Origin of the sequence: Novosphingobium soli, assembly GCF_042432915.1 — a bacterium.
Classification (GTDB): Bacteria; Pseudomonadota; Alphaproteobacteria; order Sphingomonadales; family Sphingomonadaceae; genus Novosphingobium; species Novosphingobium soli.
This window is the reverse complement of record NZ_JBHLWK010000017.1, coordinates 110,656-166,476: the sequence shown is the minus strand read 5'-3', so window position 1 is coordinate 166,476 and position 55,821 is coordinate 110,656. Positions and strand designations below refer to the sequence as shown.

Below are 55,821 nucleotides of genomic sequence, written 5' to 3'. Positions count from 1 at the left end.
TCGGGCGGCGCCAGTTCGATCCCGTTGCGGCGCGCGTCGTCGACGAAGATCGCCAGCTTTTCGGACTGGTGCATGTCGAAGCACATGGCCGCGGCGTAGAATTCGTGCGGGTAGTGCGCCTTGAACCAGGCGGTGTGGTAGGCCAGCAGGGCATAGGCCGCGGCGTGGCTCTTGTTGAAGCCGTAGCCGGCGAACTTGTCGATCAGGTCGAACAGCTCGTTCGCCTTGTCGGGCGCGATGTCCGAGTGCTCCTTGCAGCCGTCGACGAAGCGCTGGCGCTGCTTGTCCATTTCGGCCTGGACCTTCTTGCCCATCGCGCGGCGCAGAAGGTCGGCATCGCCCAGCGAGTAGCCCGCCAGGATCTGCGCGGCCTGCATGACCTGCTCCTGGTAGACGAAGATGCCGTAGGTCTCGCCCAGGATCCCGGCCAGCTTGTCGTGCGGATACTCGATGGGGGCGAGGCCGTTCTTGCGCTGGCCGAACAGCGGGATGTTGTCCATCGGGCCTGGCCGATAGAGCGAGACGAGCGCGATGATGTCGCCGAAGTTGGTCGGCTTCACCGCCGCCAGGGTGCGGCGCATGCCTTCCGATTCCAGCTGGAACACCCCCACGGTGTCGCCGCGCTTGAGCAGTTCGTAGACCGCGGGATCGTCCCAGCCGAGGGTCGAGAGGTTGATGCTGACGCCCCGCCGCTCCAGCAGGTCGCAGGCCTTGCGCAGCACCGACAAGGTCTTGAGGCCGAGGAAGTCGAACTTCACGAGCCCGGTGTCCTCGACATACTTCATGTCGAACTGCGTCACCGGCATGTCGGAACGCGGATCGCGATAGAGCGGGATCAGCTTGGCGAGCGGGCGGTCGCCGATGACCACGCCCGCAGCGTGGGTGGACGAGTTGCGCGGCAGTCCTTCCAGCTGCACCGCGAGGTCGACCAGCCGGCGCACTTCCGGGTCGGTGTCGTACTCGCGCCGGAACTCGGCCACCGGCGGGTCCTTGGTGACGCCGTGCGCCTTGCGCCCGTGGATCGCCTCGGTGAGCGTCCAGGGGTCGGTGGGATGGTTGGGGACCATCTTGCACAGCGAATCGACCCGGCCGTAGCCCATCTGCAGGATGCGCCCGCAGTCGCGCAGCACGGCGCGGGCCTTCATCTTGCCGAAGGTGATGATCTGCGCGACGTGGTCGTGCCCGTACTTCTTCTGGACGTAGCGGATCACCTCGCCGCGACGGGTTTCGCAGAAGTCGATGTCGAAGTCGGGCATCGAGACGCGTTCCGGGTTGAGGAAGCGTTCGAACAGCAGGCCCAGCCGGAGCGGGTCGAGGTCGGTGATGGTCAGCGCCCAGGCGACCAGCGACCCGGCGCCCGAGCCGCGGCCAGGGCCCACCGGAATGCCGTTGTCCTTGGCCCACTTGATGAAGTCGGCAACGATCAGGAAGTAGCCGGGGAATCCCATGCCGACGATGATCCGCGTCTCGAAGTCGAGCCGCTCGGCATATTCGAGGAAGTCCTCGGTCACCCCCCGCTCGCGCAGGGCTTCCCAGGCGGCACGGCGCTCGTCCCCCTGCAGGGCCATCGCGGCGTCGAGCTCCTCCTCGCCGACCTCGGGCCAGTAGGGCGTCAGCCGCCGCGCCAGACCGCGACGGGAATCGTCGGCGAGCATGCGCGCCTCGCCTTCGCGGTCGCCGGCAAGGCTGGGGAGCAACGGCTTGCGCTTGGGCGGCGCGTAGGCGCAGCGCTGCGCGACCACCAACGTGTTCGCCAGCGCCTCGGGCAGATCGGCGAACAGCTCCGCCATGTCCGCGGCCGGCTTCACCCAGCGCTCGGAGGAGGAGCGCGGGCGATCCGCCGCGTCCACCTGCGTCGAGTTGGCGATGCACAGCATGGCGTCATGGGCCGGGTGGAACTGCTTCTCCGCGTACTGCGCGGGATTGGAGGCCACCAGCGGGATCTCGCGCTGGTAGGCGAGCGCGATCAGGTCCTCCTCGCTTTCGTCCTCCTCGGGCTCGCCGGTGCGGGTGATCTCGATGTAGAGGCGGTCTCCGAAGAGCGCCTGCAGCGTGTCGCAGTAGCTTTCGGCCTGCTCGTGCCGGCCGGCGGCATAGAGCCGCGCGAGCGCGCCCTCGTTGCCACCGGTGAGGCAGATCAGCCCGTCCGTATGGCCGCGCAGCGATTCGAGCTCGACATGCGGGTCGAGCTCCAGCGGACGGTCGAGATGCGCGCGGCTGACGTGGTGGCACAAGTTGAGCCAGCCCGCCTCGTTCTGCGCGAAGAGCGCGATCCAGTCGATCATCCGCTCCAGCCCCTGCGCCACCGCGCCGGGACGGCAGATCGCCAGGAAGGTGCCGACGACGGGCTGCACGCCCGCCCCCTTGCAGGCGGCGGCGAAGGTGGGGGCGCCGTAGAGGCCGTTGCGGTCGCAGATCGCGGCGGCGGGGAAGCGGCGCTCCTTCGCCAGCTTGGCGATCGCCTTCGGGTCGATCGCGCCGTCCAGCATGGTGAAGCTGGAGAAGATGCGAAGCGGAACGAAGGGGGCATGGGACATCGCGGAAATCTAGGCACTGGACCCATGCCCGATCAAGGGCGCAGCGGCAGAACGCCGTGGATAGCCCGGCGCCCGGCCGGACCTGCCTGAGGAGGCCGAAGACCTCGCTGTACTCTCACGTATAAAGCGTTAACACCCTTGCCCTATAGTACAGAATGCGGCGCTTTGCTCGCGCCGTCAGATGGTTAACATTCGGTCACCGGAAAACCGGGTTGGGGCAGGAAGGCGCGTGCGGAAACAGCGAGCAGCACTGGGCCGAGCACCGCACTCGCGGGAGCGCGGATGAGCGCCTTGCCCGCCCCGGACATGACGACGATCGCCGCGTGCAGCACGGTGCTGGGCGCGATCATGTGCATCGCCGTCCTGCTCTCGTGGCTGGAGGACGGACGTCCCACGCAGCGGCGCTGGCTGTTCGCCCCCTTCGGCGTCGCGGTGCCGGCGGGCGTGTTGCTGACGTGGCCGGAGCTGGTGCCCGGGCCGTGGGGCCTGCGTCTGGGGTGGTTCGCGCTCACCCTTGTCTATGGATCGGCCTGGCTAGCCGCGCGGGTCATGGCGGGGCGTACCCCGCGGCCCCTTGCCATGCTGGCGCCCTGCCTGGCGGTGCTCCTGTTCTCCTGCACCGTCGCGGCCGAGGGCCACTGGCCCGAACTGCGCATGCTGCCCCGCACCCTCCTGTTCGCCGGCTTCAACGGCCTGGCCGCACGGGAGTTCGCGCGTATGCGCAACCCGCAGCTGCCGTCGGCGCGGACGCTGCGCTGGATCTTTGCAGGCTTCTGCGCCTTCGAGCTGGCCCGCGCGCCGCTCTCGCTGACGCTGCCGGCTCCGTTCGGGCCGGGCGAGCCGCAAGTCTGGACGATCGCGCTGTTCAACTTCCTGCTGGTCCTGGAAGGGCTGCTGCTGGGCGTGTTCATGACCGCGCTGGGGCGCGAGCAGCTGGCGGCGCAGCACTATCGCCTCGCCTCGATCGACCCGCTCACCGGCATCGGCAATCGCCGTGCCTTCGACGCCCGCATGGCGCGGCTTGCAAGCGAAGGACCCAACGGGTCCTGCACCGCCGTCGCCGTGCTCGACATCGACCACTTCAAGGCCGTGAACGACGAGTTGGGCCACGGCTTCGGCGACCTCGTCATCGTCGGCGCCGCGACGGTGGCGCAGGAGGTCTTCGGCAGTGCCAACGTGTTCCGCATCGGCGGCGAGGAGTTCGCCGGGATCATCGTCGCCGGGACGCAGGACCTGGTCGCGGCGCGGGCGGAGATGATGCGCGAAGCCTTCGCCGCCCGCGCGCATGTTCAGGGGGAAGTCTCGCGGCGCTGCACGATCAGCATCGGGGTGGCCGTGGCCGTACCCGGCGCCGAGCCCCATGCGATCTTCGCGGCGGCGGACAACGCGCTCTACTTGGCCAAGCGCCAGGGCCGCGACCGCTACGTGGTGGTATCGGGGGGTAAGTCCGCGCCCGGGGCCGACGTGGCGGCCTTTGCCGCCAGCGAGGGCTCCGCCACCGCCTTGCGCGCTGCCGTCGAGCGCCGCGCGGCGCGCCGCCGCTGAGCGCGGCTCACTGGGGGCCGGATCACTGGGGCGCCGAGGCCCCGGCGGGACGTCAGAGCAGCTTCTCGATGTCCTTCGCGATCGCTTCCGGCTTGTCGGTCGGCGCATAGCGGCGCACCACCTTGCCCTCCCGGTCGATCAGGAACTTGGTGAAGTTCCACTTGATCGCCTTGGAACCCAGCACACCGGGCGCCTGGCTCTTGAGCCAGTCGTACAAGGGCGTGGTGCCGGCGCCGTTGACGTCGACCTTGCCCATCAGCGGAAACGACAGGCCGAAGTTCACCTCGCAGAACGAGGCGATCTCGTCCGCGTCGCCGGGCTCCTGACCGCCGAACTGGTTGCAGGGGAAGGCGATCACTTCGAACCCGCGGTCCCCGTACTGCCGCCAGAGCGCCTCCAGGCCCTTGTACTGCGGCGTGAAGCCGCACTTGCTGGCGGTGTTGACGACCAGCACCACCTTCCCCAGCCGGTCGGCCAGGCTGGTGGCCTCACCATTGGGCAGGGTCGCGGTAAAGTCCGCGATGGTGCGCGGGTCGCCGCTCATGCCGCGGGGAAGTCGGCGCGGCGGAAGAGGTTGCGGATCTCGCCGATGCGCAGCGTGTGGTCGCCCGCCTTCTCGATCGCATAGTCGTCCTGCCGCTCCTCGGGCATGCCCATCACGAAGCGGATCAGCTCGGCCACGGTGCCGCTGCGGATCGTCTTGAAGTTGTGGAACAGCCCGCCGCCGTCCTCGCACCTATGGAGGTCGGCCGTATCGTCCCAGGGGTAGCTCCGCGACGAAGTCTCGCTGGCTTCGATGGTGGACGGGGTGTCGCTCATCGGCGATGTCCTTTTCTGTTCAACCTGGCACATTCGATGTGGGTACCGAAAAGCCTGAGGTCAACGCCGGTTCCGCCATTCCTAGGTCAGCACCCCGTCATGCAGGCGCACGACGCGGTCCATCGCCGCGGCGAGGCGCTCGTTGTGCGTGGCGACCAGCGCGGCGCTGCCTTCACCGCGCACCAGCTGCACGAACTGCGCGAAGACCCGGTCCGCGGTCGCCTCGTCGAGGTTGCCGGTAGGCTCGTCGGCCAGGACCAGGTGCGGCCGGTTGGCCAGCGCACGGGCCACGGCCACGCGCTGCTGCTCGCCACCGGACAGCTTGCTCGGCCGGTGCTCCAGCCGCTGCCCCAGGGCGAGCGCCTCGAGCAGTTCGCGGGCCCGTGCCTCGCACGCCTCGCGCGGCTTGCCGGTGATGAGCTGGGGCAGCACCACGTTCTCGATCGCGTTGAAATCGGGCAGGAGGTGGTGGAACTGGTAGACGAAGCCGATGTGGTCGCGCCGCACCGCCGCCCGCTGGTCCTTGCCCAGCTTGCTGGCGTCGATGCCGGCGATCTCGATCCGCCCGCCGAAGCCGCCTTCCAGCAGCCCGATGGCCTGGAGCATCGTCGACTTGCCCGAACCCGAGGGGCCGAGCAGCGCCACGATCTCGCCGGGGCGGACCTCCAGGTCCACGCCGCGCAGCACGTCGATGCGCACGCCGCCCTGCTCGAAGCTGCGGGTGACCGCGGTCAGGCGGACGACGGGTCCGCTGGTGGATGCCGGGACGGCCTCATTCATAGCGCAGGACCTGCACGGGATCGGTGCTCGCCGCCTTGTAGGCGGGGTAGAGCGTGGCCAGGAAGCTGAAGACGAGCGCCATCACGCTGATCGTGGCGATCTCCACCGGGTCGGAGCGGGCGGGAAGCTCGGTCAAGAAGCGGATCGAGGGGTCCCACAGGTTCTGGCCGGTGAGGATCTCCACCGCATGCACGATCGGCTGGCGGAAGTAGAGGAACACGAAGCCCAGCAGCAGCCCGGCCACCGTCCCCATCGCCCCGATGCAGAAGCCGGCGGTGACGAAGACCTTGAGCAGCGAGTGCCGCGTCGCCCCCATCGTGCGCAGGATCGCGATGTCGCGGGTTTTGGCGCGCACCAGCATGATGAGCGAGGAGAGGATGTTGAACACCGCCACCAGCACGATGATCGAGAGCACCACGAACATCGCCACGCGCTCCACCGCCAGCGCCTCGAACAGCGACGAGTTGATGGTCTTCCAGTCGGTCACCACGGCCCGGCCGGACAGCTGGCGCTGCAGCGGCGCGAGGATCTCGCCCACCCGGTCAGGGTTCTCGGTGGTCACCTCGATCATGCCGATCGAATCGCCGGTGAGCAGCAGCGTCTGCGCGTCCTTCATCGGCATCACGACGAAGGCGTTGTCGTAGTCGTAGACGCCGATCTCGAAGATCGCCGCCACCCGGTAGGCGATCTGCCGCGGCACCGTCCCGAACGGGGTCGAGCGTCCCTGCGGGTTGATGATGGTGATGACGTCGCCCACTTGCGCGCCCAGGTTCTGCGCGAGCTGCGAGCCGATCGCGACGTTGTCGCTCTGCGGCCTGAGCTCGGCGAGGTTGCCCGCCTTCAGCTTGTCCTGGATGCGCCCGATGTCCTGCGGCGTGTTGCCGCGCACCAGGATCGCCTCCACCCGGCCGTTGAAGCTGGCGAGCAGCGGCTGCTCGATCAGCGGCGAGGCGCGCGTGACGCCGGGCGTGCGGCGCACGTCCTCCAGCACGCGCTGCCAGTCGTCGAGACGGCCGCCATAGGCCTGGATGATGGCGTGGCCGTTGAGGTTGACGATCTTGTCGAACAGCTCGGCGCGAAAGCCGTTCATCACGCTCATGACGATGACCAGCGCCGCAACCCCGAGCATGACCGCGACGAGACTGATTCCGGCGACCAGGGCGATGAAGCGCTCGCCCTTGCCAGGCAGCATGTAGCGCTTGGCGATCGTCCATTCGAAAGGGGATAGGATCAAGCGACGGGTCCGTCTGTGATCGGCAGGGCGAGCCCGGCATTACGGGGATGACCGCGCGCTGGCAAGCGGCGCGCCGGCCGGCCAGTTCGCAAGAACCCGAAAAAGCCGCGAGCCGCTGACGGGTTCCCGCCCGAGCCCGCCCTCCTTCGCGCGACGGTGCCGGCGCCCGCCTTGCCGGCCAGGTTCGGCAGCGCCGTCATCGTCCCGTCACGGCACAGGTGCAGGGGACCATCGGGGCCATGCGTCCTGCCGCAAGGGCCACCCTTCCCCCTTGCTTTTCGGCGCGATCGCAGCCAAATGCGCGTCGCGTTCTGACGCGCCAGCGGGCTGGATGAATCCATGAACATGACACACCCCTTCCGTGACGCCGACGGGGACAAGCTGCGCGAAGAGTGCGGCATCTTCGGCGTTATCGGCGCCCGCGAGGCTGCGAACATCGCGGCCGCCGGGCTCCATTCCCTCCAGCACCGCGGGCAGGAAGCGGTCGGCATAACGAGCTTCTCCGGGTCCGAGTTCCACTCGCATCGCGGCATCGGCCACGTCGCGCAGGTGTTCAGCCAGAAGGAGCTGGACACCCTGCCGGGCACGATGGCCTCCGGCCACGTGCGCTACGCCACCACCGGCGGCTCCGGCCTGCGCAACGTCCAGCCGCTCTTCGCGGACCTGGCCGAGGGTGGCTTCTCGATCGCGCACAACGGCAACATCTCGAACGCGATGACGCTCAAGCGCGACCTCGTGTCCAAGGGCTCGATCTTCCAGTCGACCTCGGACACCGAGGTCATCATTCATCTGGTCGCGACCAGCCGCTACCCCACCCTGCTCGACCGCTTCGTCGACGCGCTGCGCATGGTGGAAGGCGCCTATTCGCTGATCTGCATGACGGCCGAGGGCATGATCGCCTGCCGCGACCCGCTCGGGATCCGCCCGCTGGTGATGGGCCGCATCGGCGATGCCACCGTGTTCGCGTCCGAGACCGTCGCCTTCGACGTGATCGGCGCCGAGTTCATCCGCTCGATCGAGCCGGGCGAGCTGGTGCAGGTCGATCACAAGGGCACGATCTCCAGCCATCGCCCCTTCGGCAACCCGGCCCCGCGCCCGTGCATCTTCGAGCACGTCTACTTCTCCCGCCCCGACTCGGTGATGGACGGCCGCTCGGTCTACCAGGTGCGCAAGCAGATCGGCATGGAGCTGGCCAAGGAAGCCTTCGCCGACGCCGACGTGGTGATCCCCGTCCCCGACAGCGGCGTTCCCGCCGCCATCGGCTATGCCCAGCAGTCGGGCATCCCCTTCGAGCTGGGGATCATCCGCTCGCACTACGTGGGCCGCACCTTCATCCAGCCGGGCGACGCGGCGCGCCATGCCGACGTCAAGCGCAAGCACAACGCCAACCGGGCGGTGGTCGAGGGCAAGAAGATCATCCTCATCGACGATTCGATCGTGCGTGGCACCACGTCGAAGAAGATCGTCGAGATGATGCGCGATGCCGGCGCCGCCGAAGTCCACATGCGCATCGCCAGCCCGCCGACCGAGCATTCGTGCTTCTACGGCGTCGACACGCCGGAGCGCTCGAAGCTGCTGGCCGCGACGATGGACACCGAGGCCATGGCCGACTTCATCCAGGCCGACAGCCTTGCCTTCGTCTCGATCGACGGCCTCTACCGCGCGGTCGGCGAGGCGGAACGCGCCAACAAGTGCCCGCAGTTCTGCGATGCCTGCTTCACCGGCGACTACCCGACCAAGCTGACCGACTTCTCCGAGCGCTTCGCAGCCGAGCGCAACGCGGCGTGAGCGGAGCATTCGACGGACAGGTCGCGCTCGTCACCGGGGCCAGCCGGGGCATCGGCGAGGCCACCGCGATCGCGCTGGCGGCGCAGGGCGCCCACGTGGTGCTGACGGCACGCGACACCAAGGCTCTCGAAGCGGTCGAGGAACGGATCTTCCAGGCCGGCGGCGCGGCGACGATCGCGCCGGTCGACCTTGTCGAGCCCGACGGCATCGCCCGGCTCGCCACCGCCATCCAGCAGCGCTGGGGCAAGCTCGACATCCTGGTCATCAATGCCGCCGTCCTGCCGGAGCTGACCAGCGTCGCCGACATCGACCAGCGCGCCTTCAACAAGGCGCTCACCACCAATGTGCTCGCCAGCCAGGCGCTGATCGCCAACTTCGATCCGCTGCTGCGCAGGAGCGAGAACCCGCGCGTAATCGGCATGACCACCACCGTCGCGCAGGCGCCGCGCGCCTATTGGGGTGCCTATGGTGCGACCAAGGCGGCGCTCGAAGTCCTGCTGGACTGCTACGCGCAGGAAACCGCCCGCGTCTCCAGGCTGCGCGTCGCCATCGTCAATCCCGGCGCCACCCGCACCGCGATGCGCGCCCGGGCCTACCCCGGCGAGGCCCCCGCCTCGGTCAAGCCGCCCGAGACGGTCGCCGACCGGCTGATCGCACTGCTCCAGGAGGCGTTTCCCACGGGCCACCGGGAAACAATCGGACAGGTTAACCAGTTAGCGTAATCCGAAAGTAACCCCCTGCCTGTGACACAAGGCGCAGACTCGGCATCCCACGCGCCTGCCGTGCAAAAAAACCGAGAGGTCGCACATGGTCCACACCCACCCGGAACGCTACGCGCAGGCCGCGCAGGAAGACCGCAGCGCGCCGAGATTGCGGATCTCGATCCCCGCCTCGCTGCGTCCCTCAGGGTCGAAGGGTTTCCAGACCGCGGTGCGGGACCTCTCGCTGTCCGGCTTCTCGGCCACCGCGATGACGCGCATCGCTCCGCGCACCATCTGCTGGCTCACGCTTCCCGACAAGGAGACCATGTCGGCCAAGGTCGTGTGGTGGGACAACGGCATCCCACGCGCCTGCCGTGCAACGCTGCTCGACCCGCTCGAACTCGAAGCGATACTCGCGCGATGGAACGGACAACGGCCTGGTCGGTTGCGCCTTCGACACGCTGCTCGACCCGCTCGAACTCGAAGCGATACTCGCGCGATGGAACGGCGAGAGCACGCGCCCGCGCTCCTGAGCTGACGGCAGAAGGGCCGGCGGCGCGATGCCCCCGGCCCTCCACGGCTGCGAGCCGCCGCGCGCTCAGCTGCCCTTGGCGCGCTTGCCCGTCTCGGCGATCTCGCGGTCGAGGTCGGCGAGGATGTCCGCCCGCACTTCGGAGTCGATGTCCGCGGTCGACGCGATCGAGGCGCGTGCGGTCCTGAGCGCCTGGAGCGCGGCGAGGTGCGCACCCTCCGGCTCTCCGGTGCAGATCACCACATGCGCCTTCGAGCCGTTCGCCTCGCGCTGCGCCTCGTGGCGGCGGCTCCCGGCCGGGCAATCCTGGTCGAGCAGCATCCGCCGCTCGACGATGCGGCCATCGGCACCCTCGCGCGACACGATCCGCACGGTATGCCGCCGTCCGTCGGCCGAGACCGTCTCCTCCACGCGGGGCGCGCGGGCCATAGCCTCGGCGGCATGGCGGCGGGCCTCGGCGGCGGCGCGGCGCCCGTCTTCGGCCGCACGCCTGGCGTCGGCGCGGGCGCGCTCCCCGTCCTCGCCGGTGGTCCGCTGGATCATGATGCGGGTGGCGGGACGGGCCGGAGGCGCCGGCGGCACGGGTGGAACCGGGGGCACGGGCGAGGCCACGGCCGCGGGGGGAGAGACGCTCTCCGCACCGTGCCAGGCGAGCGCGGCCGGCGCGGGCGGTGCTTCGGGCGCGGGCGGAGCCTCTGGAGCTGACACCACCGCGGCCGGCGCGGGCGGCGACACCGGCGCGCCCTCGACCTCGAGCACGGGCGCTCCCGCATCGTCTTCCCACACCGGGGCGTCGGCGGGCGCCGCGGGCGCCTGGGGCTCCGGCGGGGTCGTCTCGTCCATCGCTGCATAGCTCACGGTCCCGGTGGCGGGCACGGCGACGATGGCGACGGCGAACAGGCTGCGCGCCAGCAACCGGCGCGCCGGCGTCACGTCCTTGCGCGCCAGGGCCTTGAGGCGGTGGATGATCGGCTTCTCGCCCGAGAGCGGACCCGCCATGGGCGCCGCCAGGCCGAGCCGCGCCCCGCCCGCCATGGTGGCGATCAGGCGGCCGTAGCGTGCCCGCTCGTCACGGCTGCGGCCCTGCACGACCCGGGCATCGCAGAATGCCTCCTGGTCCTGCCGCACCGCGCGCCAGGCCGCCCAGCCAATCGGGTTGAACCAGTGGAGCGCGAACAGCGGCTGCATCGCGATGAGGGCCAACAGGTCGCTGCCGGCGTGGTGCTCCATCTCGTGCGCGATGGCGAAGTCGGAGGTCTCCGAGTCCGCCTCGGCCAGGAAGCCGCGCGGCAGGGCGACGACCTTGTCGAAGACGCCGAACGCCACGGGGGCGTCGATCGCCGGCGTCTCGACGATGCGCGCGGCGCCCGAACGGGCCACCAGCCGCGCCTCGGCCAAGAGGTCGCGCCGCATCATGCGATAGGTCACCGTGCGCCACGCCAGGAACAGCCCCGCGCCGCCCAGCCAGACGCACAGTGCCAGCGTAAGCCAGGGCACCTGCGCCAGCAGCCCGGGTTCCACCGCCGGAGCGGCAAGGAGGTCGCCGGCCGGCAGCGCCGTGGCCTCGAGCCCCGAAACGGTACCCGCAGCCGGGATTGCCGCTGCGACGGGCCCCGAGTCGACCAGTCCCGTTTCGACGAGCCCCGCTTCGACGAGGCCGGTTTCGACGAGGCTTGCCGCGGGTGCGCCCGGCTCCATGCCGAACGCCAGGCTCGGCATCAGCCCGCGCGGGAGCGCGAGGGGAGGCAGCACCAGCCTGATCATCGGCAAGGCCCAGAGCGCGTAGGCCGCCCCGGGACCGAACCAGCGCGCGACCCAGCGGCGGGAGACGAGCACCAGCGCCATCAGCGCGCCAGTCGCCAGCAGCGTATCGGTCAGCCACTCGATCATGACTTGAGCTCCTTCAGAAGGGCTTCGATCTCGGCGATGTCATCATCCGTCAGCGCCTCGTTCTGCGCAAGATGCGCGAAGAGGGGCGCGGCCCGCCCGCCAAAGAGACGGTCGACCAGGCGGCGGCTTTCGGTGCCGACGTAGTCGGAGCGCTCGATCCGGGGCGAATAGAGGAAGCGCTTGCCGTCCGGCTCGGTCTCCACCGCCTGCTTGGCGACGAGACGCGAGAGCAGCGTCTTCACGGTGGCGAGGCTCCAGCCGCGACGCTCGCAGACCTCCTCGCATACCTCCTGCGCGGTAAGGGGACTGCGCTGCCACAGCGCCTCCATCACTGCGTGTTCGGCTTCCGAAATCCTTTCGGGCTGCTCGGACACCTATCCCTCCACTGTTTACATACGTAATCGACTACGTCTGTAAACATGAATGGCAGATGAACAACGAGCGATCCGCCCGCCCGTTCAGGCAGGCTGCAGCAGCATGGGGATCAGTGACGGCCTTTGCGCAGCGCCATCGCCAGCTGGATGAGGAACACCGCGCGGACCGTCAGGCTCACCGCCACGATCACGGCGAGGAAGGCCAGGCCGGAGAGTGGGCCTGCGAAGAGGAGGACGAGACCCAGCAGGACGTCGAGCACGCCCAGGAACAGGCGCCAGCCACGATCGTGCCGCGCCTTGACCGCGAAGGCGATCTGGAACCCGCCGGAGACCACCAGCCACACACCGATGGCCCAGACCAGCGACAGCGCTCCCGCAATCGGATCGGCCACCGCGAAGATCCCGGCGACCAGCGCAAGCACACCCAGCAGGATCTCGAGCCAGCGGCCGCGTGCCGAGAGCGCGGTCACGCCCGAGGCGATCGCCGCCACGCCGTAGACGATCAGCACGACGCCCAGCATGAGCCCCGTCGCCACGCCGGCGACCAGCGGGTTGAGCAGGACGATCAGCGCTACCGCTGCCAGGAGCAGGCCGTAGGCGAGGACCCAGCCCCAGGTCTTCCCGGGCGCATGTTCCATCGACCGAACGATCGGGTCGCGCTCGACAGCGGGTTCGAGCAGCGGGTCGAGGTCGGCGCGTTCCATTGGCATGTCCTTCTTTCCGCAGGTGGAGCCTTTCGTCTCCAGCAATGCACGGAAAGGCGACGGGTTGCCTGGCACGCGAAAGGGCGGCGTGCCTGCCGGCGCGCCGCCCTCTCCAGTCTTCGTCGAAGCCGCAGCGGCCTGGATCAGTACACGCGGGCCTTGGGCTTGATGTACTCGACGTCGTCGGTGAGCGTGTATTCGTGGACCGGGCGGTAGTCGAGGCGGACTTCGCCGCCCTTGCCGCCCCAGCCGTTGAACCACGCCACGGTGTGCTTCATCCAGTTCGCGTCGTCGCGGTTGGGGAAGTCCTCGTGCGCATGGGCGCCGCGGCTTTCCTGACGGTTCTGCGCGCCGTGGAGGGTGACGGTCGCCTGCGAGATCAGGTTGTCCAGCTCCATCGTCTCGACGAGGTCGGAGTTCCAGATCAGGCCGCGGTCGCTGACCTTGATGTCGTTCATCCGGTCGTAGGTCTTGACCAGCTTCTCCTTGCCTTCGACCATCAGCTCGTCGGTGCGGAACACCGCCGCGTGAAGCGACATGGTGCGCTGCATCTCCGTGCGGATCTCCGCGGTCGAGGAGCTGCCGTTGGCATTGCGGAAGTGGTCGAGGCGGGTGAGCGCCAGGTCGGCCGCGTCCTTCGGAAGCTCGGCCTGCTTGCCCTGAGGGGTCAGCAGTTCCTTGAGCCGGTGGCCGGTGGCGCGGCCGAACACGACGAGGTCGATCAGCGAGTTCGAGCCCAGGCGGTTCGCGCCGTGGACCGAGACGCAGGCCGCCTCGCCCACCGCGAAGAGGCCGGGAACCACCGTCTCGGGGTTGCCGTCCGGCCCGATGGTGACGACTTCGCCGTGATAGTTCGTCGGGATGCCGCCCATGTTGTAGTGGACGGTCGGAACCACCGGCAGCGGCTGGCGGGTGAGGTCGACGCCGGCGAAGATCTTGCCGCTCTCGGTGATGCCCGGAAGGCGCTCGCCCAGCACCTTGGGATCGATGTGATCGAGGTGCAGGTAGATATGGTCCTTGTGCGGACCGACGCCGCGACCCTCGCGGATTTCCATGGCCATCGAGCGCGAGACGACGTCACGGCTGGCGAGATCCTTGGCCGAGGGCGCATAGCGCTCCATGAAGCGCTCGCCCTCGGAATTGGTGAGGTAGCCGCCCTCGCCGCGCGCACCCTCGGTGATGAGGACGCCGGCGCCGTAGATGCCGGTCGGGTGGAACTGCACGAACTCCATGTCCTGCAGGGGCAGGCCCGCGCGCAGCACCATGCCGCCGCCGTCGCCGGTGCAGGTGTGGGCCGACGTCGCGGTGAAGTAGCAGCGGCCATAGCCGCCGGTCGCCAGCACCACGGCCTGGGCGCGGAAGCGGTGGATCGTGCCGTCGTCCATGCACAGCGCGATCACGCCGCGGCAGACGCCGTTCTCCATGATGAGGTCGATCGCGAAGTATTCGATGAAGAAGTCCGCATCGTACTTCAGCGACTGCTGGTAGAGCGCGTGCAGCATGGCGTGGCCGGTACGGTCGGCCGCGGCGCAGGTGCGCTGCACCGGCGGGCCTTCGCCCATGTTCTGCATGTGGCCGCCGAAGGGGCGCTGGTAGATGGTGCCGTCGGCGTTGCGGCTGAAGGGCACGCCCGCGTGCTCCAGCTCGTAGACCGCCTGGGGCGCCTCGCGCACCATGTACTCGATGGCGTCCTGGTCGCCCAGCCAGTCCGACCCCTTGACGGTGTCGTACATGTGCCAGGTCCAGTGGTCCGGCGTGTTGTTCTTGAGGCTGGCCGCGATGCCGCCCTGCGCCGCCACGGTGTGCGAGCGGGTCGGGAACACCTTGGTGATGCACGCGGTCTTGAGGCCCGCCTCGGCCGAACCCATCGTCGCGCGCAGGCCCGAGCCGCCGGCGCCGACGACGACGGTGTCGTAGGTGTGGTCGATGATCTTGTAGGCAGCGGCGGACATTACGCGTGTGCTCCCAGCGCGAGACGGACGATGCAGAAGACGCCGAAGGCGATCCCGGCGCAGACGGCCAGGTTCAGCACGGCGGTGCAGGCGAACTTGTTGGCATGCTCGTGGACGTAGTCCTCGACCAGCACCTGCAGGCCCAGGCGCGCGTGCCAGAAGGTCGTGACAACCAGGCAGATCATGATGACGGCGGGGACCGGCCGCGCGATCCACTCGGACACGGTCGCGTAGCTGAGGTCCGGCAGCAGGATCAGCGAGGCCACCAGGAACAGCACCGTCAGGAGGTTGCCGATGGCGGTGAAGCGCTGCAGCAGCCAGTGATGAACGCCGCCCTTGGCCGAGCCGAGACCGCGAACGCGGCCGATGGAGGATCCGTTACCCATTGTTCTCTACCTCAGCGAAGCAGCAGGAGCGCCCAGAAGGCGGCCGTGAGCACGATGCCCAGGATCGGACAAAGCGTCGCCCAGGTCTTGTTGACGTTCAGCTCGTAGCCGGCGCCCGCGTCGAGCACGAAGTGGCGAAGGCCGCTCATCATGTGCGAGAAGAAAGCCCAGGAAATGCCCACCAGCACCAGGTAGCCGATCGGCGTGGTCATCGCCCACGCGAACGTCGCGTACGATGCCGGCCCTCCGGCCAGCGCCCCGAGCCACCACAGCAGCACGCCGAGGCCCGCGAAGGCCATGCCGTCGCCGGTGACGCGATGCAGGATCGACACGAACATGTGCGGGCCCCACTTCCAGATCTGGAGGTGCGGCGAAAGCGGACGGTTCTTGGTCCCGGCGTTTGCCATGGCTCTAGCGAATCCCCTTGCCTGCGGCAGCGCAACAGCGCCGCCCTCTCGCAAGCCCCTTAGACAAATCGAGCCGAGGCGCAAGTTCCTCGGGCTCATCGGCGCGGGCCATACTGGCCTAACGTACAGGGGCCCCTTAAAGGAACGCGCATGAGTCGCAGCCTGCCCCCTCGCCTTCGCGCACCTCTCCTCGCCCGCCTGCTCGCCCCCCTGTTCGTCGCGGCGGTGATCCCCGCGACGGCGGCTGCACAGGAGGCCGGCGCGGCCGTGCCGGACGCGGGCACGGCGCCGGCCTGGCCGGTCGCCTGTGCCGGCAAGGACGGCTGGGCGGACCCCGGGCCGCCCGCGCGCATCTTCGCGAACACGTGGTACGTGGGCACCTGCGGCATCAGCGCGATCCTTATTACCGGGGAGGAGGGCCACGTGCTGATCGACGGCGGCGTGGCGCGCGCCGCCCCGTTGGTGCTCGCCAACATCCGCAGCGCGGGCTTCGATCCGCAGGACGTGCGCTGGATCCTCGCCAGCCACGAGCATCTCGATCACGTCGGCGCGCTCGCCGCGCTGAAGCAGGCCACCGGCGCGAAAGTCGCCGCACTGCCGGTGCAGAAGGCGGTGCTCGAGACCGGGCGCACGCCGCCGCAGGACCCACAGGCCGCAAGGATCGCCCCCTTCGATCCGGTCAGCGTCGATCGGACCCTCGCAGATGGCGAGAGCCTGGTGGTCGGCCGGATCGTCGTCACCGCCCACGCCACCCCGGTCCACGCGCCGGGCTCCACCAGCTGGACCTGGCAGGCCTGCAGCGAAGACCTCGTCTGCCGCATGGTCGCCTATGCCGACAGCGCCAGCACGATCTCGTCTGACGGCTACCGCTTCACGGACCATCCCGAGCGCATCGCCGCGGTGCGGCAGGGCCTTCCCGTCATGGCGGCCCTTCCCTGCGACATCCTGCTGACGCCGCATTCGTCCGCCAGCGCCATGATGGAGCGGTTCGCCGGCCGGCAGCCGCTCGTCGATGCGAAGGCATGCGGCGCCTATGCCGAAGCCGCCCAGGAGCGCTTCGCCGCGCGCTTGGCCCAGGAAGCGGCGGAGGCGGGCCAGTGAGCTGGAAGGTCACGCTCGCCGCGCCCCGCCCGGCGATCGAGAGCGCGCTCGTCGCCCACGAGGATGCCTGGGACTGGGATCCCGAGATCGTCCTGTCCGGCCGCGAAGCCGCGGAGGACCGGCCCGACGACTGGCTGCTCGAAGCCTGGCTGCAGGACGAGCCCTCGCCCGAGCAGCAAGCCGCCATCGCGGCGCTGTTCTCCGGCGAGGCCCCGGACATGGTGGTGGAGGAACTGCCCGAGACGGACTGGCTCGTCGCCAGCCAGGAAGGCCTGGAGCCGATCCGCGCCGGCCGCTTCCACGTCCACACGCCCGACCATCCGCCCGCGCGCGAGCCGGGCCTCGTCGACTTCGTGATCCCCGCGAGCCAGGCCTTCGGCACCGGCCAGCACGCGACGACCGCGGGTTGCCTTGCCATGCTGTCGCACATGAAGCGGCAGGGCGTGGTGGTGCGCAACTGCGCCGACATCGGCACCGGCACCGGCCTGCTCGCCTTCGCGGCCCTCGCTCTCTGGCCGCGCGCGCTGGCGACGGCGAGCGACATCGACGCGGTCTGCGTCGGCGTGGTGGAGGAGAACGCGCAGGCCAACGGCGTGGCGATGGGCAGCGGGCACGGAGCCCTGGTCATGACCGTGGCGGACGGGATGGACAATCCGGTGCTGCAGGCCCGCGGCCCCTACGACCTCATCATGGCGAACATCCTGGCGGGCCCGCTGGTCTCGCTTGCGCCGGGCTTCGGCGAAGCGCTCGTGCCCGGCGGGCACCTGCTGCTGGCCGGGCTGCTGGAGACGCAGGAAGCGGCGGTCCGCGCTGCGTGCCGCAGGGCGGGGCTGCGCCTGGCCGCCCGTCTGGTCAACGGCGACTGGTCGGTCCTGTGGCTGCGCAAGCGGGCGGCCGAGCGCTTTCAGGCGAGGTAGAGGCTGACCGTCCGGGCCGAGCGTCCGCGCTGCTGTAGCGCCGCCTGAGCATCGCGGGGCAGCGGGCAGTCGAACGCGAAGCCGATCCGGTCGCTTACCACCCAGCGCACGGTCCCGCGGATCGGCGGGTGACCGTCCACGGCAAGCCCCAGCGACTGCCCTTCGGCGACGTTGCCCTGCTCGACGACGAACTGGCAGCCTTCGGCAGAGACATGGCGCGCCACGGCCGATGCATGCGCCGGATGCCTGCTGCGCGTGGCGATCACTGTGTCCGACTCCTCAAGCGATGACTGTCGCGCGCTGCTTATCACGCGATTGCGCCATGTAAACGCGGGTCCATCGCTGCGTCCGGTTCGAGCGCGGCCCCGGACGAACTACGTACATTCCCTAATGGCTCGTTAACCGGCCCCGGTACGCCTCGCTTAACGTTTCGCACGTCACACTGCCCGGGACAGGGGGGTTGGCGCCCATCACCAGAGAGGCCAACCATGATAGACACAGAATCCACCTCGGCAAAGGTGGTAACGGGTCCGCTCGGCGAACCGCTCAGCCTGGACACCCTTCCGCCCGCCAACACGTCGCGTTGGGTGGTCCGACGCAAGGCGGAAGTGGTTGCGGCAGTCAACGGCGGACTGCTGACGATCGCCCAGGCCTGCGAGCGCTACGACCTCACCCTCGAGGAGCTGGCGTCGTGGCAGCGTGCCATCGAGCGGGAGGGCATGGCCGGCCTGCGCGCCACGCGCGTGCAGCACTACCGCCAGGTCCACGAGCGGCGCGGCCGCTACAGCTGAACGCGAGCCGCGGGCCCGCGCCCGCGGCTTCACCCCTCCGCCGGTCAGCCGGCGGCCCTGACGATCTCGGCCCAGGCCGCCTCGTCGATCACCGCGATCCCCAGTTCGGCCGCCTTCTTGAGCTTCGAGCCGGCGCCGGGCCCTGCCACGATGAGGTCGGTCTTGGCCGACACCGAGCCCGCGGCCTTGGCGCCCAGCCGCTCGGCCTGCGCCTTCGCCTCGTCACGGCTCATCGTCTCCAGCTTGCCGGTGAACACCACCGTCTTGCCGGAGACCTGGCTCGCCTTCGTTTCCACCACGTAGGGCGGCGGCGACACTTCGCTCAGCAGGTCGTCCCAGACCTGCCGGTTGTGCTCCTCGTGGAAGAAGTCCCCCAGCGCCTCGACGACGACCGGGCCGACGCCGTCGATCGAGACCAGCTCCGCATAGGCCTCGCTGGCCGCCTCGGCCGCGGCCTCGCCCTCCTTCGCATGGGCCGCCTCGGCCACCGCCCGCAGGTCGGGCAGCGTGGTGAAGCGCTTGAGCAGATCGCGCGCGGTGACGGCACCGACGTGCCTGATCCCCAGGCCGAACAGCAGCCGCGCCGCATCCGGGCAGCGCTTGTTCTCCACCGCTGCCAACAGGTTGTCCACAGACTTCTCCTTCCAGCCCTCGAGCGCGAGGATCTCCTCGCGGCGCTTGCGCAGGCGGAAGATGTCGGCGGGGCTTTCCAGCCAGCCCTTGGCGAAGAACTCGTCGATGGTCTTCTCGCCCAGTCCCTCGATGTCGAGCGCGGGCCGGCTGACGAAGTGCTTCAGGCGCTCGGTGCGCTGGGCGGGACAGACCAGGCCGCCGGTGCAGCGCACGTCAACCTCACCCTCCTCGGCCACCGCTTCGGAGTGGCACTGCGGGCAATGTTCGGGGAACGCGAAGGCGGGCCGCTCCTCGTCCCGGGTCAGGTTGTCGACCACTTGCGGGATCACGTCGCCGGCGCGCTGGAGCACGATGCGGTCGCCGGGTCGCACGCCCAGGCGCGCGATCTCGTCGCGGTTGTGCAGCGTCACGTTGGTCACGGTGACGCCGCCCACCAGCACCGGCCTCAGGCGCCCCACCGGCGTCAGCTTGCCGGTGCGGCCGACCTGGATGTCGATCGCCTCCAGCACCGTCTCGGCGCGCTCCGCCGGGAACTTGTGCGCCAGCCCCCAGCGGGGTGCCTTGGCGACGAAGCCGAGGCGCTCCTGCCAGTCGAGCCGGTCGATCTTGTAGACCACCCCGTCGATCTCGAAAGCCAGCGCTGCGCGCGCGTCCCGGATGGCGCCATAGGTGGCGAGCATCTCCTCCAGCGAGTGACAAAGCCGGAACTGCGGCGAGACGGGCAGGCCCCAGCTCTCGATACGGCGGATCACCTCATGCTGGCTCGTGCCGGGAACATGGCTCGCCGCCCCCCAGCCGTGCGCCCAGAAGCGCAGCGGACGCTTCGCGGTGACGGCCGCGTCCTTCTGGCGCAGCGAGCCGGCGGCGGCGTTGCGCGGGTTCGCGAACTGCCGGACCCTGGCGTCGTCGAACGCCTCGCCCTTGGCCTCCGCGGCCGCGCGCGCCTCGTCCATCAGCTCGGCGTTAAGGGCCAGGAAGGCCGCCTTTTCCATGTAGACTTCGCCGCGCACCTCGAACACCTCGGGCACGTCGTCGCCGTGCAGCTGCTGCACGATGTCAGGGATATGGGCGACATTGGCGGTCACGTCCTCGCCCACCTGCCCATCGCCCCGCGTCGCCGCGCGCACCAGCCGGCCCTGTTCGTAGCGCAGCGAGCAGGAGAGCCCGTCGATCTTGTCCTCCGCCGTCACCGCAACCGGCTCGTCTGCTGGCAGGGAGAGGAAGCGACGCACCCGCGCCAGGAACTCCGCCACCTCGTCATCGGCGAAGGCATTGTCGAGGCTCATCATGCGAACCTCGTGCGGCACCTTGCCCAGCGGCGAGGCGGCGATCTCGTGGCCGACCTTGTTGGACGGGCTATCGGGCCGGACCAGGTGCGGGAACGCCGCCTCCAGCGCGGCATTGCGCCGCACCAGGGCATCGTACTCGGCATCCGTGATCTCGGGCGCGTCCTCGGCGTGGTAGAGGCGGTTGGCACGGTGGATCTGGCGCGCCAGGCGCATGAGCTCGTTGGCGGCTTCGGCTTCGGTGGGAAGGTCGTCGGGTTGCGTATCAGTCATGCTTCATCCGCTTCGCGAAGGCGAGTCATCGTCGTCGTTTAGACAGGGGCTTCGGCGAAGTCTCGCGTGCCTGCCGCAACGGTGAGGATAACCGCGCGGCTATCCATCACCCGCCAGGGATCCGGCAGCCGCGCCCGGTCCAGGTCGCCGGCCAGGTCTCATCACCGAGAGAACTTTCATGCAAATGCGGCATACCAGAGGAGAGGATTGGTCGCGACGAGGGCCCCGGAGACACCCAGCGCCTTGGCAACGCCGATCATCTTGCGTTCCGCGTCTCCGAAGTAGGCCATGAACCGCCCGAAGTTCCAGAAACCTAGCATCGCGGCTGCCACCGTCCAGACCGCCATTGCCAGCCCAAAGGTCCCGTTCTTTACGAATCCACCCATGGTCACGAACACGATCATCAGCAGGAACCACGACAGGCAGCCCAACGCACTGAGACCCATGGCGATCAGCACGAAGGGCATCGCCAGAGTGTCGAGCACGGCGAGTACCGTCGCCCTGCCCGGCCGGTTCACGCCCGCACCAGCAGCCTGTCCGCCTGCGCACGCGCCTCGTCCGTCACTTCCGCGCCGGAGAGCATGCGGGCGATCTCCTCCTTGCGCTCGGCCGCGGTGAGAGGCGTCACCGAGGTGCGCGTCACGGTGCCCTGGCTGGATTTCGCGATCATGTAGTGCCGGTCCCCGCGCGCCGCGACCTGGGGCGAGTGCGTGACGGCGAGCAACTGGCCGCCCGAGGCCAGCCGCGCCAGGCGTTCGCCGATCGCGTCGGCCACGGCACCGCCGACGCCGCGGTCGATCTCGTCGAAGATCACCGTCGCCGCGCCCCCCTCCTCCGCTAACGCCACCTTGAGCGCGAGGATGAAGCGCGAGAGCTCGCCGCCGCTGGCGATCTTGGTCAAGGGCGCGAAGTCGGCGCCCGGATTGGTGCTGATGAGGAACTCGACGGCGTCCATGCCCGATGCGCCCCACCGCTCCTCCGGCAGGCGCACGACCGACGTCTGGAAGCGCGCAGCGTCGAGCTTGAGCGGTGCCAGCTCCGCCGCCACGGCCGCGTCGAGGCGCTTGGCGGCCGCCCGGCGCAGGTCGTGCAGCGCGCCGGCCTTCTCACGATAGACCAGCGCCGCCTTCTGCGCCGCCTGCTCCAGCGTCGCGATGTGCTCGTTGCCCCCTTCGATGGCGTCGAGCGCCGCGCGCATCTCCGTCATCTTCGCGGGAAGGTCGTCCACCTGGCAGCCGTGCTTGCGCGCGGCGGCGCGAAGCTCGAACAGGCGCGTCTCGATACGGTCGAGCTCGGCGGGATCGAAGGCCAGCGCCTCGGCCGCGCGTTCCAGCTTGTCCTCCGCCTCCCCCGCCTCGATCACCGCGCGGTCGAGCGCCGCCAGCGCGTCGGCCAGCAGGGGATGCTCTCCGGCGATGCGGTCGAGCCTGCGGGCGGCGCCGCGCAGGTTCGCAAGCGCGGAATCGGAGCCGGTCCACAAGTGCTGGAGTGCGGAGAGATCATCCGCCAGCTTCTCGCCCTTCTGCATGTCGGCACGGGCGCCGGCGAGCTGCTCCTCCTCCCCCTCCTCCGGGGCGAGCTGGTCCAGCTCGGCGAGATGGGCCAGCAACAGGTCCTGGTCCTCGGCAGCGCGGGCCACTTGCGCCCGGGCCGTGTCGAGCGCGTCCTGGGCGGCGCGCCAGTCCTTCCAGGCCGCTTCCACCCCGGCCACCTCGCCCCCGGCGAAGCGGTCGAGAAGCGCGCGATGCCCCCGCGCGTTGACGAGGCCGCGATCGTCGTGCTGGCCGTGGATCTCGACCAGCGCCGGCGCGATCTCTCGCAGGAGGGCGACGCCCACAGGCTGGTCGTTGAGGAAGGCCTTCGACCCGCCGTCCGCCTTGAGCTGGCGCTTGAGGATGAGCGGCTCGCCGGGCTCCAGTTCCAGCCCGGCCTCGTCGATGGTGGCGAGCACTTGCGGCGGCAGCGCCGCAACGTCGAAGCTGGCGGTGACGCTCGCCCGGTCCTCGCCGCTGCGGACCAGGCCGCTGTCGGCGCGGTTGCCCAGCACGAGACCGAGCGCATCGAGAAGGATGGACTTGCCCGCGCCCGTCTCGCCCGTGAGGACGCCCAGTCCACGCGTGAAGTCGAGGTCCAGCGCCTCGATCAGGACGATGTTGCGGATGGAGAGCCGGCTCAGCATGTTCGCGAAGCGTTCTAGCGGATGCCGCAAGCCGCGTCACCCCGCTTCGCGCAGGACCAGAGTGTTGGGACCGGGTTGCCTCCCCTGTTCCCAGATCGTCAACCGGGCGCAACAATGCAGAAAGGATCGCTTCCTACTGGAGTCCTGCACAAATATTGTGCGACACTGCCTAAACTTTAGGCATAAGGACAAGATACGAAGGAGACCTCATGAGCCTGCTTGCCCTCGCTGCCCTCGCCGCCGCAGTTGCCGTGCCCGACCACACCGTCACCGTCGAACATCGTGGCAGCAGCTACAAGGTCGATTACCGCGCCAGCGTGAAGGCGAAGGCGCGCACCATCGGCATGGCCGCGGGCGCCCGGCCCAGCACGCAGCGCTGCCTGATGACGGCTGTCGTCTCGGTCGATCGCGTCATCGCCGATGGCGACCACAAGCTGGCGGCCGCCGTGCCCGGCGAAAAGACCTTCACCCGCAACCTGCCGGGCCACTGCCGTGGCCGCGACGGGCAGCTCGCCGCGCTCGTCGCGGAGAAGTCGCCCGCGATCCGCGCCCATCTCGTCGAGGCTGCTGCCGCGGACCGGCCGCAGGCCCTCGCCGCGATCGAAGCGGCCCACCACTTCGCCGCCAACTGACGTCGCGCACTGGCATGACGTCGCTTTTCCGCAAGGCCGCTGCGTGCTGCAGCGGCCTCCTGTGCGCCGCGGCGTGGGCCGCCCCGTTCTGGACCAGCCCGGCCCTGGCGCAATCCGCACCGTTGCTGACCTTCGAGGCGGAGACCGATCGGCGCGAGCGCGGGCTGAGCTGGACAGACGGCAAGTCCACCCTCGGCATGTCGCTGGCGGTGCCCGTCACCTACGACCTGAGCATCGATTTCGACGCCTTCGCGCTGCGCAACAGCGCCCGGCACGGAGGCGCCGACGCCGCGGTGACGATCGCCCCGCGCTACACCATCCGCTCGGGCGGCTGGGATCTCGACGCCAGCGTGCGCGGGCACGTCTTCGTGGGCCGTGCGGGGACCAGCTACGTGGAAGTGGCAGGACGGGTCGCGCGCACCCTGGGTCCCGTGCAGGTGGCGGCGGGCGCCGCCTTCGCGCCCGGACAGGATGCGATCGGCGGCAGCAACCTCTATGTCGATGGGGACGTGGCTGCGGGGATCCCCGGCACGCCGGTGACCGTCTACGCAGGGCTCGGCCACACCAGCGGTTCAGGGCAAGACGACCCGCGTGCCGCGCGCCTCAGGCCGGGCGGCGACTACCTCGACCACCACGTGGGTGCCGAATACGCGGCGGCGCGCTTCGCCGCCGGGCTCCGCTATTCGGACACCTCGATCGACCGGGACGAGATCGACCGGGCCTCTCCGTGGGTCGACGGCCACTACGGCCGGCGCCTCGTCGCGTACTTTCGCTTCACGCCCTGACGCGACCCCATCGCACAACGGGTGGCACCGGCGGCGGGCGCAAGGCCCGTCCGCCGGCGTTCCCGGCTCCACCCTGGCGGTGGAGCAAGGCGCGCCTCAGAAGTTCGACGAGATCGTGAAGCCCCAGGTCCGCGGATCTCCCGGCAGGCCGGCGATCAGGCCCGTGTTGCCCGGCCCGACGAACAGCTGATCGAAGTAGTTCTCGTCGAACAGGTTGCGGACCCAGCCGTAGACGTTGAGGCCCGCCTCCGTCCGGAAGCCGGCGCGCACGTTGTGAAGGCTATAACCATCGACCCAGGTGTAGGCGGAGGGGCTGGGGTTGGACGAGAAGTTCGACCGCACGCTGCCGTCGTAGCCGACGTAGACCTCCCCGTCCTTGCCGAGGATGGTCGCCGGGGTGTTGGCTTCCGCCCCGAACGAGAACGACCACTTCGACACGCCGGGCAGGCGCTGGCCCGAGATGTCGCAGTTGGCGGGGCTCAACGCGCCGGGAACGCCAGGAGCGCCGGGCACCTGCGAGCCGGTGACCACGGTGCCGCCCGAAAGCTCGGGCGGGCACGGCGCGTCGACGAACTTGCGATAGGTCGCGTCGGTATAGGCGCCATTCGCGTAGGCGTTGAAGCGCTCGCTCGGGCGGACCGAGAAGTCGACTTCCACGCCCTGCGACCGCACCTTGCCGGCATTGGCCAGGTAGCCGCGCAGCACGCCGTACTGGCCGTTGTTCACGTTGGCCTGGTAGTCCTTGATGTCCGAGCGGAAGATCGAGAAGTTGAACGTCGCCAGGCGATCCCAGAACTGGGTCTTGATCCCCGCCTCGTAGTGGTGGACCGATTCCGGCTTTACCGTGGCCGACTCCAGGATCGGGTTGTTCTGCCCGTCCACCGGCACGCCGTTCTGGTTGATGCCGCCCGACTTGAAGCTCTTGGCGTAAGTCGCATAGAGCAGCACGTCCGGCGCCACCTTGTAGCTGGCGGTGAAGTCGTAGCTGAAGTTCCAGTCGCTGAAAGTCGGCGAGATTTCCTGCGGCGTGTAGATCGCCAGCTGCGCGGATTCGCGGGCGGTGTAGCTGCCGTCGAGGATCAGCTCCTGGCCCTGTCCGTTGAACACGCGGCGCTGGTAGTAGCCTTCCTTCTTGTCGTAGTTCAGGCGCACGCCCGGCTGGAGCGTCAGTTCCGGCGTGATGTGCCAGCTCAGCTGGCCGAACAGCGCGGCGCTGGTGTTCTTGAGGTACTGGCTGTTGTAGGCGACCAGCCCGTTGAGCACGGAAGGATCGTTCGACAGCGCGTTCGAGGGCGCGATGCTCCAGCGGCTGGCGGCGGCGCCCTGCGCTTCGGTGCCCTGCGTGTCGATGCGCTGATAGAAGCCGAAGGCGCCGACGACGAAGTCGATCGCATCGCTGCTGTAGTTGTAGCGCAGCTCCTGCGTGTACTGGTCCTGCTGCGAGGGGTTCTGCGACAGCGCGACGATCGGCAGGCCGGTGAAGTCGCGGTCGTTCGAAGGGCCCCAGTCCCAGAAGCGCCAGGCGGTGATCGAGGTCACGGTGCCCTCGCCCACGTCCCACTTCACGCGCAGCGAGGCGCCGCCGATCTTGTTCTTGGCCTTGAGGTTGGTGTCGAGGTCGGTCAGCCGATCGAACGGGTCGGTGCTGGGCGGGGCATAGCCGAGCGCAGCCGAAAGCGCGGCGAATTGGCGGTTGAGCGCGCGCTGGGTCAGGCCCGTGCGCACGTAGACCGATCCGCAGCAGTTGGCGTCCTGCGCGCTGTAGTCGCCCGCCAGGGTGATCGCGAGCGCGTCGGTGGGCTGCCACAGCAGCTGCCCGCGCAGGCCGAGGTTGTCCTGGCTCTGGATGTTCTCGTCGGTGACGACGTTGTAGATCGTGCCCCGCCGGCTGGTGGAGGAGACCGCCACGCGCGCCGCCAGCGTGTCCGACAGCGGGCCGGAGATGGCGGCCTTGGCCTGCTTGAAGTTGTAGTTCCCGAGCGAGACCTCGGCCTTGCCCTCGAAGTCGAAGGTGGGCTGGTTCGTGGTGATGTTGATGGCGCCGGCCGTGGTGTTCTTGCCGTAGAGCGTGCCCTGCGGTCCGCGCAGCACCTCGATCTGCGCGACGTCGAGGAAGTCGAACGTGGCCGAGGCGACGCGCGAGTTGTAGACGTCGTCGATGTAGATGCCGACGCCCTGCTCGATGCCGTCGTTGGTGAGGCCGAACGGCACGCCGAGGCCGCGGATGTTCACCGCGGTGTTGCGCGGGTTCGAGGAGTAGAACTGCAGGGTGGGCGTGAGCTGCTGCAGGCGGCCGACGTTGAACGACCCGGTCGCGTCGATGTGCTCGCCGCCGACCACGGAGATCGCCAGCGGCACCTCCTGGCTCGATTCCTGGCGACGGCGGGCGGTGACGACGATCTCGCCGCCGCGGTCGTGCGCGCCGGTACCGACGGAGGTCCTCTCCTGGTCGTCCGCGGCGGCCGCGGGCGCAGCCGCTTCGGCGGTCGGCGCCTCGGCCGCCAGCGCGGCGGCGGGATGGAGGAACGGCACGGCAAGGAAGGTGGTGGCCAGAGCGGCCGAGCGGACGAACGAATGCATCTTCAAATCCTTCTGTAAGGGAATTGAGCGCATCCGGAGGTCCGGTCTGCACGGGAGTGCATCGCCTGCCAGGATCCAGGCAATTTTCTCGGTGACAATCTAGGAAGCTGCGCCGCGCCCGCTGTCGGGATCGGCGTATCGCCGGCCCGCCTGCTGCTGCACGCGGAAACGGCGGTGGAATGTTTCGGGCGCCGACCCCCTGCCGCCGGCGCTGCTCCGCTATGCGTGCAGGGGCAACGCCGGACGCGTAATCGCCGGACCTGCGTGATCTGCCTGCATGTCGAACTCCTCAAGACAGCAGGCCGAATCGACCTGCCTGCCGCGCCACCCTATCTCAACTTCTAAGGTTGACAATAGAGTTGAGCTATCCCGAGGTAAAGGGAAACTGGGGCCGGGCATTCGCCCGGCGGGACACTTTACGCTGCCACGTTTTCCGGAGCGTGGCGCTGCATGAGCCGATAGGCACGGGCGTACCAGTCGCTGCCGGGATAGTTGCGCTCCAGCACCGCGGCCGCCTTCTGGGCCTCTTCCGGCACACCCAGCGAAAGGTAACCCTCGACCAGGCGGAACAGCGCCTCGGGCGTGTGGCTGGTGGTCTGGAAATTGTCCACCACGTTGCGGAAGCGCAGCGTCGCCGCCAGCCACTTGCCGCTGCGCTCGTAGGAGCGGCCGATGGTCATCTCCTTGCCGGCAAGGTGATCGTTCACGAGGTCGATCTTGAGCTGCGCGTCGCGTGCATAGGGCGTGCCAGGATAGCGGCGCATGACGTCGGTCAGCGCCTGCTTGGCCTGCTCGGTGGTCTTCTGGTCGCGCGTCACGTCGCTGATCTGCTCGTAGTAGCAGATCGCGATGAGATAGTAGGCGTAAGGCGCGTCCTTGTTGCCCGGGTGGATAGACAGGAAGCGCTGGGCCGACTGGATCGCCTTGTTGTAGTCGCGCGCGGCGTAATAGCTGAACGCGCTCATCAGCTGGGCGCGGCGAGCCCACGGCGAATAGGGGTGCTGGCGCTCCACCTCGTCGAACAGCGCCGCGGCCTGGCGCGTGCGGCCGGTCTCCAGCCGCTCCTGCGCCGCGGCGTAGAGGGTGTTGACGTCGCGCGCGACGTAAGCGGTGTCGCGGTTGCGACCGCCGCGCCCCCCGCAGCCTGCGGTGAGGATGATCGCCCCGGTGGCGGCGACGAGAAAGGCGGTCTTCAGGGGCGAGCGTTCGAACATGGTCGGGTCTATAGCCAGCACGTGGCTGAACGCCAAGTGAAGTTGCGAAGGCGTCTTGCAGGTGCGACTTGATCGCCGGGCGCATCGGCATAGACAGGCACGATGCAGCGCAAGCCGGAGACAGCGAACGGGGCCGATCCCACCATCGAGGACGTGGCCGCCGCCGCCGGCGTCTCCATTCGCACCGTCTCGCGGGTGCTCAACAAGTCCCCCAAGGTCAACGCCGACACCCGCCAGCGCATCGAGGAGGCGATCGCACGGCTGCGCTTCCGGCCCAGCGCCCGGGCGCGGGCCCTGGCGCTGGGGCGCTCGTTCCTGATCGGGCTGATCCACAACGACCGCAACGCGCTGGTGCTCGATCCCATTCAACGCGGCCTCGTCGCGGGCACGGCGAGCCATGGATACGAGCTGATCGTCCACCCCTCCCCCACCGAGCCGCATGCGGCGATCGAGGACGTGCTGGCCTTCGCCAGCCGCTCGCGGGTGGACGGGGTGGTCGTGCTGCAGCCGGTGTCGGGCGTGCCGGGCCTCGCGCAGGCGCTGCACGCCGCGCAAGTTCCCGCCGTGGCGCTCTCCTCGGTCCCCATCGCGGGCTATGCGGGCGTGATCGTCAGCGACGAGCGGGAGGCGGGCGCCGCGGTGGCGCGGCACCTGCTGGCGCTCGGCCACACCCGGCTCGGCCTCATCAACGGTCCCGCCGGGGTGTCCTCCGCCGAGGAGCGGCGCGCGGGCTTCGTGCAGGAGGCCGCGGCCGCCGGTCTCGCACGGGTGGTCGAGGCCCAGGGCGACTATGGTTTCGGGTCGGGGGTGTCGGCCGCCGGGATGCTGCTGGGGAAGCCGGACCGGCCGACCGCGATCTTCGCCGTCAACGACGTCATGGCTGCTGCGGTTCTCAAGGTCGCGGCCAGCAGCGGCATCGCGGTGCCGGGCGAATTGTCCGTCGTCGGATTCGACGGCAGCATGCTGACGCAGATGCTGACCCCGGCGCTGACGTCCGTCCGACGGCCGTTCGGCGACATGGCTCGGGCCGCCGCCGAACAGCTGATCGCCCGCATCGAAGGGCGGGCCGAGCCGGCCCCGTTCCACTCCACGCTGCAGGTCGTGATGGCGGAATCGAGCGGGCCGGTTCCGGCCTGATCGCGTCAGGCCGGAACCGGATCGAGCCGGCCGGCCTCCAGCGTCGTCCTTGCGCGCTCCACCGCGTCCGCGAACCGCGGGTCCTGGCCGAGGTCGCCAAACACCTCGCGCACGGCGAGGACGCTCCGCCAGTCGGCGGCGCGGGCCAGGAGCGTTGCGGACATCGGATCGGTGATCGCCTCGCCCCGGCTCGCCGCCCGCGCCAGGAAGCGCAGCCAGGCCGCGATCGGCACCGCCAGGCGGTCGACCGGCCGCCCCGCCGCCAGCGCATCGCGCGTCGTGTCGAGCAGGCGGTAGGGCAGCTTCTGCGACCCGTCCCAGGCGATCTGGGAGAGCAGGTGGCGGATGGCGGGGTTGGCGAACCGGCGCAGGACATCGGCGATGTAGACGGCAAGGTCGAGGCCCGGCGGGGCGACCACCGAGGGCGCGATGTCCTCGCGCATCAGCCGTTCGGCGAAGGCGGCAAGCTCGGCGTCGGCCATGGCGTCGGCCACCGTCTCCAGACCGCGACCCAGCCCGATGTAGGCGAGCGAGGAATGGGCACCGTTCAGCAGCCGCAGCTTGGCGGTCTCGAACGGCCGGACCTCGCCCGCGAAAGTCACGCCGGCCTCCTCCAGGGCGGGGCGCTCGCCGGCGAAGCGGTCCTCGATGACCCATTGCGTGAAGCGTTCGCGCTGGATCGGCCAGGCGTCGTCCAGACCGATCGCGGCGGCCACGCGCGCGCGCAGGGCGTCGTCGGTGGCCGGCGTGATCGAATCGACCATGGCGTTGGGGAACGTCACCCAATCCGCGATCCAGCACGCGGTGTCCGGGTCGATTGCCTCGGCCAGGGCGATGGTCGCCGCTTCCAGCTTGCGGCCGTTGTCGGCGAGGTTGTCGCACGACAGCACGGTCAGCCCGGGCAGGCCGGCGAGACGGCGCGCCTGGAGGCCGCGCACCAGCCAGCCGGTGAACGAGCCCGGCACCCAGCCCTCGGCACGAGAGGCTTCGAGGTCGGCCTTGATCGAGGGATGGGCGAAGTCGAGCCCGCCGTCCGCGCCCAGGCAGTAGCCCTTCTCGGTGACCGTGGCGCTCACGATCCGTGCCTCGGGATGCGCCATGGCGCCGAGGATGGCGCCCGGGTCCTCGCGCGTCAGCACGCGGCCGATGGCGCCGATCACGCGGTACTCCACCTGCTCTTCCAGCAGCGCCAGCGTGTAGAGGCCGTCCTGCGGGTCCAGCGCCTCGGCGACGCCCCGCGAGTTGAGGCTGACGCCGGTCAGGCCCCAGCGCGGGTCCTGCGCCAGCAGCGTGTCGAACGCCGCGGCCTGGTGCGCGCGGTGGAACGCGCCCGGACCGAAGTGGACCACGCCCCGCCGGACCACCGCGCGATCGTACGCGGGGCGCGCGATAGCCGCAGGGAGTGCATCGAGAGTGCCTTGCGAGAGCCGGGTCATGCGGGTTCGACCTCGCGCGCGGGGGCTTCCAGCCCGTAGGCCTTGCGCACCAGCCCGACCGTCAGTTCCTGCGCCAGCTCCGCGGCTTCCCAGTCCGCCATGCGGTGCTCGGCGACGAGGCGCGCGAGGAAGCCGCAGTCGATGCGCCGCGCGACGTCGTGCCGCGCCGGGATCGAGAGGAAGGCGCGGGTGTCGTCGTTGAAGCCCACGGTGTTGTAGAACCCGGCGGTCTCGGTGGTCATCTCGCGGAAGCGGCGCATGCCTTCCGGGCTGTCGTGGAACCACCAGGCCGGCCCGAGGCGCAGGCACGGGTAGTGGCCCGCCAGCGGTGCCAGTTCGCGCGCGTAGGTGGTCTCGTCCAGCGTGAAGAGGATGACGGTGAGGTCCGGCTCGTTGCCGAACAGGTCGAGCATCGGGCGCAGCGCCTCGACGTACTCGGTCCCGCGGGGGATGTCGGCGCCCTTGTCGCGGCCGTGGCTGGCGAACAGGCGGGCGTTGTGGTTGCGGGTGGCGCCGGGATGGATCTGCATGGTCATGCCGTCCTCCAGGCTCATGCGCGCCATCTCGGTCAGCATCTGGGCGCGGAACAGCTCCGCCTCCTCGGCGTCCGCCTTCCCGCCCATCACCTTGGCGAAGAGCGCCTCGCATTCGGCTCTGGACAGGTTCGCGGTGCGCGGCGTCAGGAAGCCGTGGTCGGTCGCGGTCGCGCCCATCGCGCGGAAGTCGGCCCGGCGCCGGCGATGCGCGGCGAGGTAGCCGGTCCAGTTCGTCACGTCCTCGCCCGAGAGTTCGGCGAAGCGCGCCATGTCGCGGGCGAAGGAATCGTGCTCGGGATCGATCACCGAGTCCGGGCGGTAGGTCGTCACCACGCGGCCCTGCCACCCGGAGGCGCGGATCGCCCTGTGGTGCGCCAGGTCGTCGCCCGCCCCTTCGGTGGTGGCGAGCAGTTCGATGCCGAAGCGCTCGAACAGCGCGCGCGGCCGGAACGCGGGCGAGGCGAGCGCTTCGCCGATCACGTCGTAGTAGTGGTCGGCCGATCCGGCATCGAGCGTGACGTCGAGGCCGAACACTTCGGCGAAGACGTGGTTGAGCCACATGCTCGACGGCGTGCCGCGGAACAGGTGCCAGTGAGAGGCGAACAGGCGCCATGCCGCGCGCGGGTCGGTGTCGGGCACCAGGCCGCCCTTGCGCGGCACGCGCAGCGCATCGAGATCGACGCCCTGCGAGTAGAGCATGCGGAACAGGTAGTGGTCGGGCGCCAGCAGCAGCTCGGTCGCGTTCGTCCAGGCCGCGTCGGTGGCGAACCACTCGGGGTCGGTGTGGCCGTGCGGGCTGATGATCGGCAGGCCCGCCACTTCGGCGTAGAGTTCCCGCGCGATCGCCCGGGTGGTCGGATCGGCCGGCAGCAGGCGGTCGGGATGAAGCGAAAGCGTGGGCATCGGCGATAGACTCCTTGGCGCGGGGCTCGATTACCGAGTTGTGCCAGCGCTGGCAATGCTGTATCGGCCGCGCATGGTACAAACGCTTGCAGCCACCCGGAACGCGGTCAGGGTCGCGCCGGAAGACGATGTCGCGGTCGCCCTTGCGCCGCTCGAGGCCGGAGAGGACGTGCGCGTCGATGGCGCCACGATCCGCCTGCGGGACTCGATCGCGGCCGGGCACAAGTTCGCCGTCCGCGCCCTCGCCGCCGGCGAGCCGGTCCGCCGCTACCGCGCGCCCATCGGCCTGGCCACGCGCGACATCGCGGTGGGCGAGCACGTCCACACGCACAACCTGCGCACCGCCCTCTCCGGCGAGCGCGCCTACAGCTTCGCCGCGCGCGCCCCCGCTGCTGTGGCCGGCGCCGAGGGTCCCGGGCGCACCTTCCGCGGCTATGTCCGTGCCGACGGCAGCGTGGGCACGCGCAACGAGCTCTGGATCCTGCCCACGGTCGGCTGCGTGGGGCGGCTGGGCGAGCGCCTGGCGCAGCGGGGCAACGCGATGACGGGGCCGGGCGTCGACGGCGTCCATGCCTTCAACCACCCCTTCGGCTGCTCGCAGCTCGGGGCCGATCTGGAAGGCACCGCGGCGGTGCTCGCCTCGCTGGCGCTGAACCCCAACGCCGGCGGCGTGCTGCTGCTGGGGCTGGGCTGCGAGTCCAACCAGCTCGACGCGCTGCTGGAGCGCATCCCGCCCGAGCGGCGCGAGCGCCTGCGGGTCCTGCGTGCGCAGTCCGAAAGCGACGAGTTCGCCGCCGGCGAAGCGCTGATCGCGCAGCTGCTCGAAGCAATGGGCGCCGACCGCCGCGAGGAGGTGCCGCTGTCCGCGCTGCGGCTGGGCGTCAAGTGCGGCGGGTCGGACGCGATGAGCGGGCTCACGGCCAATCCCCTCATCGGCCTGATGGCGGATGCCGTCACGCAGGCGGGGGGCGCCGCGATCCTCACCGAGATCCCGGAGATCTTCGGCGCCGAGACGCTGCTGATGGAGCGCGCCACCAGCCGCGAGGTGTTCGATCGGCTCACGGCGCTGGTGAACGCCTTCAAGCGCTACTTCCTCGACCATGGCGAGCCGGTGTCGGAGAACCCCAGCCCCGGCAACATCGCCGGCGGCATCACCACGCTGGAGGAGAAGTCGCTCGGCGCCGTGCAGAAGGGTGGCCTGGCACCCGTAAGCGACGTCATCGGCTATGGCGAGCGCCTCTCGCGCAGCGGCCTGACCGTGCTGGAGGCGCCGGGCAACGACGCTGTCTCCACCACCGCGCTGGCCGCCGCGGGCGCGACCATCACGCTGTTCTCCACCGGCCGCGGCACCCCGCTCGGCAGCCCGGTGCCGACGGTCAAGATCGCCTCGAACCACGCGCTGGCCGAAAAGAAGCCGGGATGGATCGACTTCGACGCCGGCCTCGCCCTCGACGCGGGCATGGAGGCGGCGGCGGCAGCCCTGCTCGACCGCATCGTCGCCATCGCCAGCGGCGAACCCGCGCGCAACGAGAGCAACGACGAGCGCGCGATCGGCATCTGGAAGCGCGGCGTCACCCTCTAGGCGGCCGGGAAGGTCACCGTCACCCGCAGCCCCTCGGGCGCGTCGCCCAGCTCCACCTGCGCGCCGAGCCGCTCGGCGACCGAGCGGACGATCGCCAGGCCCAGCCCGCTGCCGGAGGGCCCCTGCTCGCCCTGCAGCCGGGCGAAGCGCGACAGTGCATGCGCGCGCAGCGCGGCCGGGATGCCTGGCCCGGTGTCGCTGACGGTCAGCCGGATCAGACCCGGCGCCGCGGCGATGCCGATCACGGCCAGCCCGCCCTTGCGGTTGTAACGGATCGCATTGTCGACGAGGTTGGAGAGCATCTCGAACACCAGCGTGCGGTGGCCCCGCACCGGGAACGGCCCCTCCCCCTCGCACTCCAGCCGCAGCTCGACCTGGGCGTCGATCGCCTGCCGGATCCGACGCGAGATCACCGCCTGGCTCACTTCCTCCAGGTCGATCCGCTCGGCAGGAGGTACCGCACCCGCCTCGTCCGCGCGGGCGAGCGCGAGGAGCTGCGTGAGCAGCCGCTCCAGCCGGTCGGCCGCTTCCTCCATTTCCCCCAGCGCCTCCCCCGACCCGCGCCGGGCAAGCGCGAGCTGGACCTTGAGCACCGACAGCGGCGTGCGCATCTGGTGGGAGGCATCGGCGGTGAAGCGCCGCATCCCCGTCGTGGCGTCGTCCAGCCGCCGCAGCAGCCGGTCGAACGAGCGCAGGAGCGGCTGCAGCTCGGCCGGGAGCGGACCGGTCTCCAGCGGCGACAGGTCCGGTGCGGCGCGGGTGTCGCGCGCTTCGATGACCCGGCGCAGGTCCGACAGCGGGCGCAGGCTCCACCCCAGCGCCGGCCGGACCAGCAGCAGGACGATGCCGATCAGCACCAGCTCGCCGATCAGCAGCGCCCGCATCAGCTGGTTGCGCAAGGCATGGCGGTTGTCCAGCGTCTCGGCCACCTGGACGACCACCGGCGCCGCGATCCGGGGCAAGTCGCGCCGCGTCTCCGCGATCCGCACGCGCTGGCCGCGAAAGTCGGCATAGCGGAAGCGCGGCTCGTCGGCGGAGAGCGCCGCCGCGTCGGGCGCCGGCAGGTCGGCATAGCCGGTCAGCAGGCGGGGCCCGACGGCGATGCGGTAGTAGACGTTGTCGCGCTCGCCGTTCTCCAGCATGCCGAAGGCCGCCGGCGGCAGGTCGAGGGTCACTTCGCCGCGCTCCACCTGGACGGTCTCGGCGATCGCCCCCAGGGCGCCGCCGAGCACGCGGTCGTTGGTGCGGCGCACGACGTCGGAGATCAGCGCCCACCCGATCAGCACCAGCACGATCGCCGGCACCGCCAGCGGCACCAGCATCGCGGCGAGCAGGCGGTGTCGCAGCGAGAACGCTCGCCGGGTGTCCGGGGCGGCGCTCACGAGCGGTCGAGCATGTACCCGACCCCGCGCACGGTGCGGATCGTGGGGCCGTCCGGAGCAAGCTTGCTGCGAAGACGCGTGACGTTGACTTCCAGTGCGTTCGACCCGACCGGTTCGTCGAACCCGAAGACCTCGGCCTGGAGCGTATCGCGCGAGACCACCTGGCCGGCGCGCGAGGCCAGCGCCTCCAGCACCGACCACTCGCGCCGGCGCAGCTCGACCAGGCGCCCGGAGACCTCGACGCGCCCGGTGGAGCGGTTGATGGTCATCGCGCCGATGACGATCTCGGGGGCGGCGTCCCCGCCGCGCCGCCGGCCGAGCGCCCGCACCCTGGCTTCCAGCTCCTCCACCTCGAACGGCTTGCGCAAGTAGTCGTCGGCACCCAGGTCGAGGCCGCGCACGCGGTCGTCCAGCCCATCGCGCGCGGTCAGCATCAGCACCTGGGCGAGACCCGCGCCCGGCAATATTCGGCGGACATCGTCTGGTCCTCGGCGATGGACCTCCAGATCAAGCTCATCAACGACGGCTATGCGCAGCAGTACGCCAGCCCGGAGAAGCCGGCACTGCCCGAGCGGGCGGTGTGGAAGAACATGGGCTTTGGCGTCACCGCCGAGCCGATCGGGATCGTCTACAACCGCCGCCTGGTGCCCGCAGCGCAAGTGCCACGCAGCCACCAGGCGCTTGAGACCCTCCTGCGCAGCCGCCGTGCCGCCTTCACCGGCAAGGTCGCGACGTTCGATCCCGCGCGCTCGAACACCGGCTATCTCTATCTTTCGCAGGACTTCCAGGCGACCGGGGACACCCGCGGCCTGGTCCAGGCGATCGCCGCGACGCGCCCGCTGCTGGAGACCACCACCGGCCCGATGCTGACCGGCGTGGCCTCGGGCAAGCTGGCCATCGCCTACAACGTGATCGGCTCCTATGCGCTGGAGAGGGCGCGGCGCGACCCCGCGCTCGGCGTCGTGTTCCCCAGCGACTACACGCTCGTCACCTCGCGCATCGCCTTCATCTCGCGCGAAGCCCGCCATCCGGCCGCGGCCCGCCTGTTCCTGGATTTCCTGCTGTCCCGCGCCGGGCAGACCCAGCTCGCGCGGCACAGCCTGTGGCCGGTGCGCACCGACGTCCAGGCCCGCCGCCTGCCGGCCGGACAGGCCCGGCCCATACGGGTCGGCCCGCAACTCCTCGTCAATCTCGATCGCCTCACCCGCCAGCGCTTCCTGCGCGACTGGAACGCGATCCTCGCCTCCGGAAAAAGCCAGAAATGATACGACACCTTTCGACCGGCGCTGCACTCGTGGCGCTGGTCGCAGCGACGCCGGCGCTGGCGCAGCCCGGTCCCGACCGCGACGAGCTCGCCGAGCTCGTGCGCGCCCAGGCCGCCGAAATCGCCGCGCTGCGCCAGCGGGTGGAACGGCTCGAGGCGGAGCGCACGGCCGCGGCCGCGCCGCAGCAGGGCGCGCCCGTGCTCGCCACGCGCGAACCGGCGGAGCCCGCGCCAGCGGCGGCGGGAACCCAGCCTTACGCACCGCAGCTGCTTCCCCCCGGGCCGGCCGAACGCGACGTCGAGCGCGTGCGCGCGGCCGCTGTCACCGCCTCCGGCGTGAGCACCGAATGGGGCCAGGGCTTGCCCGTGTTCCATTCCGCGGACGGCGTGTTCAGCTTCAAGCCGCGCGGACGCATCATCTTCGATGCCAGCACCTCGTTCGGTTCGGACCACGAGGGGCGCAACCTCACCACCACCGGCATGCGCGCGCTGCGCATGGGGCTGGAGGGCACGGTCGGCACCCACTTCTTCTACCAGTTCGAGAGCGACTTCTCCGAGAACGAGGTGGACGTGGTCACCGCCTTCATGGGCTGGCGCAACCGCATCGCCCCGGGGCTCGACTACGACGTGCGCGTCGGCCACCTGTTCAACGACCGCGGCTTCGAGGGCTCGACCGGCTCCGATTCCACGCCCTTCCTGGAACGCACGGTGGTCGCCACCGCGATCATCCCGCAGCGCGCCTTCTATGGCCTGGGCATCATGCCGCGCCTGTTCTGGAAGACCGGCCACGCCTCGCTGACGCTGACCGGAGACCGCATCGACGGCGATCAGTCGACCTCGGACAACCGCACGGTGCTCGCCCGCGCGCACTGGAACCCGATCAAGTCGAACCGCCAGGTGCTCCACCTCGGCATCTGGGGCTTCGACGAGATGCTGCAGCCGGGCAAGAACACGCTGACGCGCAACACCGTGATCGGCGGGCGCTTCAACGGGGCGCTGCGGCTCTCGACCGGCACGCTGATCGGGGGCACCGGCACCACCGGCTACGGCGTGGAGCTGGGCGGCTACGCGGGCCCCTTGTGGCTGATGGCCGAGGCCGGCGAACGCCGCGCCCGGCTCGACGGCGGCCGGGCGGACTTCGTCACCCGTGCCTGGAGCGTGGGTGGCGGCTGGTTCCTCACCGGCGACCTGCCGCCCTACAATCCACGCCTCGGCAGCTTCGGTCAGCCCAAGGTCCTGCGCCCGATCTTCGAGGGCGGACCCGGCGCCATCGAGCTGACCGCGCGGTACGAGAGCCTGGAGTTCGACGACATCCTCACGCCCGCGCAAGGCTGGGCCGCGACGCTGGGGGTGAACTGGTATCTCAACAGCTTCACCCGCTTCCAGGTCAACGCGATCCACTGGAACACGCAGAACACCGCCGGCGCCTATGCCGGCAAGGATGACGGCGAGACGCTCAGCGCGCGCGTCGGCGTCACGTTCTGACGTCCATTCACTTCGAACCCTGACACGAACCGAGGGACACCCATGAGCCTCGCCCTGATCGGCTTCCTGATGGTCGCCACCTTCATGACCCTCATCATGACCAAGCGGATGACCCCGCTGGTCGCGTTGATCGTCGTGCCCACCCTGTTCGCGCTCCTCGCCGGCTTCACCTCCGGGCTGGGCGACATGATGATCGAGGGGCTGACCAAGCTGGCACCCACCGGCGTGATGCTGCTGTTCGCCATCCTGTTCTTCAGCACGATGACCGACACCGGCCTGTTCGATCCGCTGGTCGGCCGGCTGATCCGCATCGTCCACGGCGATCCGATGCTGATCCTGATCGGCTCGGTGGTGCTGTGTGCCCTCGTCAGCCTCGATGGCGACGGCTCGACCACGTACATCATCACCATGGCCGCCATGCTGCCGCTCTACAAGCGGTACGACATGAACCGGCTGTACCTCGTCTGCCTGCTGATGGTGACGAGCGGGGTTATGAACCTCACCCCCTGGGGCGGGCCCACCGCGCGTGCCGCCAGCGCGCTCAAGCTGGATCCGGCCGCCGTGTTCGTGCCGCTGGTGCCCGGGATGATCGCGGGCCTTGCCTTCCTGATCCTGCTGGCAGTCCACTTCGGCCGCAAGGAGCGCCGGCGCATCGGCAAGATCGAGACCCCCGCCATGCTGGAGGCGAGCGACCTCGCCGTCTCGCAGTGGCCCGAGGCGCGCCGCCCGCGCATGATCGCGTTCAACGCCGTGCTGGTCGTGGCGCTGCTGGTGCTGCTGGTCTGGGGCGTCCTGCCGCTGCCGATCCTGATGATGCTCGCCTTCGCCATCGCCATGATCGCCAACTACCCCCATGTCCGCGAGCAGAAGGAGCGCATCGCCGCGCATGCGGGCAACGTCCTGGCGGTGGTGTCCCTCATCTTCGCGGCGGGCATCTTCACCGGCATCCTCTCCGGCACCGGCATGGTGGACGCGATGAGCCGCGAGGTGGTGGGCTTCATCCCGCCCGTACTGGGGCCTTACATGGCTCCTATCACGGCGCTATTGAGCCTTCCGTTCACCTTCTTCATCTCCAACGACGCCTTCTACTTCGGCATGCTGCCGATCCTGGCCGAGGCCGGCGCGCACTACGGCGTAGAGCCGATGGCGATCGCCCGGGCCTCGCTGATGGGCCAGCCGGTCCACCTGCTGAGCCCCTTGGTGCCCTCGACCTACCTGCTGGTCAGCCTTGCCGGGGTCGACCTCGCGGACCACCAGCGCTTCACGCTGGTGCCGGCCGCGCTGTGCTGCCTGGTGATGACGGTGGTGGGCATGCTGGTCCTCGCATTTCCCTTCGTGGGATGAACACGGCCAGAGCCGGGCTGCCGGCCCTTCGCACGACGGGAGCATTCGATGACTGACACTGCGGCACCGCCCGATCCCCGACACCAGGCCATCGCCATCCTCTACCAGGCGCTGGAGCCGCCGGTCATCGCCGGTCAGCGCAAGGAGGCGAAGCCCGGCGGGTACTCGGACAGCGGCGCGGACATCGGCTTCGCGCTGGCGTCGGCGGGGTGCTCGCTCGTCACGCCGGCCGCGCGACCGCATCCCGACCGCGCGTTCGACTGGGTCTGGCCTGACACGCCGGAGGGCATAGCGGCCGCGCTCGCCGCCGGTGCCACGCTGCTATGGGCCAACACCGTGGTCTTCGCAGGCCACCCCATCGAAGCCGCGAGCCGCAAGGCCTGGATCGTGGGCCCGGATCCGCGCACGATGGAGGAGATCGACGACAAGCTCGCCACGAACGCGCGCCTGCTCGCCGCCGGGCTTCCGGTTGCGCGGTCCTGGCGGGTGGACGGCGCCGCGCCCGACATCGCGTCGCTACTCGCGCCCTTTGCCGACCATCTGCAGCTGGTCGTCAAGCCCCTGCGCGGGCGTGGCAGCCAGGGGGTAAGCGTCGCGCGCGACGAGGGCCAGCTTCTTGAGCAGGTCACCGCCCTTGCCGCAAGCGGGCGGTTCGGCAACGCCGTCATGCTGGAGCAGTTCCTCCCCGGGCAGGAGATCACGGTGACCGTCATGCCCGCCGCGGCCCGCGAGGGTGCGACCGCGCCCTTCGCCCTGCCGCCGGTCGAGCGCTTCGGCCAGGCCGACGACGTCGCGCCCTACAATGGCGACGTGCCCGTCCGCCTCAACAGCGAGGCAATGTCGGAGCAGGAGCGCGCCGCCCCCGCCGTGCATGCGGCCAGCGCCGCCTGCGAGCGGGCCGCCGCGCTGATCGGGATCCGCTCGCCGATGCGCATCGACTGCCGCGCCGACGCGGAGGGCCGCTTCCTTCTGTTCGACGTCAACAGCAAGCCCAACCTCACGGGCGCCGGCCGCCCCGGCCGCGACGACGAGGACAGCCTCTCGACCATGGCCGCCGCCGCCATCGGGTGGAGCTACGCAGACCTCCTCGTCGCGACGGCGCGCGGCGCATGGACCAACAGGGACAAGACCGCATGACCGACCTCTGGCAGCACATCGTTGCCGATTTCTCCAACATCGGCTCGCCCGCTGCGCTCGCCGCCTTCGGGCAGGTGGTGCTGATCGACGTGATGTTGGCGGCCGACAACGCCATCGTCGTAGGGGCGCTCGCTGCCGGGCTGCCCCCGGCGATGCGCCGCAAGGTGATCCTGATCGGCGTGTTCGCGGCACTGGTGCTGCGTGTCGCCTTCGCGCTCGTCGTCACCCAGTTGCTCCAGGTGGTCGGGCTCGTCTTCGCCGGCGGCCTCCTTCTGGTGTGGGTGGCCTGGAAGATGTGGCGCGAGCTGCGCGCCGCTCACGAGGGCAGCGCCGGCGGCGAGCTCGACCCGGCTCTGGCGCAGGCGGCCCCGGCGAGTTTCGCCGGCGCGGCCTGGGCCGTGGCGGTGGCGGACGTCAGCATGAGCCTCGACAACGTGCTGGCGGTCGCGGGCGCGGCCCGTGACCACCCAGGCATCCTGGCGGTCGGGCTGATCCTCTCGGTCGCGCTGATGGGGCTCGCCGCGAACCTGCTGGCCCGCGTGATCGAGCGGTACCGCTGGCTGGCCTACGTCGGCCTGCTGGTCATCCTCTACGTCGCGGGACGGATGATCTGGGAGGGGCTGGTCGACCCCGCGCGCGGGCTGCTCGTCCTGTTCTGACCGGCGCGACGGGCGTGGGTGATACCGCGCCCGTCGCCCTCACCCTTCCATCATGTCGCGCACGCGCGCGGCCAGCGTCTCGATCACAAAGGGCTTGGTGAGCACCTGCATCCCGGGCTCCAGGTGACCGTTGCCGATCACCGAATTCTCCGCATAGCCGGTGATGAACAGCACCTTCAGGCCGGGTCGGCTCTGCCGGGCAGCGTCCGCCATCTGGCGCCCGTTCATCCCGCCGGGAAGACCGACATCGCTGATGAGCAGGTCGATGCGGATGTCCGACTGGAGCATCTTGAGCCCCGATGCGCTGTCGCCTGCCTCGATGACGGTATATCCGAGGTCCTCCAGGATGTCGGCGATGAGCATGCGCACGCTCGGCTCATCGTCGACCACCATGACGATCTCGCCGTCGGCCTTGCCTTCGGGCGGTATGGCGGCTTCGATCGCCAGGTCGGAGCCCACCGCTTCGTAGTGGCGCGGCAGGTAGATGCGCACCGTGGTGCCCACCCCGATCTCGGAGTAGATGCGCACCTGCCCGCCGGATTGCTTGGCAAAGCCGTAGATCATGGACAGGCCGAGCCCGGTGCCCTGCCCGATCGGCTTGGTCGTGAAGAACGGGTCGAAGGCCTTGGCGATCACGTCCGGCGTCATGCCGGTGCCGGTGTCCGTGACGCAGAGCGAGAGGTACTGGCCTTCCGGGATGTCGTGAGTGCGGGCTCCGTTGCGATCCAGCCACTTGTTCGCGGTCTCGATCGTGATCCGCCCGCCATCGGGCATCGCGTCGCGGGCATTGATGCACAGGTTCAGCAGCGCGTTCTCCAGCTGGCTCGGGTCGACCAGTGTCGGCCACAGCCCGGCGGCGCCCACCGTCTCGACGGAGATGGCGGGACCTGCGGTCCTCTGGATAAGGTCGGCCAGGCCGTTCACCAGCGCGTTGACGTCAGTGGGCCGGGGATCGAGCGTCTGGCGGCGAGAGAAGGCCAGCAGGCGGTGCGTCAGCGCGGCGGCGCGGCGGGCAGCGCCCTGGGCGGCGACGACGTACTTGTCGACATCGGCCAGCCTACCCTGGTTGAGCCGGGTGCCGACCATCTCCAGCGCCCCCGATATGCCGGCCAGGAGATTGTTGAAGTCGTGGGCGAGGCCGCCGGTGAGCTGGCCGACCGCCTCCATCTTCTGCGACTGGCGCAGTTGTTCCTCGGCCTTCATGAGTTCGGCCGTGCGCTCCGCGACGCGCTGCTCCAGCGTGTCGTTCAGCGCGCGCAGCGCTGCTGCGGCGCGATCCCGCTCCTCTTCGATGGCGCGGCGGTTGTCGATGTCGAGAACCACGCCGGGAAAGGAGGTCGGCGTGCCATCGGTGTCGTGGTCGACCCGCCCGTTGGCCTCGATCCAGTAGTAGCGCCCGTCCGAGCGCCTGACGCGGTATTGATGGGCATAGGCGCCGCCCCGCCGTATCGCTTGCGCCATCGCCGCGGACAGGCCTTCGCGGTCGTCCGGATGAACGGTCTCGATGATCTGTGCCAAGTTCAAGCCTTCGCGGCCCAGCCGCGGGCTCATGCCGAAGGCTTGCGCGAAGCCCTCGTCCACGGTGAAGCGATCCTGCGGCACGTCCCAGAACCACGTCCCGATGATGGCGCCCGCCGACAGCGCCAGCTGCACGCGCTGGATGTTCTCCCGGGCCAGCGCCTCGCTCGCACGGAGCGCCTGCTCCGCCCGCTTGCGCGCCTCGACGTCGCGGAAAAGGACCGACACCTGGCGCCGGCTCTCTGGCTCGACGCGCGCCGCGGACACTTCGATATGCCGTCCGGCAGCGGCGAAGTAGCGCTCGAACCTGATCGGCTTTCCGGTGCGCAGCACCCCTCCGTACAGGTCTAGCCACCCCTCGGCGTCGTCGGGCTCGATGTCCCTGAGCGTCTTGCCCAGGATAGCGGGGATTCCAGACTGGCGCTCGTATCCGGCATTGGCCTCGATATGCACGTAGTCGCTCAGCGGCCCGTGCGGCCCGTCGAAGAACTCGATGATGCAGAACCCGTCGTCGAGCGCCTCGAACAGCGCCCTCAAGCGCTCCTCGCTGCGTGCAAGCGCGTCGCGCGCCTCGCGCTCCCGGGTGACGTCCCGCGCGGCACCGACGAAGCGAAGCGGCTGGCCCTCGGCATCGAATTCCATCCGGCCCGTCCGCGCCAGCCAGCGCAGCTCTCCGGTCGCGGCGTCGCGCACGCGGTACTCGACGTCGAGCGGCGGCGCGCCCTGTTCGCGCGTGGTGGTGGTGGAGACGAGGTGGCGATCCTCCGGGATGATCCGGGCCTCGAACTCGGCAGCCGGATAATGGGACCTGACGGGCAATCCGTAGAGCCGGCAAAACTGCGCCGTCGGGATCATGATGTCGCCGCCTATCTCGACCGTGAAGAGGCCGATGCGCCCGGCCTCCTGCGCCTGGTCCAGGCGCGCCTTGGCGGTAAGCAGACGCTCGTCCTCCGGCTCGGTCCCGGCCGGATCCGATGGCGCCGAAAGGGCGCGGGCGCGCAGTTCCAGGATCTCCACGGCATGGCTGGCGAGACCCTGCAACGCCCGATCCCGCGCCGGATCGGGTGCTGGGGCGTCGCGGTCGAGGACCCAGAGCATGCCGATGGTGACGCCTTCGGGTGTGGTCAGCGGCGCGCCGGTGTGGATATAAAGGTCCGGCCGCACAGCGAGCAGCGGCCGCGCGTCGTCGATCCCGACGCTCTCGCCGAGCCCCGGCACCGGAATGTCCCGCAGCCCGAGCCCCACTTCGGCCTTGAAGAACAAGCCCCCAGGAGCGGCGAGGGCGAGCACGGCCACCGGCGCTCCGCACAGTCCAGCGGCAAGCTCCACCACCCCATCGAACGCCCGCTCCGGTGGTGTATCAAGCACTCGGTAGCGGGCCAGCGCCTGGCGGAGCTTGGCATCTGCAGTCACATTCATTCATCAGGCTCTTGATCGCTCGGGCGGGGCCGCGTCGCACTGAAAGCTCCCCTGGCGCGGTTCCGTTCCCTGGTTTCTTGCGGACCGAGCACGGACGCGCCTGCGCCTGCTCGCTGGCCCCGGGTGTGCACGCCGGTGACCGGTGGGTCAACTTGCCCGGAGCAGGACGTCCGCCATGTGGTTGAGCGGCGCGGGGATCGCGTGCCTGCGGCCCAGCCGCGCGATCACGCCGTTGCGCGCATCGGCCTCGGTGGCGCGGCCGGCGAGCCGGTCGGCGAGGATCGAGTTGATCGAGTCCGGGGGGCCCTGCCGATAGCCCTCGACCACTTCGTCCGCCAAGCCGTCGTCCAGCCGCGCACCCTGCGCCCGGCCGACCGCCACGCATTCCAGAACCATGGCACGCATGAGGGCGGCGACCTCCTGGTCCGCCACGATCCCGGCTGGCTTGAGCGTCAAGGCGCTGACTGCACCCGCGCAGTTGACCGCCAGCTTGCGCCATGCTGCCGTGAGCCAGTCATCGGTGAGGCTCGTTTCGATCGGCGTGTGCGCGAAGAGCCGTGCGAAAGCTTCTCCGTTCGCGCCGGCCGGCATGGTCAGGCTTCCGGTCCTGCGCTGCACGACCTGGCCCGGCGCGGTCCGCTCGGCCGGGATGTCGACGATCACGGGCACCACACTGGCCGGCTCCACCTCCGGAAAGCGGGCAAGATGCTCGACCCCGTTCTGGAGGACCGCAAGCCTTGTGCAGGGCCCCAGGAGCCGGTCCAGCCAGCGCGAGGCTCCGCCGGCGTCGTAGGTCTTGGTTGCGACGATCACCCAGTCGACCGGGGCCGCCGCCTCCGGCTCCAGCAGCAGGCGCGGCGTGGACTCGAGCACGCCTGCCGGCGTCTCGACGCGCAGCCTCTCAAATGGCGTGCGGGCGCACAGCGTGACCTGGAGCGCCTGGTCGGCCGTGAGCCATGCCCCGATCGTGGCGCCGACAGCGCCCGTGCCGATGATGGCGACCGTGTTCGTCATCGGCGCTGGTTCCCACCTTTGAGATCAGGACGCAAGAGGGCAGGTCCGGCCTCCTGTCCGAGCCTCGGCGCGCCGCTTGTGGCCTCTTTGCCACTGTTGCCGCAGATGTCTTCCCCGGATCGACACGCGTCATGGAAGCTTCACGAGGCGGGCGTAGCCGGCCGTCCGACGTCTACAGAAACGACAGGGAAACACAGTGTCGAAGGCTATCCTCGCCAGAACAACGCTCCACCTGACTTGCGGCCTTGCGGCCCTGTGTCTTGCCGGCCACGCGCAGGCGCAGGAGGAACCCACCTCCGACGAAGGGCTGGGCGACATCGTCGTCACGGCGGAGCGGCGCACCGAGAACCTGCAGCAGGTGCCGGTCTCGGTCGGCGTCGTCTCGGGCGACCAGTTGCGCACGTTCCAGGCCAGCGGCGACGACATCCTGTCGCTGTCGGGCCGCGTCCCCGGCCTCTACGCCGAGACGACCACCGGCCGCATCTTCCCGCGCTTCTACATCCGCGGCCTCGGCAACATCGACTTCTACCTTGGCGCCTCGCAGCCCGTCTCGATCATTCAGGACGACGTGGTGCTCGAGCATGTCGTGCTCAAGTCCAACCCGGTCTACGACATGGACCAGGTCGAAGTCCTGCGCGGCCCGCAGGGTTCGCTGTTCGGCCGCAACACCACCGCCGGTATCATCAAGATCGACACCATCAAGCCCACGGTCGATCGCTGGACCGGCCGCGTGAACGCCAGCTACGGCGAATACAACTCGGTCAACCTCGATGCCGGCGTCGGCGGCCCCATCGTCCAGGACAAGTTGGCGATCCGAGTTTCCGGCCTGTACCAGCGCCGCGACGACTGGGTGGACAACGTCTATGACGGCCCCAGCGCCGACGGCACCGTCTCGCCCGAAAAGAACGCCATGGGCGGTTTCGAGGAGCGCGACGCCCGCGTGCAGCTGCTGCTCGCGCCGGTCGACAGCAACTTCTCCATGCTGACCAGCTTCCATGCGCGCAGCTACGACGGCACCTCGACGATCTTCCACCGCAGCGCATTCACCAAGGGCTCCAACGACGTCAGCGGCGAACCGCGCGACGAGATCGCGTTGGACGAGGCGCACAACAACCCGCAGGGTTACGACACCTATGGCGCCTCGAACCGCATCGCGCTCGACTTCGGGGCGGTCACGCTGACCTCGATTTCGGCCTGGGAGACGACCAAGGGCTACAGCCGCGGCGACACCGACGGCGGCGCTGCCGCCGACTACCCGGTGAACGGTGTGCCCAACGGCTACGGCCAGTCGCAAGGCAACGTGCGCGACCTCGACCAGCTCACGCAGGAGCTGCGCCTGTCGAGCAATGGCGACACCCGCTTCAAGTGGCAGGTGGGCGCCATGTGGTTCGAGGAGCGCAACATCACCGACTTCTACCAGCGCGCGTTCTTCCTCAATCCGCCCGCGAACAACCCGAACAACTGGGTGCGCCTGCGCAACGAGAACACCAGCTGGGCCTTTTTCGGCCAGGCCAGCTACGAGCTGACGCCGGGGCTGACGGTCACCGCCGGCGGCCGCTATACCAACGACACGAAGAAGACCCGCCTGCTCAAGACCGCCGACACCGCGGCGGGCGTGGTGACCTACACCGGCCGCCGCTACGTCCGCCTGTCCGACGAGAAGCCGAGCTGGGACGTCAGCGTCCTTTACCAGGCCAGCCCGGAGGTCAGCCTCTACGCCCGCGTCGCCACCGGCTTCCGCGGCCCCACCATCCAGGGTCGGTCGGCTGTGTTCAACGCGGACTTCACCACGGCGGATTCGGAGACCATCGTGTCCGGCGAGGCCGGCATCAAGACGCAGCTGCTCGACAACCGCGTGCGCTTCAATCTCTCGGGCTTCGCCTACCGGGTGAAGGACATCCAGCTCAACGGCAACGACGCCAACGGCAACGGCGTTCTGTTCAACGCCGACAAGGCCGAGGCCTATGGCCTCGAAGCCGAGCTGGAAGCGCGCCCCATCCCCAACCTCACGCTGACGGCGGGCCTCAGCCTGCTGCACACCGAGATCAAGGATCCCGATGTCTACGCCCAGGTCTGCGCTCTCAACGGCGTGGTGGTCTGCACCGTCAACGACCCGACTGTCACCGTGACCGGGCGCGGCGTCTTCGCGCAGATCGACGGCAACCCGCTGCCCAACGCGCCGAAGTACACCGCCAATCTCGCCGCGCGCTACGACGTGCCGCTCGGCAACGGCGGCGCCCTCTTCGCGGCGACCGACTGGATGCTGCAGGGCTACACCAACTTCGTGCTCTACAAGACCGACGAGTTCTACTCGGACGGGGACTTCGAGGGCGGACTGCGCATCGGCTATACCGCTCCGGGCGGCCGCTACGAGATCGCCGCCTTCGCGCGCAACATCACCAACGAGAAGAACCTCAAGGGCGTGATCGAGAACTACATGGCGGCGGTGTTCAACGAACCCCGTGTGATCGGAGCTTCGCTCTCGGGCAAGTTCTGACGCTGAGCCAGCGCCGAGGAAAGAGGCCGGTCCGCACCCGCGGGCCGGCCCTTTCTGCATTCATCCGGCACGTTGCAGCCAGGCTTGCGCCGCGCTGCGCACGGCATTCCAGCGGTCGCGCTCCTCCCGGGCATCGGGGAGCGCCCGGTGCGCGGGTGGGGTCCGGACCGCATGCTCCAAGGCAGCGGCGAGGATCTCGTCCACCGCGCGGTCCAGGTGCTCGGGCGCAACGCGTGAGCCGACCATCGCGGCGGCACATTCCCGGCGCGCGTCCCGGCTCCGGCGCAGCCGCAGCTGGTGGCGCGGGAGCCGCGCCGCCCTGAGCAGTGTGCTGAGCCACTTGCCGTCCCATGACGGCGCGCTCGCCACCAGGTCATGGCCGCCGAGAACCTCGGCCATGCGAGCCGCCACCGTCTCCGGAGGCTCTCCCTCCGCAACGAGCAAAGCACGCGAAATGCCGTGGATCGCCGCCGCCTCCTCGTCCCAGTCGGTCCATTCGGGCGCGGGACGGATCAGGTGGGCTTCTTCGCGCCCATCCTCGAACACCCAGGCCACCTCGACCGGATAGCTGCGCTTGCCCAGCGAGGAAGCCTCGAAGTCGAGGAAGACGATCACCGGGGCCCCCTCGCCGACGCATCCAACGGGGGCGCTTCGCGAAGGCTGCGGAAGGTGACCGACCAGCGCGTCTGCACCACAGGCGCCATGCCGTGTTCCCAGTCTTGGCGGGCCTCGCCTGCCAGGTGATAGACCGAGCGCGGCGCCAGCGGGAGCGAACGACGGTCGAAGCCTTGCTCCCGGCGGCGGCGGAACCGCAGCGTGGCCGCGCTGCCGAGCGACACGCCCACCACGTGATCGAAGACGGGGCGATCTCTGTGCCAGCCGATGCCCGCCCCAGGATCGTAGCGGATCAGCAGAGCCTGCACGAGCCGTTCGGGCGCGAGCTTCGCGAAGCGGGCGGCCCGCTCCCTGAGCGGCAGCAGCCAATCGGGCATCGGGTCGGTCGGGCCGAAGCGGCCGTTCTCGAAATCGTAGGTCCATCCGAAGGAGCGGGTCAGCCGCTTTCCCGTCCACTGCTGGAACCGGAACGGCGAGAGGTCCACCGTGGCGAGCCGCGTCAGCAGATCCACTTCTTCCGCCCGACCGATCAGGTCCTCCGCGGTGGCGAGTCCCGGCAGCATGGGTGTCGCGAAAAGGTCGGGCTGGTGCATCATCTTTCGGGGAAGGATATAGGCATGCGGCGGCGCTCTATCCATGTGCCGATCGCATGGCCGCGCCATCGCTGCCGAACTGCGCCCGTCCGTAGCGCCTCAGCAATCCTGCGAGCTTGCCCACCAGCCGCCGGTCCGCGACGTCCCGCACCACGGGGATTTCCGCCAGCGCCGCATAGAAGCGCAGGCGCGTGAAGATGCGCAAGGCAGCGAGCAGCGCGAAGTGGCGATCTAGCGCGGTGTAGCGCACTCCCATCGCCGCTGCCCTGGCGCTGTCGCCGTTCAGGAAATGGCGGATGAAGAACGCCTTGGCGAAGCTGCGCTCCAGCTGGCTGTCCACCAGGCCGACCGGGGTGGGATCGCGAGCAAGCTCCGCATCGAGCGTGCCGCGGACCAGCACGCCGCAGGTCGCGTCGTCGAAGGCGCTGCGCAAGGTGGTCTGGCGCGCCACCATCAAGCGGACGATCTCGGCAGGCGTTTCGCCCAGCAGCGCGCGGGGCAGCCCCAGCAGGAAGCACCGGTAGCGCGCGATCTCGATCCGCGCGCGCTCGTCTTCGGTGAAGCCGCGGCTTTCGCGCAAGGCCCGGGCGGCGATCAGCAGCGAGCCGATCTGCCCGGCGGGCATCTGGTCGACCTGCGGGATCGGAACGCCGTAGACAGCGGGGTCCCACGTGCCCGGACGCCGCATGACATTCACCCGCACCGTGGCATGCATCAGCCGCACCATCGCCGCCGCCTTGAACGCGGCGCCATGGCGACCGAGCGCGCCGGGCATCACCGTCAGCGTGAAGAACGTCGCGGTCTCGTGGACCCGCCGCGCCGCCAGCTTGTCAGACAGGTTGCCGGTCAGCGCCATCGGCAGCGCCGAATAGCGGTTCATGAATGTCGCCAGGAAGGCGCCGCGGATGGCGAAGGGAACGAGGTGGGCATACTGGTTGCGCTCCAGCCGCGCGCCTCGGTGGACGAGGTCCATGTCGATCCAGTCCGGCGTCCGCTCCATCTCGGCCAGAAAGGTGCCAAGTTCAGGCGGAGCTTCGGGCACCGCCCCAAGGCCTTGCGTGCAGGCCCGCTCCAGCATGGCGACGAGCGGGCGGAAGCCGATCTCGTCCATGCGCGCGGCATAGGCGTCCGCCACCGGATCGCCGGTGAGCGTATAGGCTGCCATCATCTCGACGAGCGACGCGTCCGCCAGCACTTGCGCCTGCATGGCTTCGAGCCCCGGCATCGCCTCTCCCGCACCCTCGACGGTGAAGCGTTCGGGCATGGCGGTCAGGTCCATGCCGCCGTAGACCGCGGGCACGTGCGCCGCCTGCCGGTCGACCTCGCGCCAGAGTTCGGGATGATGGGCGCGCATCTGCATCGTGACGTCCTTTCGCTGCGAGCGTCTAACGCGCGGCGCGCAGTCTTCGTGCCGCCTGCGCCGGCGGCGCGTCGGCGAGTGGGACCAGCGCCGCGGCCCGCGCCAGCGCCTTGACCAGCGCGCCTTCGCCTCGCCGCAATCCGAGGTCCCGCAGCTGCGGCATCGAACGGACGGGCTCGGGCGTCATTTCCACCGCCGCTCGGACCAGCAGCCGCTGCAAAGGCCGGGCGGCGCGGGGAAGGATCGGCGCCTCGCCCATGATCGCGATGAATTCCGCGAGCACTTCGGATGCTTCCAGGCGAGGCGCCGTGGCTGCCAGGAGGCGCTCCCACTCCGACCACGACTCCGGTGCGCCCGTGGCACCGTAGAGCCGCGCCGCCGGCTCACCCTCGGCGAACGAGGCGTCCTGCTCTGCGGGCGAAAGGGGGCGGACGTAGCGGTGATAGGCTTCGGTGAAGCCGAAGGTGGCCGTCGCCTGCACCCAGTCGAGCAGGCGCGGGTCGTTGGCGTGATACGCCTCTCCGCCCGGTGTCGTGCCGCGAACCTTCTCGTGCATCCGCACCACATGCGCGATCACCTCGCTCGCGGCGGAGCGCGGGCCGTAGACAGTCATCATCGCGGCAAACCCCGTCCGCCGCAGCCGCGTGCCCGGATCGCTACGGAAGCTGCTGTGGTCCCACACGCCCGAGCGCACCGAAGGTTCGGCCAGCTCGAGCAGCACCGCCGCCACCCCGCCGATGAACAGCGAGACCGGGTTGGCGAAGACCTGCCACGCGGTGCCGTTTGCAGGCGCCAGCGCAGGCTCGCCCGCGGGCTGCGAGAAATCGAACGCCATCCCCGGTGGCGGGCGAAGGAGATCGTTGACCGCGCTCAGCATGTCACGCCTCCTCCACGACGAGGCGGCAGTCGCGCAGCTCGTATCCGGTCACCAGCGGGTTCCAGCCGATGCGCGGCGCCTGGGCCAGGCGGAGCCCAGGGACCCGCAGGATGCGGTCGAGGAAGACCTCCGCCTCCGCCAGGGCCACTCCGGCCCCGGGGCAGCGATGCTCCCCATCCCCGAACGCGAGACCGGCGCCGGCGACGCGCTCCGCGCGCGGGCGGTCGGGATCGAGATGATAGGGGCACGCACCCATGGCCTGCGGATCGGCATTCGCGGAGCGAATGTCGAGTTCGACCGTCTCGCTCTGGCCCGGCAGCCGGCGATAGAGGTAGCCGACCACCGGCTCCAACCGCAGGATCTCCTCCAGGATCGCCATGCGCCCTGCTTGGTCCGCGTCGAGGAAGCGCGCCCGCAGCTCGGGGTCTTCCAGCAGGTGCCAGCCGGCCATGGTGATGAATTCGCGCGTCGTGACCATCCCCGCCGCGCCATACGTGAAGCACTCGACCAGGATGTCGCTGTCGCGATAGCCCTCGGAGAGCAGGTGCGAGATCACGTCCTCACGCGGCGCGCGCCGCCGCTCGGCGATGGCCGGTCGCACGTCGCTCAGGTAGAAGCGCAGCATCCGCCACTGTCCCTGCAGCGTGGTCAGCGTCCGCCAGAACCAGCCCTCGCGCATCGCCGTCCCGACCGAGAAGAACGCGTCGAGCCTGCGGATCATGCCGCGCCGGTCGCTTTGCGTAAGGCCCACGATCTGCGCCGCCACGGTCACCGCCATGTCGAGCGCCAGCGCATCCAGCCGGCCCGAGCCTTTCCGCCGCAGGTCCTCGACCAGCGCCGCGGCGCTCTGCTCGATGAGCGGCCGGTGGCGCTCCTCGACCACCCGCGGCGCGAAGAAGCGCGCGGTGGCCGCCCGCTGGCGCCGGTGCGCCTCGCCCGTCAGGAAGAGGATGGGCGGGCGCGTCGGGTTGCCCGGGCGGTTCACCAGCTCGGCCTTGAAGCCGGCCTGCCGGCCGCCCTGCCGCCGCAGCGCCTCGCGCACCGCCTGGTAGCCCGTGACCGGCTTCGCGCCGGTGACGGCACCCGGCCCGGCGGCCGACTTGCGCTGATCCATCCCGTGATAAGGGCAACGCTCGACTTCAAGCGAAGCACTTGCCATTGTGCATCTCCGTTCTGACAAGTTACTCGTCATAAGTAGGATATGCGATGGCAGGATCAACAGGGGGCGAGCGACAGGACGCCCGAGCCTTGCGTTCACGCGCTGCGATGCGCGGTGCGCTGCTCTCGCTGCTGCGCGAGCGCCCGCTGGACGAGATCACCGGTGCCGTCATCGCCGAGCAGGCCGGCATCGGCTATTCCACCTTCTTCCGCCACTATGCCGACGTTCGCGCCTTGCTCATCGATACCGTCGGCACGATCACGGACGAGCTGGCGCAGGCGATGATGCCGGCCCTGCTCGCCGGCGACGGTCCGGCAGCAGCTCGCACTCTGCTGGCGGCGGTCGCGGAACGGCGCCTCGACTTCGGCGCGCTGCTGGCCGGAGCGGGCGATGCGCTGCGGGTCGAGCTGGCGCGGCAGGTCGTCGGGCGGCTGGAAGCCCTGCCCGATCTCTCCCCCGACTGGCTCCCGCGCCACCTGGGCGTCCGTGTGGCCGTGGCGGCCACGGTCGAGCTGCTCGACTGGTGGCTGACCGAAGAGCCGCAGCGGAGCCCCGAGGCGGTGGCAGACCTGCTGAACGCCCTCGTTCTGCTGCCGCTTTCCGCCGGGGCTTGAAGGAGCGACGCGTCGATCTCGTCGCCGCAGCGTGCCACGCTCACGATGCGTGCTGCAGCGCCTCGAAGCGAAGCGCCAGCGCCTCGTTGCCTTGAGCACGGGCCAGGGCGGCTGCATCGTTGCCCGCGGCATCGCGGCGCGCCGGGTCGGCGCCCGCCTCCAGCAGCAGGTCGATGATGTCGAGCCTGCCGAACAGGGCCGCCATCATCAGCGCCGTCTGGCCGCCCGCGTTGCAGGCCTCCGGATCCGCGCCGGCGGCGAGCAGCAGGCGGGCGATGGAGCGATAGCCCTTGAACGCCACGCCCATCAACGCGGTGTTGCCCTGCCGGTCGGGCGTGCCGTCCGGACGCGCGCCCAGCTCGAGCAGCAGCGACGTGGTGGATTCGTGGCCATTGTAGCTGGCCAGGACGAGCGCGGAGTAGCCGCGCTGGTCCTGCGCCTCGATGTCCACCCCGGCCTGGAGCAGCGCCGGGATGACATCGTCCCGTCCCAGTCTGGCGGCATCGAACAAGAGCTCGCGCAGCCGCTCCGGCGAAGGGAGCGGCGGCGCGTCCTCCCGCGCCGCCACCGTTTCGAGGTCTTCGCTCACCCCTGGGTCGCCTCGAGGAAGCCGGCCGCATCGAGGTCGATCTTCAGCTCGCGATCCCACACGCGCAGCGGCGCCAGGGCCTTGAGGAAGGCGGTGGCGTCGCCCGCCTTCTCCAGCGCGATCAGCCCTTCGTCATGGTCGGCGCTGGCAATGCCGGCCCGTTCCAGCAGCGGCAGCGCCTCGGCCGTGTAGCCGATGAACTTGCCGTGCCCGAAGGCGTCGCTCACGAAGTCCTTGGCCGTCTTGTCCTCGGCGAGCATAGCGGCGCCGTCTTCCGAGAGCACCAGCGCGACGGCATCGTAGAGCACCGAGGGGCCACCATCGATCTTCTGCTTGCCCTCGACCATGGTGCCGTCGTCCAGCGTGGCACCGGCGATCTTGGGGGTGACGAACTCGTAGATGGCCGGCTGCTTCTCCACCGCCGCGACCAACGCCTTGACGAGGCTGGCCGAGGCGCCGTCGGTCACCAGGATGCCGAGCTTGCGCCCCGCGAAGCTCTGCGGGCCGCGGGCGATGATGCTGAGCGCCTCGGAGGGCGGCAGGTCGGTCCGGGTCGGGACCGCCGCGGGGAACGCTTCCGGCAGGGCGGGCAGGCCGAGCCCCCCGGCGACGACGGTCGCCAGCGTCTCGTCGATGTTGCGAAGGTGCGAGACGATGCGCTCGCGGATGTCGATGCGCTCGCACTTCGATAGCTCGAACACCAGCGCGTCGCCGATGTGCTTCTGCTCGATCGGGGTCTGGCTGATGAAGAACTGCCGCGCCTGGCTGTAGTGGTCCGCGAAGGTTGCCGAACGGACCTGGGCCTTGCGACCCGAATCCTGCGCCGGAAAGTGGCGGTAGCCGCTCTGCGGGTCGGCGCGCGGGCCGCCCCACGAGTTCGGCTCGTAGTTGACCCGGCCCTTGGGGTTGCGCATCGCCATGTGGCCGTCCTGCTGGAAGTTCTGCACCTCCACCTTTGGCGCGTTGATCGGGATGTGCGTGAAGTTCGGGCTGCCGAGGCGCTTAAGTTGGGTGTCGAGGTACGAGAAGTTGCGCCCCTGCAGCAGCGGATCGTTGCTGAAGCCGATGCCCGGGACCACGTTCTGCGTGCAGAAGGCGACCTGCTCGGTCTCGGCGAAGAAGTTGTCGACCACCCGGTCGAGCACGAAGCTGCCGATGCGCCGGACGGGCACCTGCTCCTCGGGGATGATCTTGGTGGCATCGAGCACGTCGAACTCGAACTCGTCGGCGAAGGCGTCGTCGAAGATCTGGACGCCCAGGTCCCATTCCGGCGGAGTGCCCATGGTGATCGCGTCCCACAGGTCGCGGCGATGGAAGTCCGGGTCGGCGCCGTTGATCTTCACCGCCTCGTTCCACATGACGGACTGCAGGCCCAGCTTGGGCTTGAAGTGGAACTTGACGAAGGTGCCCTTGCCCTCCGCGTCGATCAGGCGGAAGGTGTGGACGCCGAAGCCTTCCATGAAGCGGAACGAGCGCGGGATCGCGCGGTCGGACATGACCCACATGATCATGTGCATCGATTCGGGCGTCAGGCCGATGAAGTCCCAGAAGTTGTCATGGGCCGTCTGCGCCTGCGGGAAGCCGCGGTCGGGCTCCTGCTTGGCGGCATGGACGAGGTCCGGAAACTTGATCGCGTCCTGGATGAAGAACACCGGGATGTTGTTGGCGACGATGTCCCAGTTGCCTTCCTTGGTGTAGAACTTGGCCGCGAACCCGCGCACGTCGCGGGCCAGGTCGAACGACCCCTTGTTGCCCGCCACCGTGGAGAAGCGGACGAACATCGGCGTCTTCTCGCCCACTTCGGTCAGGACCTTGGCGGTCGTGAACTCCGCCAGGCTCTCGTCCAGCGTGAACGTGCCGTGGACGCCGAAGCCGCGGGCGTGGACGACGCGCTCGGGAATGCGCTCGTGGTCGAAGTGGAAGATCTTCTCGCGAAGGTGGAAGTCCTCCAGCAGCGTCGGGCCGCGTTCGCCCAGCTTGAGGCTGTTCTGGTCGTCGGAAACGGGCACGCCCTGCTGCGTGGTGAGCACCTGCCCGTCCTTGCCCGGCAGCTGGTGAAGCTCGCCGCCCTCGCCCGTCTGCGTCTCGAAAGTCTGTGCGTGCGACTGCGCGCCCGTGTCCTTGCCGATCGTTCCCGTCATTCCAAGCTCCAGTGATCCGAGGCGTCATGCGCCGCTCTGTTGGCGCCCGGCTCCTTTCCGCATGGAGGCGCGCCCGAAATGCCGGGCATCGCCACCCCTCGCCTGTGATCGAGCGGTCTTCCATGCTTGTGGCGGATGGGGCCGGCCACTTGTCCCCCCAACGTGAGCCACCGGCCATGGTTCCACGCACTAACACTCGATCACGCAGAGGCTGGCATGGCATCGTTACCAGTGCTTAAGCATCTTCCCGTAGGTGGCTCAGCATCAAGGGGAAACTGTCATGCGCAAGGCCTGTGTTCGAGTATCGCTCCTGACCGCCGCGACCGGCACGCTCGCGCTGGCGAGCCCGGCCTCGGCCATGTGCAACGCCGGCTCGGCGCCGATCGTCGCACAGCTTCAGGAGCAGGTGCTTGGCAATCCCAGCAAGGCGCTCCAGCAGATCGAGCAACGCCTGAAGCAGCCCGGGCTGGGCCGCATCGACCGTGCCTGGCTCCACGCCGCCCAGGCCTTCGCGTACAGC

At 69.8% G+C, this 55,821-nt stretch carries 49 protein-coding genes and 1 pseudogene (2 of these 50 cut by a window edge); 20 read left to right on the top strand and 30 right to left on the bottom strand.

Annotated elements, in window-relative coordinates; all coding sequences use genetic code 11:
• Positions 1-2,537 carry the 5' portion of a DNA polymerase III subunit alpha gene (gene dnaE / locus ACFFJC_RS14685; RefSeq protein WP_379488226.1) on the bottom strand. Its footprint begins 1,063 nt before the window's first position, so the window shows 2,537 of its 3,600 coding nt (coding positions 1-2,537); it begins with the start codon at positions 2,535-2,537; its stop codon lies beyond the left edge, outside the window.
• A 282-nt stretch (positions 2,538-2,819) separates the two neighbouring features.
• Between dnaE and ACFFJC_RS14680 the strand changes: the two genes are divergently transcribed.
• Positions 2,820-4,082 carry a GGDEF domain-containing protein gene (locus ACFFJC_RS14680; protein ID WP_379488225.1) on the top strand — a complete coding sequence of 421 codons (1,263 nt, stop codon included), beginning with the start codon at positions 2,820-2,822 and terminating at the stop codon, positions 4,080-4,082.
• Positions 4,083-4,134: 52 nt separating this feature from the next.
• Here ACFFJC_RS14680 and ACFFJC_RS14675 read toward each other — a convergent pair whose 3' ends face one another.
• The 4 genes from ACFFJC_RS14675 to ACFFJC_RS14660 form a co-directional block, all read right to left on the bottom strand.
• Positions 4,135-4,626 (bottom strand): glutathione peroxidase, encoded by a 492-nt coding sequence (locus ACFFJC_RS14675; RefSeq protein WP_379488224.1) that lies wholly within the window; start codon positions 4,624-4,626, stop codon positions 4,135-4,137.
• Entirely contained in the window at positions 4,623-4,901 is a 279-nt protein-coding gene (locus tag ACFFJC_RS14670; RefSeq protein WP_379488223.1) for a hypothetical protein, read from the bottom strand. The genes ACFFJC_RS14675 and ACFFJC_RS14670 overlap by 4 nt, the downstream gene beginning before the upstream one ends.
• 81 nt (positions 4,902-4,982) lie before the next feature.
• Positions 4,983-5,681, bottom strand: a complete 699-nt coding sequence (locus tag ACFFJC_RS14665; protein WP_379488222.1) for an ABC transporter ATP-binding protein — start codon at positions 5,679-5,681, stop codon at positions 4,983-4,985.
• Complete coding sequence (locus ACFFJC_RS14660; protein ID WP_379488221.1) at positions 5,674-6,915, bottom strand: lipoprotein-releasing ABC transporter permease subunit; 1,242 nt, start codon at positions 6,913-6,915, stop codon at positions 5,674-5,676. The genes ACFFJC_RS14665 and ACFFJC_RS14660 overlap by 8 nt, the downstream gene beginning before the upstream one ends.
• Positions 6,916-7,254: 339 nt before the next feature.
• Between ACFFJC_RS14660 and purF the strand changes: the two genes are divergently transcribed.
• From purF to ACFFJC_RS14640, 4 genes and pseudogenes are all read left to right on the top strand, one after another.
• Entirely contained in the window at positions 7,255-8,703 is a 1,449-nt protein-coding gene (gene purF / locus ACFFJC_RS14655) for an amidophosphoribosyltransferase (RefSeq protein WP_379488220.1), read from the top strand.
• Positions 8,700-9,425, top strand: coding sequence for an SDR family NAD(P)-dependent oxidoreductase (locus ACFFJC_RS14650; protein WP_379488219.1), 726 nt, complete (start codon positions 8,700-8,702; stop codon positions 9,423-9,425). Before purF ends, ACFFJC_RS14650 begins: the two co-directional genes overlap by 4 nt.
• Before the next feature lie 85 nt (positions 9,426-9,510).
• Positions 9,511-9,696, top strand: a pseudogene (locus ACFFJC_RS14645) (PilZ domain-containing protein); the annotation flags it as partial.
• Between the two features lie 82 nt (positions 9,697-9,778).
• On the top strand, positions 9,779-9,937 hold the full coding sequence (locus ACFFJC_RS14640) for a hypothetical protein (RefSeq protein WP_379488237.1): 159 nt from the start codon (positions 9,779-9,781) through the stop codon (positions 9,935-9,937).
• A gap of 65 nt (positions 9,938-10,002) precedes the next feature.
• Here the strand turns inward: ACFFJC_RS14640 and ACFFJC_RS14635 are convergent, their stop codons facing one another.
• From ACFFJC_RS14635 to sdhC, 6 genes are all read right to left on the bottom strand, one after another.
• Positions 10,003-11,826, bottom strand: coding sequence for a M56 family metallopeptidase (locus ACFFJC_RS14635; RefSeq protein ID WP_379488218.1), 1,824 nt, complete (start codon positions 11,824-11,826; stop codon positions 10,003-10,005).
• On the bottom strand, positions 11,823-12,200 hold the full coding sequence (locus tag ACFFJC_RS14630; RefSeq protein ID WP_379488217.1) for a BlaI/MecI/CopY family transcriptional regulator: 378 nt from the start codon (positions 12,198-12,200) through the stop codon (positions 11,823-11,825). Before ACFFJC_RS14630 ends, ACFFJC_RS14635 begins: the two co-directional genes overlap by 4 nt.
• A 110-nt stretch (positions 12,201-12,310) precedes the next feature.
• Positions 12,311-12,904: an HdeD family acid-resistance protein gene (locus tag ACFFJC_RS14625; protein WP_379488216.1), complete on the bottom strand. Its 594-nt coding sequence runs from the start codon at positions 12,902-12,904 to the stop codon at positions 12,311-12,313.
• 143 nt (positions 12,905-13,047) lie between these two features.
• Positions 13,048-14,856 carry a succinate dehydrogenase flavoprotein subunit gene (gene sdhA / locus ACFFJC_RS14620; protein WP_379488215.1) on the bottom strand — a complete coding sequence of 603 codons (1,809 nt, stop codon included), beginning with the start codon at positions 14,854-14,856 and terminating at the stop codon, positions 13,048-13,050.
• On the bottom strand, positions 14,856-15,242 hold the full coding sequence (sdhD, locus tag ACFFJC_RS14615) for a succinate dehydrogenase, hydrophobic membrane anchor protein (protein ID WP_379488214.1): 387 nt from the start codon (positions 15,240-15,242) through the stop codon (positions 14,856-14,858). The genes sdhA and sdhD overlap by 1 nt, the downstream gene beginning before the upstream one ends.
• 11 nt (positions 15,243-15,253) lie before the next feature.
• Positions 15,254-15,649 carry a succinate dehydrogenase, cytochrome b556 subunit gene (gene sdhC / locus ACFFJC_RS14610; protein ID WP_379488213.1) on the bottom strand — a complete coding sequence of 132 codons (396 nt, stop codon included), beginning with the start codon at positions 15,647-15,649 and terminating at the stop codon, positions 15,254-15,256.
• A 150-nt stretch (positions 15,650-15,799) separates the two neighbouring features.
• Here sdhC and bla point away from each other — a divergent pair, with 150 nt between their 5' ends.
• The gene (gene bla / locus ACFFJC_RS14605) at positions 15,800-16,750 is read left to right on the top strand and encodes a subclass B3 metallo-beta-lactamase (protein WP_379488212.1); all 951 of its coding nucleotides are present in this window, start codon (positions 15,800-15,802) and stop codon (positions 16,748-16,750) included.
• Positions 16,747-17,667 (top strand): 50S ribosomal protein L11 methyltransferase, encoded by a 921-nt coding sequence (locus ACFFJC_RS14600; RefSeq protein ID WP_379488211.1) that lies wholly within the window; start codon positions 16,747-16,749, stop codon positions 17,665-17,667. The genes bla and ACFFJC_RS14600 overlap by 4 nt, the downstream gene beginning before the upstream one ends.
• Here the strand turns inward: ACFFJC_RS14600 and ACFFJC_RS14595 are convergent.
• On the bottom strand, positions 17,655-17,933 hold the full coding sequence (locus tag ACFFJC_RS14595; RefSeq protein ID WP_379488210.1) for a PilZ domain-containing protein: 279 nt from the start codon (positions 17,931-17,933) through the stop codon (positions 17,655-17,657). The two genes, ACFFJC_RS14600 and ACFFJC_RS14595, sit on opposite strands and share 13 nt — an antisense overlap.
• Positions 17,934-18,155: 222 nt before the next feature.
• On the opposite strand from ACFFJC_RS14595, the gene sciP reads away from it, so the two are divergent.
• On the top strand, positions 18,156-18,458 hold the full coding sequence (gene sciP, locus ACFFJC_RS14590; protein ID WP_379488209.1) for a CtrA inhibitor SciP: 303 nt from the start codon (positions 18,156-18,158) through the stop codon (positions 18,456-18,458).
• Positions 18,459-18,502: 44 nt separating this feature from the next.
• Here the strand turns inward: sciP and ligA are convergent, their stop codons facing one another.
• The 3 genes from ligA to recN all read right to left on the bottom strand — a co-directional run bounded on the left by ligA (position 18,503) and on the right by recN (position 22,829).
• Positions 18,503-20,650 carry an NAD-dependent DNA ligase LigA gene (ligA, locus tag ACFFJC_RS14585; RefSeq protein WP_379488208.1) on the bottom strand — a complete coding sequence of 716 codons (2,148 nt, stop codon included), beginning with the start codon at positions 20,648-20,650 and terminating at the stop codon, positions 18,503-18,505.
• Positions 20,651-20,826: 176 nt separating this feature from the next.
• Positions 20,827-21,135 (bottom strand): hypothetical protein, encoded by a 309-nt coding sequence (locus ACFFJC_RS14580; RefSeq protein ID WP_379488207.1) that lies wholly within the window; start codon positions 21,133-21,135, stop codon positions 20,827-20,829.
• Positions 21,136-21,164: 29 nt separating this feature from the next.
• Positions 21,165-22,829, bottom strand: a complete 1,665-nt coding sequence (recN, locus tag ACFFJC_RS14575) for a DNA repair protein RecN (protein WP_379488206.1) — start codon at positions 22,827-22,829, stop codon at positions 21,165-21,167.
• A 209-nt stretch (positions 22,830-23,038) separates the two neighbouring features.
• On the opposite strand from recN, the gene ACFFJC_RS14570 reads away from it, so the two are divergent.
• Both ACFFJC_RS14570 and ACFFJC_RS14565 read left to right on the top strand, forming a co-directional pair.
• A complete protein-coding gene (locus ACFFJC_RS14570) occupies positions 23,039-23,461 on the top strand; it encodes a hypothetical protein (RefSeq protein ID WP_379488205.1) in 423 nt (140 codons plus the stop codon).
• Positions 23,462-23,475: 14 nt separating this feature from the next.
• Positions 23,476-24,246 carry a TorF family putative porin gene (locus ACFFJC_RS14565; protein ID WP_379488204.1) on the top strand — a complete coding sequence of 257 codons (771 nt, stop codon included), beginning with the start codon at positions 23,476-23,478 and terminating at the stop codon, positions 24,244-24,246.
• Between the two features lie 96 nt (positions 24,247-24,342).
• On the opposite strand, the gene ACFFJC_RS14560 is transcribed toward ACFFJC_RS14565, so the two are convergent.
• A complete protein-coding gene (locus tag ACFFJC_RS14560) occupies positions 24,343-26,826 on the bottom strand; it encodes a TonB-dependent receptor (protein WP_379488203.1) in 2,484 nt (827 codons plus the stop codon).
• Positions 26,827-27,242: 416 nt separating this feature from the next.
• Positions 27,243-28,040, bottom strand: coding sequence for an outer membrane protein assembly factor BamD (locus tag ACFFJC_RS14555; protein ID WP_379488202.1), 798 nt, complete (start codon positions 28,038-28,040; stop codon positions 27,243-27,245).
• Between the two features lie 102 nt (positions 28,041-28,142).
• Here ACFFJC_RS14555 and ACFFJC_RS14550 point away from each other — a divergent pair, with 102 nt between their 5' ends.
• Positions 28,143-29,177 carry a LacI family DNA-binding transcriptional regulator gene (locus tag ACFFJC_RS14550; RefSeq protein WP_379488201.1) on the top strand — a complete coding sequence of 345 codons (1,035 nt, stop codon included), beginning with the start codon at positions 28,143-28,145 and terminating at the stop codon, positions 29,175-29,177.
• Between the two features lie 5 nt (positions 29,178-29,182).
• Here the strand turns inward: ACFFJC_RS14550 and ACFFJC_RS14545 are convergent, their stop codons facing one another.
• Complete coding sequence (locus ACFFJC_RS14545) at positions 29,183-30,613, bottom strand: mannitol dehydrogenase family protein (protein WP_379488200.1); 1,431 nt, start codon at positions 30,611-30,613, stop codon at positions 29,183-29,185.
• The gene (uxaC, locus tag ACFFJC_RS14540) at positions 30,610-32,052 is read right to left on the bottom strand and encodes a glucuronate isomerase (RefSeq protein WP_379488199.1); all 1,443 of its coding nucleotides are present in this window, start codon (positions 32,050-32,052) and stop codon (positions 30,610-30,612) included. Before uxaC ends, ACFFJC_RS14545 begins: the two co-directional genes overlap by 4 nt.
• Before the next feature lie 73 nt (positions 32,053-32,125).
• Between uxaC and ACFFJC_RS14535 the strand changes: the two genes are divergently transcribed.
• Positions 32,126-33,634 carry a UxaA family hydrolase gene (locus ACFFJC_RS14535; protein WP_379488198.1) on the top strand — a complete coding sequence of 503 codons (1,509 nt, stop codon included), beginning with the start codon at positions 32,126-32,128 and terminating at the stop codon, positions 33,632-33,634.
• Here ACFFJC_RS14535 and ACFFJC_RS14530 read toward each other — a convergent pair.
• Positions 33,631-34,956, bottom strand: a complete 1,326-nt coding sequence (locus tag ACFFJC_RS14530) for a sensor histidine kinase (protein WP_379488236.1) — start codon at positions 34,954-34,956, stop codon at positions 33,631-33,633. The two genes, ACFFJC_RS14535 and ACFFJC_RS14530, sit on opposite strands and share 4 nt — an antisense overlap.
• Positions 34,957-35,012: 56 nt before the next feature.
• Positions 35,013-35,450: a winged helix-turn-helix domain-containing protein gene (locus tag ACFFJC_RS14525; RefSeq protein ID WP_379488197.1), complete on the bottom strand. Its 438-nt coding sequence runs from the start codon at positions 35,448-35,450 to the stop codon at positions 35,013-35,015.
• Here ACFFJC_RS14525 and ACFFJC_RS14520 point away from each other — a divergent pair.
• From ACFFJC_RS14520 to ACFFJC_RS14500, 5 genes are read left to right on the top strand one after another with little or no spacing between them, the layout of a single operon-like run.
• The gene (locus tag ACFFJC_RS14520; RefSeq protein ID WP_379488235.1) at positions 35,433-36,281 is read left to right on the top strand and encodes an ABC transporter substrate-binding protein; all 849 of its coding nucleotides are present in this window, start codon (positions 35,433-35,435) and stop codon (positions 36,279-36,281) included. The genes ACFFJC_RS14525 and ACFFJC_RS14520 overlap by 18 nt on opposite strands.
• Positions 36,278-37,765, top strand: coding sequence for an OprO/OprP family phosphate-selective porin (locus ACFFJC_RS14515; RefSeq protein WP_379488196.1), 1,488 nt, complete (start codon positions 36,278-36,280; stop codon positions 37,763-37,765). Before ACFFJC_RS14520 ends, ACFFJC_RS14515 begins: the two co-directional genes overlap by 4 nt.
• A 42-nt stretch (positions 37,766-37,807) precedes the next feature.
• Positions 37,808-39,109, top strand: coding sequence for a CitMHS family transporter (locus tag ACFFJC_RS14510; RefSeq protein WP_379488195.1), 1,302 nt, complete (start codon positions 37,808-37,810; stop codon positions 39,107-39,109).
• 48 nt (positions 39,110-39,157) lie between these two features.
• On the top strand, positions 39,158-40,246 hold the full coding sequence (locus ACFFJC_RS14505; RefSeq protein WP_379488194.1) for a D-alanine--D-alanine ligase family protein: 1,089 nt from the start codon (positions 39,158-39,160) through the stop codon (positions 40,244-40,246).
• Positions 40,243-40,905 (top strand): YjbE family putative metal transport protein, encoded by a 663-nt coding sequence (locus tag ACFFJC_RS14500; protein WP_379488193.1) that lies wholly within the window; start codon positions 40,243-40,245, stop codon positions 40,903-40,905. The genes ACFFJC_RS14505 and ACFFJC_RS14500 overlap by 4 nt, the downstream gene beginning before the upstream one ends.
• A 39-nt stretch (positions 40,906-40,944) precedes the next feature.
• On the opposite strand, the gene ACFFJC_RS14495 is transcribed toward ACFFJC_RS14500, so the two are convergent.
• Together ACFFJC_RS14495 and ACFFJC_RS14490 are read right to left on the bottom strand one after the other, a co-directional pair.
• A complete protein-coding gene (locus tag ACFFJC_RS14495) occupies positions 40,945-43,842 on the bottom strand; it encodes a PAS domain-containing hybrid sensor histidine kinase/response regulator (RefSeq protein ID WP_379488192.1) in 2,898 nt (965 codons plus the stop codon).
• A 147-nt stretch (positions 43,843-43,989) separates the two neighbouring features.
• On the bottom strand, positions 43,990-44,856 hold the full coding sequence (locus tag ACFFJC_RS14490; protein ID WP_379488191.1) for a 2-dehydropantoate 2-reductase: 867 nt from the start codon (positions 44,854-44,856) through the stop codon (positions 43,990-43,992).
• 196 nt (positions 44,857-45,052) lie between these two features.
• On the opposite strand from ACFFJC_RS14490, the gene ACFFJC_RS14485 reads away from it, so the two are divergent.
• Complete coding sequence (locus tag ACFFJC_RS14485; protein ID WP_379488190.1) at positions 45,053-47,353, top strand: TonB-dependent receptor; 2,301 nt, start codon at positions 45,053-45,055, stop codon at positions 47,351-47,353.
• 60 nt (positions 47,354-47,413) lie between these two features.
• Here the strand turns inward: ACFFJC_RS14485 and ACFFJC_RS14480 are convergent, their stop codons facing one another.
• The 5 genes from ACFFJC_RS14480 to ACFFJC_RS14460 form a co-directional block, all read right to left on the bottom strand.
• A complete protein-coding gene (locus ACFFJC_RS14480) occupies positions 47,414-47,968 on the bottom strand; it encodes a 3'-5' exonuclease (RefSeq protein ID WP_379488189.1) in 555 nt (184 codons plus the stop codon).
• Positions 47,965-48,531: an alpha-ketoglutarate-dependent dioxygenase AlkB gene (locus tag ACFFJC_RS14475; RefSeq protein ID WP_379488188.1), complete on the bottom strand. Its 567-nt coding sequence runs from the start codon at positions 48,529-48,531 to the stop codon at positions 47,965-47,967. The genes ACFFJC_RS14480 and ACFFJC_RS14475 overlap by 4 nt, the downstream gene beginning before the upstream one ends.
• Before the next feature lie 67 nt (positions 48,532-48,598).
• Complete coding sequence (locus ACFFJC_RS14470) at positions 48,599-49,921, bottom strand: oxygenase MpaB family protein (protein ID WP_379488187.1); 1,323 nt, start codon at positions 49,919-49,921, stop codon at positions 48,599-48,601.
• A 25-nt stretch (positions 49,922-49,946) separates the two neighbouring features.
• The gene (locus ACFFJC_RS14465; protein ID WP_379488186.1) at positions 49,947-50,798 is read right to left on the bottom strand and encodes an oxygenase MpaB family protein; all 852 of its coding nucleotides are present in this window, start codon (positions 50,796-50,798) and stop codon (positions 49,947-49,949) included.
• 1 nt (position 50,799) lies between these two features.
• A complete protein-coding gene (locus ACFFJC_RS14460) occupies positions 50,800-51,912 on the bottom strand; it encodes a cytochrome P450 (RefSeq protein ID WP_379488185.1) in 1,113 nt (370 codons plus the stop codon).
• A gap of 152 nt (positions 51,913-52,064) precedes the next feature.
• On the opposite strand from ACFFJC_RS14460, the gene ACFFJC_RS14455 reads away from it, so the two are divergent.
• Positions 52,065-52,571 (top strand): TetR/AcrR family transcriptional regulator, encoded by a 507-nt coding sequence (locus ACFFJC_RS14455; RefSeq protein ID WP_379488184.1) that lies wholly within the window; start codon positions 52,065-52,067, stop codon positions 52,569-52,571.
• 40 nt (positions 52,572-52,611) lie between these two features.
• Here the strand turns inward: ACFFJC_RS14455 and ACFFJC_RS14450 are convergent, their stop codons facing one another.
• Positions 52,612-53,160, bottom strand: coding sequence for an ankyrin repeat domain-containing protein (locus tag ACFFJC_RS14450; protein ID WP_379488183.1), 549 nt, complete (start codon positions 53,158-53,160; stop codon positions 52,612-52,614).
• Positions 53,157-55,301 carry a catalase gene (locus ACFFJC_RS14445; RefSeq protein WP_379488182.1) on the bottom strand — a complete coding sequence of 715 codons (2,145 nt, stop codon included), beginning with the start codon at positions 55,299-55,301 and terminating at the stop codon, positions 53,157-53,159. The genes ACFFJC_RS14450 and ACFFJC_RS14445 overlap by 4 nt, the downstream gene beginning before the upstream one ends.
• Positions 55,302-55,581: 280 nt before the next feature.
• Between ACFFJC_RS14445 and ACFFJC_RS14440 the strand changes: the two genes are divergently transcribed.
• Positions 55,582-55,821, top strand: the 5' end (the start) of a protein-coding gene (locus ACFFJC_RS14440; protein ID WP_379488181.1) for a diguanylate cyclase. Its footprint extends 1,653 nt past the window's final position; 240 of the gene's 1,893 nt are visible here — the first part of the coding sequence; the start codon lies at positions 55,582-55,584; its stop codon lies off the right edge, out of view.

Excerpts from the sequence above, each read along its gene's own strand:
- ACFFJC_RS14680 (WP_379488225.1), top strand. The coding sequence starts at position 2,820 with ATGAGCGCCTTGCCCGCCCCGGACATGACGACGATCGCCGCGTGCAGC.
- ACFFJC_RS14675 (WP_379488224.1), bottom strand. The coding sequence starts at position 4,626 with ATGAGCGGCGACCCGCGCACCATCGCGGACTTTACCGCGACCCTGCCC.
- ACFFJC_RS14670 (WP_379488223.1), bottom strand. The coding sequence starts at position 4,901 with ATGAGCGACACCCCGTCCACCATCGAAGCCAGCGAGACTTCGTCGCGG.
- ACFFJC_RS14665 (WP_379488222.1), bottom strand. The coding sequence starts at position 5,681 with ATGAATGAGGCCGTCCCGGCATCCACCAGCGGACCCGTCGTCCGCCTG.
- purF (WP_379488220.1), top strand. The coding sequence starts at position 7,255 with ATGAACATGACACACCCCTTCCGTGACGCCGACGGGGACAAGCTGCGC.
- ACFFJC_RS14635 (WP_379488218.1), bottom strand. The coding sequence starts at position 11,826 with ATGATCGAGTGGCTGACCGATACGCTGCTGGCGACTGGCGCGCTGATG.
- ACFFJC_RS14625 (WP_379488216.1), bottom strand. The coding sequence starts at position 12,904 with ATGGAACGCGCCGACCTCGACCCGCTGCTCGAACCCGCTGTCGAGCGC.
- sdhA (WP_379488215.1), bottom strand. The coding sequence starts at position 14,856 with ATGTCCGCCGCTGCCTACAAGATCATCGACCACACCTACGACACCGTC.
- sdhD (WP_379488214.1), bottom strand. The coding sequence starts at position 15,242 with ATGGGTAACGGATCCTCCATCGGCCGCGTTCGCGGTCTCGGCTCGGCC.
- sdhC (WP_379488213.1), bottom strand. The coding sequence starts at position 15,649 with ATGGCAAACGCCGGGACCAAGAACCGTCCGCTTTCGCCGCACCTCCAG.
- bla (WP_379488212.1), top strand. The coding sequence starts at position 15,800 with ATGAGTCGCAGCCTGCCCCCTCGCCTTCGCGCACCTCTCCTCGCCCGC.
- sciP (WP_379488209.1), top strand. The coding sequence starts at position 18,156 with ATGATAGACACAGAATCCACCTCGGCAAAGGTGGTAACGGGTCCGCTC.
- ligA (WP_379488208.1), bottom strand. The coding sequence starts at position 20,650 with ATGACTGATACGCAACCCGACGACCTTCCCACCGAAGCCGAAGCCGCC.
- recN (WP_379488206.1), bottom strand. The coding sequence starts at position 22,829 with ATGCTGAGCCGGCTCTCCATCCGCAACATCGTCCTGATCGAGGCGCTG.
- ACFFJC_RS14570 (WP_379488205.1), top strand. The coding sequence starts at position 23,039 with ATGAGCCTGCTTGCCCTCGCTGCCCTCGCCGCCGCAGTTGCCGTGCCC.
- ACFFJC_RS14565 (WP_379488204.1), top strand. The coding sequence starts at position 23,476 with ATGACGTCGCTTTTCCGCAAGGCCGCTGCGTGCTGCAGCGGCCTCCTG.
- ACFFJC_RS14560 (WP_379488203.1), bottom strand. The coding sequence starts at position 26,826 with ATGCATTCGTTCGTCCGCTCGGCCGCTCTGGCCACCACCTTCCTTGCC.
- ACFFJC_RS14555 (WP_379488202.1), bottom strand. The coding sequence starts at position 28,040 with ATGTTCGAACGCTCGCCCCTGAAGACCGCCTTTCTCGTCGCCGCCACC.
- ACFFJC_RS14550 (WP_379488201.1), top strand. The coding sequence starts at position 28,143 with ATGCAGCGCAAGCCGGAGACAGCGAACGGGGCCGATCCCACCATCGAG.
- ACFFJC_RS14545 (WP_379488200.1), bottom strand. The coding sequence starts at position 30,613 with ATGACCCGGCTCTCGCAAGGCACTCTCGATGCACTCCCTGCGGCTATC.
- uxaC (WP_379488199.1), bottom strand. The coding sequence starts at position 32,052 with ATGCCCACGCTTTCGCTTCATCCCGACCGCCTGCTGCCGGCCGATCCG.
- ACFFJC_RS14535 (WP_379488198.1), top strand. The coding sequence starts at position 32,126 with ATGGTACAAACGCTTGCAGCCACCCGGAACGCGGTCAGGGTCGCGCCG.
- ACFFJC_RS14530 (WP_379488236.1), bottom strand. The coding sequence starts at position 34,956 with ATGCTGGTGCCGCTGGCGGTGCCGGCGATCGTGCTGGTGCTGATCGGG.
- ACFFJC_RS14525 (WP_379488197.1), bottom strand. The coding sequence starts at position 35,450 with ATGCTGACCGCGCGCGATGGGCTGGACGACCGCGTGCGCGGCCTCGAC.
- ACFFJC_RS14515 (WP_379488196.1), top strand. The coding sequence starts at position 36,278 with ATGATACGACACCTTTCGACCGGCGCTGCACTCGTGGCGCTGGTCGCA.
- ACFFJC_RS14510 (WP_379488195.1), top strand. The coding sequence starts at position 37,808 with ATGAGCCTCGCCCTGATCGGCTTCCTGATGGTCGCCACCTTCATGACC.
- ACFFJC_RS14505 (WP_379488194.1), top strand. The coding sequence starts at position 39,158 with ATGACTGACACTGCGGCACCGCCCGATCCCCGACACCAGGCCATCGCC.
- ACFFJC_RS14500 (WP_379488193.1), top strand. The coding sequence starts at position 40,243 with ATGACCGACCTCTGGCAGCACATCGTTGCCGATTTCTCCAACATCGGC.
- ACFFJC_RS14495 (WP_379488192.1), bottom strand. The coding sequence starts at position 43,842 with ATGAATGTGACTGCAGATGCCAAGCTCCGCCAGGCGCTGGCCCGCTAC.
- ACFFJC_RS14490 (WP_379488191.1), bottom strand. The coding sequence starts at position 44,856 with ATGACGAACACGGTCGCCATCATCGGCACGGGCGCTGTCGGCGCCACG.
- ACFFJC_RS14475 (WP_379488188.1), bottom strand. The coding sequence starts at position 48,531 with ATGCTGCCGGGACTCGCCACCGCGGAGGACCTGATCGGTCGGGCGGAA.
- ACFFJC_RS14470 (WP_379488187.1), bottom strand. The coding sequence starts at position 49,921 with ATGCAGATGCGCGCCCATCATCCCGAACTCTGGCGCGAGGTCGACCGG.
- ACFFJC_RS14465 (WP_379488186.1), bottom strand. The coding sequence starts at position 50,798 with ATGCTGAGCGCGGTCAACGATCTCCTTCGCCCGCCACCGGGGATGGCG.
- ACFFJC_RS14460 (WP_379488185.1), bottom strand. The coding sequence starts at position 51,912 with ATGGATCAGCGCAAGTCGGCCGCCGGGCCGGGTGCCGTCACCGGCGCG.
- ACFFJC_RS14455 (WP_379488184.1), top strand. The coding sequence starts at position 52,065 with ATGCGCGGTGCGCTGCTCTCGCTGCTGCGCGAGCGCCCGCTGGACGAG.
- ACFFJC_RS14445 (WP_379488182.1), bottom strand. The coding sequence starts at position 55,301 with ATGACGGGAACGATCGGCAAGGACACGGGCGCGCAGTCGCACGCACAG.